Genomic DNA, 56,569 nt, shown 5'->3' with positions numbered 1-56,569 from the left:
ATTGGGTTCCGCAAGTCCGCGAAGCGGCACAGGATACAGTCCGGCACGCGCTGACAACAAGCGCAGCAGACATCGTTGCCGAAGTCGCCTGGGCGACGCTTCCCGTCCGCACGTCATGGAATCGAATTGACGCTGACGGCGCAGCAATTCTCGATAGCCTGACGGAGCGATCGGATGTGGCTGAAGCTATCTTCAGAAGGCTTTTGAGCGTGCCAGCAGGGCGCGCGTCTGCAGTTCTTCGGGAAGTAAGTCGCCGTGCAAATCTGGACGCTTTTTTACCCGAACTCGCGGCGTCCGCTGTTCAACCAGCCGTTCGCGCCGCAGCCTATCGGATGCTGCTGAACCGCCGTGCTGTCTGGCCGGACGGATGGACATGGCGCTGGGTGGACAAATCTATGGGAGAGCGAATTCGAGAGCGGGTGTGGGCCTCTCGAGAGCTTACTGTTGCGGTCGATTTTGTCCCCACATTGACCGCAGCAATGCAGGATTCATCTCCAGCCGTTCGCCGCATTGCTGGAGATGTATTGATTGCCCATCGCGCCCAATTGGGGGACGTCGCGATTACCTTGGCACGCTACCTTGAGACCGATCATTATCCATCGATTGCGGAGCGTGGCAGGTTTCTGCTCTCAAAAGGGAGGTAAGGTGTTACGCCGCAGCCCTGTTCGCCGTGCCGGCTTCGACCCAGCCCTGGCGGATGTCGCGGGCGGGTTCGAGGAGGTCGGTGAGGCCCTGGAAGCTTTCCCCTTCCCCCAGGAGGATGACTGCGCCGGGCGCCATCTGGGCCACCAGGACCTCGGCGACGCGCATCCGCGCGGCCTTGGACATGCCCGAGAGGACATGGCGGCAGAAGATCAGGTCGAACTTGCCGAGGCCGGACGCCGTTTCCATCAGATTGTGCTGACGGAAGCTGACACGGGAACGGATCGTCTCGTTTGCCTGCCAGTCGCCACTGTCCATCCGGGTGAAGTGTTTCATCAGCCGGAAGATCGAAAGGCCGCGCTGGGCCTCATAGTGGTTATAGACGCCGAGGCGGGCCTTTTCGGTCGAGTATTTGCAATAATCGGTCGACAGGATCTCGATCTTGGCGCCGCGCAGGCTGGCGCCGGGCTCGTCTTCCAGCAGCATGGCGAGGGAGTAGGCCTCCTGGCCGGAACTGCCACCCGCGCACCAGACCCGCAGGCGGCCGGACTGGGTGGCGTCGAGGCGCTCGGGCAGGATCGTGTTGATCACCGTGTCGAAGACGGGCCGTTCCCGGAAAAACCAGGTGTCATGGGTGAGCAGCGCGGAGGCGACTTCATTGCGGAAAACCGCGTTCTGGCGCGATTCAAGACAGTGAACGAGGTCGGAGAGCGTACCGAAGCCCTCGCGGCGCGCCAGCGGCGACAGGCGCGCCTCCATGAGATAGGCGCGTGACGGCGGGATCGCCTGACCGGTGGCCTTCAAGGCCAGGTCTGCGAGCACGTTGAACACCGTCTCCTGCATATCCTGCTCCGCCACGAGGCGCGGGCGCCCCAAAGGTTACCGTTAGGCCGCTTTTTATTAAGAAAGGCTTCAGATGAGCCCGACTTCTGCGAATTTGCTCTCCAGGATGTCTGCATCAAAAGGCTTCATGATGAATTCATCCGCACCGGAGCGCAGGGCTTCATTGATGTGTTCGGGATCATTTTCAATCGAACAGAACACAATGCGCGGCACCTTGCCGCCCTCTTCCCGGCGGATCGCGCGCAGGAAGTCGATGCCGTTCATGGTCGGCATGTTCCAGTCCAGCAGGATGGCATCCGGCATGGATTCCCGGCACATTTTCAGCGCTTCAGAGCCATCTCCGGCCTCGGTGACCGAGAAACCGAGATCCCGGATAATGCGGGAGGCCACTTTGCGGACAACGCGGGAATCGTCGACGATGAGGCAGGTGCGCATGGGCGGCAGGGCTCCGGAAGGGCGGGAATGCGGCTATCCAGCCCTATGCCTGCCTGAAGCGGGTTAAAAAAACCTGACCGGGCGGGCTTAGCCCTGATGTTTGATACCGGTGGCCATGAACACCACGGTGCCATCGGCCATCTGGCGGGCATGCAGCGTGCCGCCGAGGCTGTCGCAGGTGAGCTTGGCGAACAGCGGCTGGATATTCTCCGGGCGCCAGCCATGGTCGGGCTCCTCGCCCTTGAGGGCCTTCACCACGTCTTCCTTGAGCTTCAGCCGGTCACCCTTGCAGGTGAGCGTCAGCGTCTTCTGGTTGTTCTCCTCGCGGACATTCACATGAATGACGCCGCCGCGCACCGTGGCGGTGAGGCAGACCATGATGAGGTTCATGATCAGCCGGGCTTCGGCAAAGCTGAGTTCCGGGGCGCCCAGATCCCAGTCGATGCTGGGTTTCTGGAAGCGGAGATATTCGTCGGTCAGCTTCTTGAACTGGTGGACATCGGCCGTGCCGGGCTGGAGGCCCATCGAACCGAAGGCGTAGCGCAGGAATTGCAGCGTGGCGGTGACCCCATGGGCGCCCTCGCGCAGCATCCGCTCCGACTGCTCCTTTTCCTCGGCACTGCCGGGACTGTCGAGCATTTCCAGCGAGAGGGACATCGTGGCCGCAGGCGAGACGATGTCGTGACAGAGCCGCGCGGAGAGGAACGCGGCAAATCGCGCATGATCAAGGTTCATTGGTTCAGCCCGTGTGTTGTCAGCGTGCGCTGCAGGATCAGGTGAGCCGCCGGGACTGTCAACAAATGAGCGATGACAGTCCGGTAACAGCCCGAAGGCTCAGGCGCCGGGGCCATCAATATCATCGTGGCCATGGCGGGCGCTGTGGAATGTCAGCAGGAACAGGCCGATGGAGAGGGCGAGGGTGAACACGCCGCCCAGAATGAAGGCGAACCAGCCATGGCCGCTGATGCCGATTCCCATTGCCTGCCAAAAAATGGCGAGGCCCCCGAGCAGGAGGCCCAGGGCGGCGAAAGCGGCGGCAATCCAGAGGATCAGGCGGAGCGACATGGGGTCAAAACCAGGACAGATCCGGACAGTTCCGGACAAATTCGGACAGTTCCGGACACATGCTGGACAGGCTGGCATCCGAAAAGACAAGCCCCGGACAGCTTTCGCCATCCGGGGCCCTTGCTTTGCCGAAGCTTACTTCTGCTTCCAGGAACCGGACTCGTCCATGTAGAACTCACCGGGCTGGACGCGCTCGGCGAGCTGTTTCTCGCCGGCGATGCGGGCGACCTGCTGAACGGTCGTGCCGGTTTCAGCCGCCGTCTTCTCATAGAGGGCGCGGCGGCGGTTGTTGATGTCCTGCACCTTGCGGACGATTTCAGCGTCAGCCGAGCCGACCACGCCGAGATAGCCGTCGATACGCTCGCCGATGACGCCCGTGGACCGGGCGGTCTCCATCTGCGCGTTGCCCTGGGCATAGGCCTGCGTGACGGTGACACCGCCAAAGAGCAGGACAAGGCCAAGGATCAGGGTACGAAATGTGGTCATGTGTATCTCCCCAGGGGACCTGGCTATCAGAACAGGTCAGGGTTGTTCGCAATCAGGTCGGACACTTCACGGTCCAGCTTGATGCGCACTTCCTGCGTGATGTTGACGTTAAGGTCGATCTTGATGGGCTTGTCCGACGGCTCGAGCTTCACGGTGTGCGTGCAGGCCGACAGGGCGATGGCCCCTGCCGCGGCAAGTATGACTGGCTGGAACCTCATAAGGCGAAAACTCCTCATATTGCGGACTGACAATGACATGCCCGTTCTTAACGTCAATCGACGCAGCTGTTGCCTGTCATTCAGGCGGCGTTTCGCCGCCCTCCTCCAGGCCGGTGGCAATGTCGATCAGCGTGCTGGCATTGGCTGACTGGAGCCCCTGCTCGATCAGCTGGGTGAGCGGCAGGTTGAAGTTCATCGAAAACTCGAACGCCTGGCCGGGCGGCATGGTGATGGCCCCGCCCACCGGCACCGAGCGGATGTTGCGCCCGGCCAGGATGATGCCTGCCTGCATCTGGTCTGCCAGATCGCCCGAGAGGCTGACTTCCAGCACATAGAATTCCAGATCGCGCAGGGCGTTGAAGGCCATCGCCGCGGTGGGATCGTTCTCCGCCGCCGCATTCACCGCCCCGCCGGTATAGGAGAGGCGTCCGCCTTCATCGGCCTTCAGGCGGGCATCGCGCACATAGACGGAGGTGGGCGTGAACTCGATCGGAAATTCGCCGCTGACCGTGCCTTCGGCGGCGGTATCGGGCAGTTTCAGCACTTCGATCAGCTGGGTGAGGTTGATCCGGGTGGCGGTGACCTCGACGCGCTGGTCAGCGCCTCCGCTGAGTGACCAGTCGAGCGGGGCGAGCGCCAGCTCTCCCCCGGCAAAGGGGAAGGACACCTCGTCCAGATGCAGGGTCTTGCCTTCTTCCAGATGGAACAGGACGCGGCCATTGGAGAAGGGAATGCCGGGATTGACGCTGCCGATGGTTATCTGCTGCTGCGGCGCCGTGGTGAGTTTCATCAGATCGGTGAAGCGGACATTGCCCGTGATGCCATCGACCCGGCCAAGACGGGTGGTCTGGAAGCCGAAATTGCTGACGGTGAGATCCGCCGTGCCCTGAATATTCCCGCCATCAATGGTGAAGGCCGCGTCGCCGACGAACTCGCCTTCTGCCGCCGTGAAGAGACCGACGAGGCGGCGGGAAATCATCGCGGGCTGAATGCCGCCTGGGAAGAAGACCAGCCGTTCGGAATTGAGGGCGGCGGTGCCTTCCAGGTCGAAGATGTTGATGTCGGCGCTGGCCGCGGCAATCTGCCGGCCGGACATTTCCAGCCGCAGCGGGCCGGACGCCACCAGGCGCTGGCCTTCGATACGGCCGGTAAAATCACCCACCATGGGCTCATAGATCGGGTCGTCCAGCCTGTCGGCAATCCGCACCCCGCTGGCCGAGACATCGCCCGACAGGCCGCCGGGGGCGCTGGTGCCCTGGAAGCCGAAATGCGCCGCCGAGACATTGGCCGGGATCATGCCGCCGCCAAACTGGGTCTGGCCGAGGCCAGCTGTAATGCGCACCGGGCCGGAGGCTGTGGCGAGGCGGATTTCCGGCGCGCCGCTGTCGATGGTGAGCGTGTTTTCGCCCAGGGTCAGCGGCATGCTGAGCGTATCGGCGGCCAGAACCATCTGGAAGCCTCTGGACAGCGTCCAGTCCACCTTGGCGCTGCGCAGGGCGAGCGTGCCCTCCCCGCCGGAAAACTGCATCGGGATATCGACATTGCCGAGGCTGGCGGCGCCGCTGAGCGGGGCGCCCTGGCGGATGAACCGTCCGTCTACGGGGCAGATGTCGAAGGCGGCGCGCGGAATGGTGATGCCGCCGGTGACGATGCCATCCGACGTGACGGCGAGGCAGGGCTTGCCATCGGACTGGACGCGCAGGCCGTCTGCATCCTGCACGGCGCTGAGCCCGCCGGCGAGGCGCGTGCGCTGAAGGGTGACGCCTTCCAGTTCTCCGGTGAGGGTGAAGGCCCCCTGCCCGCGCGCCTGAAAGCCGCCAGCCTCTGCGGTATAGTCAAAGGCGCTGAAATCGGCCGCGATGGTGCGCCCGCCGGCCGCCCAGGGGGCGAGGTTCAGCGAGGCGCCTTCGAGGCTGAGCGATGTCTGGCTGAGCCGCGTGGTGCCAAGGTCTGCCGACATGCGGGGCATGCCGCCGCCGGACAGGCGCAGGCTGCCGCTCATCAGCACGTCGCCGCCCTGCACGCGCAGCCAGCTGCCGCCGTCTGGACCATCCGCCTCCAGACGAAGCCCCGAAGCCGCCGCCAGCGCGGAAGGCCCATCGGCGTCTACGCGCAGGGCTCCGTTCTCCAGGCTGGCGCGCAGGCCGAAGGCAGTGTCGAAATCCTTTGAAGCACGGGTGAGCGCGCCGGAGAGGGCCGCGCCATGGGCTTCCAGCACGCCGGGCAGTTTCAGGGCGCTGGTGACCGGGGCGAGCGTCTCTGCGGTCAGCGCCGTGCCGTTGAGCTGGACGCCGCCGGTGAAATCGATGCGGCGATCGGCCGAGCGGGCAAGATCCCCGGCGAGGCGCCATTCGGCCGCTGTGCCCGGCGGGCCGGCCAGATTGCTGGCCTCCAGCGAGACCGGGCCCTGAAAGGCGCCATTCCTGCCTTCAAGCTCGGTATTGAAGGCGCTTTCGCCGACCGACCAGCCGGAGGCTTCTGCCCGGTCCAATTCCACCTGCGCAACGGCCAGGGTGAGCGCGTCCAGGATACTGTCGGCGGACATGTCCGGGAGGATGTCAAACTCTGCCCGGCCGCGCGTGCGCAGGCCGCTGAGGCTCGCCTCGGGTGAGGCGCCCTGCGCCAGGCGGGCGGACCATTCGACCGTGGTGGGCCCATCGCCGCTGAGCGGGAAGCTTGTTTCTGCCGCGAGGCTGAAGCCGGAGGCGGTGTAGCCGCTGGCCTCGGCTGCATCTGAAGCCAGGCGCAGCTCGCCGGTGACCTCGCCGTCCGTGATCCTGGCCTTCAGCAGCGCCTCGCCCAGCACCATCCGGGCGTCGCCCAGCGCCAGACGGGCCGGATCAAGCGCCAGCGAGGCGGTGGCATTTTCCGGGAAGCTGCCGGAGACGTTCAGCGTCGCCGCCGCCGGGCCAAAGGGTGTCTGGAGGTAAATGCGGGCGTCGCGGATATCGATGGGGGGCGCGGCGCCTCCCGCCTCGCCGGAGGGCGCGGCCAGACGCTCCAGCCCGTAGAATTTCAATCCGGAGGGATCCAGCGTGCCCCGCATTTGGAGGCCGGTGATCGAAATTCCATCAATCCGGGGGGTAAAGAGCTTCGGCCAGGACAGGTGCGCAACGATCTCATCTGCTTCTGCCGGCACGTCCGGGCCAGATGCGATGCGCACGCCGTTGAGGGTGGCGCCGCCCAGCCCGATGCGGGTGAAACGGGCGTCACAGACCAGATCCCGCTCGGCGCACCAGGCATCAAGTGCCTGTTCTGCAATGGGTTTTCGCAACATCCAGACAAGGCCGGTAGAGGCCACGATGAGGATGGCAGAGCCATACAGCAGCCGTCTCGGCCAGACATGCTGGCGAGGTGACGCCTCCCCTGAGAGGCGCTTCATCTCCGAAGAGTCGACAGGTTTCACTGGTCCGACCGGCTTGCTTCTTGCTTCTACTACGCCATAAAGTCCTAAAGTGGCATGTAATTCAGGCGTTCCAACCTCTCGAATCCTTAAGTTGATCAGGAGACGAAAATAGGGCGCTGAAGTTCCATTCCAGCCCGATGGGCCGGGGGGCGTCAGAAGACAGGATACCGAGCTTGAACCAGGACGACTTGACCATCGCCCCGGCAAACCCGCCGAAACGCAACCTTTCCCAGGGCATGAGAAGCCTCGTTGTTCTGGGTGTTCTGGGCTCCGCTTCGGCGCTTGCAGGACTGGTGATGGCCGGGCGGCCGGACGCCTCGCTGGTGCAGACGGCGGATGCGGCGGTGCCGTTGCCGCTGGCCGCCAGGCTGGTCTCCGCCGTGGATGTGGCCGATGCGCCGCGCCATCTGGTGAAGGCTGAAGGCAAGCTGGAGCGGAATGAAACACTGACGGGCCTGGTGAGCCGGCTGGGCGCGCCCGTGGGCGAAGCCAATGCCGCGCTGCAGGCCGTCTACAGCAAGGATCTGATCGATCACCGGCGCCTGCGCCCTGGCCTCGAAGCGGAAACCTTTGTCGAAGATGGCCGCCTGACCGCACTGGCGATCAAGGCGGACGCCGATCGCAGCCTCCTGGTGACGCGCACGCTGGAAGGCGGCTGGCAGGCCACCCAGCTGAATGCGAAACTGACACCCAGCTACAAGCGGGTGGCGGCGGAGATTGACGGCTCGATCTATAATGCGGCCCTGAAGCTGGGCGCGGGGGATCAGCAGGTCGTCGATTTTGCCAGCGCCTTTGCCTATGACATTGACTTTCAACGCGAAATCCATCCCGGCGACCGGTTCGAGATTTTCTTCGAGACGTTTGTGGATGAGCGCGGCAATCCGGTACGCCATGGCGAGGTGCTGTATGCGGCGCTCGACGGGAAGGCGCTGAAGCGCGGCTTCTACCGCTTTGCGCCCAGCGATGACGGCCTGCCGGACTATTTCGACGAAAAAGGCGAAAGCGCCACGAAATTCCTGATGAAGACGCCGATCAACGGGGCGCGCATCTCCTCCAATTTCGGCACCCGGCGCCACCCGATCTCGGGCTATACCCGCCTGCACAAGGGCACCGACTTCGCCGCCCCCACGGGCACGCCCATCTATGCGGCCGGCTCTGGCACCGTGCAGCGGGCGAGCTGGAATGGCGGCTATGGCAACTTCATCAAGCTCAAGCATGCGCGCGGCTATGAGACCGCCTATGCCCACCTCTCGCGCTATGCCAGCGGCCTGAAGCCGGGCATGAAAGTGCGCCAGGGGGATGTGATCGGCTATGTCGGCTCGACCGGCGCCTCCACCGGCCCGCACCTGCATTATGAGGTGTATGTGGACGGCAAGCCGGTGAACGCGATGTCGCTGAAGCTGCCGACCGGCCGCAAGCTTTCCGAGGAACCGGCCATGCTGGCCGAGTTCAAGCAGTTCAAGGAAAACATCGACGCCCTGCGCCTTGGCGGGACGGGTCCGATGGCTCAACTGGTGCATCAGGAACTGCCTGCAAGCCCCTGAACAGGCATCAGAATTTCTAACCCACAGCGAGACTGGCTGCACAAGAATCTCTCCTCTGGGGCGATTCTGGTCCCTTTCTTGCTTCCTGACTGCCAGACCTAGGCCCTTCGGCCCCTGGATGGGAGACACGGCATGAAACGGACGCGAAAGCCGCCTCGGATTCCTGTCGCCGTACGGCGCCTGGACATGACTTCCCGTACTGCCGAACGCATCGGCGGGGGCGCGGTCATTCTCATCATTCTGGCTTTGTTCCTGCTGGTGCGGGCTGAACCGGAAACGCTGAAACCGCTGAGCCTGCTGCAGATCAATGATTTGCGCGCCGAAGCGGGACAGACCGCCACCGTGACCCGCAATGGCACGGTGACCGCCAGCGTATCGGCCATGGATGTGCTCGAAGTGCTGGGCGCGAGCCCGGAGGATGCGACGGCTGCGGCCGTGGCGCTGCGCGAAGCCTCGCCGACGCGCGGCCAGCGCCTGCGCCCCGGCACGGCCCTTTCGGCCTGGTTTGAAACCGGGAAAGACGGCACCGAACGCCTCGCCGGCGTCAGCGCCAAGCTGAGCCCGAAGGCGACCCTGGTGGCCAGCCGCAGCAGCGATGGCCGGTTCAAGGCCAACCTCCTTTCCGCCCGCACCACGACGGCGCTGCACCGGGTTGCCGGACGCATCGACACGACCCTGGCGGATGCCATCATCGCCGGGGGCGGCACACGCCAGCATGCCGACATGTTTGCCGGCCTCTTCCCCGAAGACCCGGCGCTTGGCAAAGGCGGGCGCAAGGGCGAACGGTTTGACGCCGTGATCGAAGTTGTCACCGATGAGCGCGGCAATTTCCTCGAAGCGGGCGATCTTGTGTTTGCCGCCTTCAATGGCGCCAAGACGTCCGGCAGCTGGTACCGGTTCACGCCGGAAGATACCGGGCTGCCCGAATTCTTCAGCCGCAGCGGCATTGCCGGCGAAGAGTTCCTGCTGCGCGATCCTGTGCGCGGGGGCGAGATGAGTTCCGGCTTTGGCAACCGCATGCACCCGATTACCGGCGAAATGCTGCTGCATGCGGGGATCGATTTCCGCGCCCCTGTGGGCACGCCGATCCGCGCGGCAGGCTCTGGCCTTGTCACCGACATGCGCTATGGCGAAGGCTATGGCTGGTTCGTCCGTATACGGCATGAGCGCGGCTATGAGACCGTCTATGCGCATATGTCGGGCTTTGCCGAAAACCTCACCCCAGGGCGCACCGTGATGCGCGGCGATGTGATCGGCTATGTCGGCTCCACCGGCTCCAGCACCGGCGCGCACCTGCATTATGAAGTGCTGCGCAACGGCTTCTATGTGAACCCCGAGACCCTTGCGCTGCCGACGGGGCGCGATATTTCCGGCAACAAGGCCGTGTTCGCCGCCTTCGAGGCACATCGCGACGGGATCGACGCCTTCCGCAATGAAGCGGCCGGCGGCCAGCTTTTCGCCGCCACCACCAGCACCGCCCGGATGACAAACGCCCCGGCGCCTTAGAAATGTAATCTACAGACGACGGTATCCGTTGACGCCTGCCCGATTGTAATCTATAGATTACACATGATCGAAGTCCGTAAGACAGAGCGCTTTGCCGACTGGCTTGAGCGACTTCGCGATATCAATGCACGCGCGCGGATAGCCGCCCGTATCCGCCGCATGGAACTTGGTAATTTCGGTGATGCGGCATCGGTCGGCGACGGCGTCCACGAGATGCGCATTCACTATGGACCGGGTTACCGGGTCTATTTCATGCGGCAGGGCAATGAGGTCGTTATCCTTCTGTGCGGGGGAGACAAATCCTCTCAGGACCGGGACATTAAAAGCGCTAAGGATATGGCAAAGGAGCTCTGACATGGCACTGAAAACGACCAAGTTCGATATTCAGGATCATCTGAAGACGCCGGAAGATCGCGCCGCCTATCTCGAAGCCGCCTTCGAGGAAGGCGACGCTGAATTCATCATTCAGGCGCTCAATGACATTGCCCGCGCTATTGGCATGACAGAAGTTGCCAGAGCAGCGGGCGTTACCCGGGAGGGCCTTTATAAATCTCTCGGGCAGAACGGTGATCCCAAGCTGTCGACTCTTCTCCGGCTGATGAAGGCCCTGGACGTGAAACTCTCCGTTTCTCCGTCTACACACGAAGCTGTCTGATCGCTTTCCAAAAAAGTGCCGGAGCGCAGACTCCGGCACTCTTCCGTATATCAATCAAATCTCGGGTCCGATCAGTTCAACGCGGCCTTGCCCTTGGCGAAGGTGTTGGGGACGCCGTTGATGGAGAGGCCGTCGCCTTCGACGCTGACATGGATCGTCTCGCCGTCGAGGATGCGGCCTTCCAGCAAGAGCCGCGCGAGAGGGTCCTGCAGCTCTTTCTGGATCACGCGCTTCAAAGGCCGCGCGCCATAGACCGGATCATAGCCGCGCGCCGCCAGCCAGTTGCGGGCATCGAGGCTGAGGTCGAGCTTCATCTTGCGGTCCTTCAGAAGCCGCTCGAGGCGGCCCATCTGGATATCGACGATATGGTCGATCTCGCCGCGGCCGAGCCGCTTGAAGAAGACGATCTCGTCGATCCGGTTGATGAATTCCGGGCGGAAATGGCGGCGGATGGCGGCCATCACATGTTCGCGGGCGGCTTCTGACACCTCGCCCTCTTCCCCGCTTGCCAGCGCGTCGGCGCCGAGGTTTGAGGTCATGATGATGATCGTATTCTTGAAGTCCACCGTGCGGCCCTGGCCATCTGTGAGACGGCCATCATCAAGCACCTGCAGGAGCGTGTTGAAAAGGTCCGGATGGGCCTTTTCCACCTCGTCAAACAGGACGACCTGATACGGCCGGCGCCGGACAGCCTCTGTCAGCACGCCGCCTTCATCATAACCGACATAGCCGGGAGGCGCGCCGATCAATCTGGCCACGGAATGTTTCTCCGAGAACTCCGACATGTCGAGCCTGAGGATCGCCGTGTCATCATCGAACATGAATTCGGCGAGCGCCTTGGTCAGCTCTGTCTTGCCAACGCCCGTGGGGCCGACAAAGAGGAACGATCCGATGGGGCGATTGGGGTCCTGCAGCCCCGCGCGCGCCCGGCGCACGGCGTTGGAGACCGCCAGCAGCGCGTCTTCCTGGCCGACCACCCGCCCGCGCAGGGAATCTTCCATGCGCAGCAGCTTGTCGCGCTCGCCTTCCATCATCTTGTCAACCGGGATGCCGGTCCACTTCGAAACCACCCCGGCAATATGCTCTGGACGGACGACTTCGGAGACAAGGCCCCCTTCGGCGTCGCCCTTGGCTTCGACTTCAGCAATCAGTTTCTCAAGCTGCGGGATGGTCGAGAATTTGAGCTCGGAGGCGCGCGCCAGATCGCCCTGGCGCTGGGCCTCGGCCATGTCGGAAAAGGCCCGGTCGAGCTTTTCCTTGGCGGCGGCGGCGCCTTTCAGCTTGTCCTTCTCCGCGCTCCAGGCGGTGGTGATCTCGCTTGAGCGTGTCTCAAGGCCGGCAATCTCACCTTCCAGTGTTTTCAGCCGGTCCTGCGAGGCGGTGTCTTTTTCCTTCTTCAGGGCCTCAGCTTCGATCTTCAGCTGCAGCATCCGCCGGTCGATCTCGTCGAGTTCCTCGGGCTTGGAATCGACCTGCATGCGCAGGCGCGATCCGGCCTCGTCCATCAGGTCGATGGCTTTATCCGGCAGGAAACGATCCGTGATGTAGCGGTTCGACAGCGTGGCGGCCGCGACAATTGCCGCGTCCGAAATCCGCACGCCGTGGTGGGCCTCATAGCGGGCCTTCAGACCCCGGAGGATCGAGATCGTGTCTTCCACCGTCGGCTCATCGACAAACACGGCCATGAATCGGCGGGCAAGCGCCGCGTCGCCTTCAACATATTTGCGGTATTCATCCAGCGTCGTGGCGCCGATACAGTGCAGCTCGCCGCGCGCCAGCGCAGGCTTGAGCAGGTTGGACGCATCCATCGCGCCTTCGGATTTTCCGGCGCCGACGAGGGTGTGCATCTCGTCGATGAAGAGAATGATGCCGCCTTCCGCCTGCTGAACTTCGTTCAGCACAGCTTTCAGGCGTTCCTCGAACTCACCGCGGAATTTGGCGCCGGCGATCAGCGCGCCCATGTCGAGCGCGAGGAGTTTCTTGTCTTTCAGGCTTTCGGGCACGTCACCATTGACGATGCGCAGGGCGAGGCCTTCGGCGATGGCCGTCTTGCCGACGCCCGGCTCACCGATCAGGACGGGGTTGTTCTTCGAGCGGCGCGAGAGCACCTGGATCGCGCGGCGGATTTCCTCGTCACGCCCGATCACCGGGTCAAGCTTGCCTTCGCGGGCATCCTTGGTCAGGTCGCGGGCATATTTCTTCAGCGCCTCATAGCCTTCTTCCGCATTCTGACTGTCAGCGGTGCGGCCCTGGCGCAGTTGGGCGATGGCGCCTTCCAGCGTCTTGGGCGTTACGCCGGCATTCTTCAGGACTTCGGCGGCCGGATCCCCGGCAAGGCCCGCGATGGCGAGCAGCAGGCGTTCGGCAGTGACGAACGCATCACCGGCTTTCTTGGCGCCCGCTTCGGCATCCTGGAAGAGTTTCGCGCCCGATTGCTCAAGGCGCAGACCCCCTGCCCCGGCGCCGGAAACCTTCGGCAGTTTGCCGAGCGCCGCGTCAACGCCCTGCACGGCCAGCTCTGGCCGCCCACCGGCAGCGCGGATGAGGTTCACCGCCAGCTGGTCGCGGTCTTCCAGCAGCGTCTTGAGGATATGCGCCGGGGTCAGCACCTGATGGCCGGAAGCCAGCGCAGAGGTTTGGGCGCCCTGGATGATGGCGCGGGCACGTTCGGTATATTGGTCAAGGTTCATGGGTTCATCCCCTTCTGGAGGCAGATTTACAATTCCTGTCAGGCCCCGCTCAGCGGCAGCCGTCTCGTTGAAGCCGATGTGGGAATGAAGGGCGAAAGCTGCAAGCACTTGCCGCGCAAAACGAAACGCCCCGCTGGGGGGCGGGGCGTCGCAGTAGAATTACCTAGGCGGCTTCACCGCTGGCGCATCGTATTGATGACGATGTTCAGCGAGGACAGGAAAGCGCTGGCGGCTTTTTCATCAAGCCCTTCCAGCGCCTTCCGATTGAGCTGTGAAGCAGCTTTCTTGGCGGGTGCTTCCAGATTGCGCGCACGCTCCGTCAGCCAGATAAGGCGGGCGCGGCTATCCTCCGGGTGCGGGGTCCGGTGGATCAGGCCGTCGCGCTCCATGCGGCTCAGCGTATTGGCAAGTGTCGCCTGCTCGACATCCAGCCGCGAAACCAGGTCCGCCTGGGTCAGGCCATCGCGCTCCCAGAGTTCCAGCAGCGCCATGAACTGCGCAGGCGCAAGTCCCAGAGGCGCAATCTCCGCCGCCAACCCATTGGCGAACAGACGGGCAAGATGGTTCACCAGAAAACCGGCCGATTTTGTTTTTTCAAATGCCATGCGCTGCTGCCTAAAGAAATATAGCTTGCTGTCAATTTAAACATAGCATACTATGTATATGTCAACGAGCACGAAAGGCGCGGCAATGACACCCTCCCCTCAGACCACATCTCCGGGCATCCGCCAGAAACTTCACCCCATCGCCGGGGGCGCGGCCCTGCTCATCATTTCGCTTTTCTGGATCTCGACGGCGGTTTCAGAACTATCGGGGTCCGGCGCGCTGATCCGCGCCGTCAAGATGGCTGTGCCGTGGGGGTTTCTGCTGCTGGTGCCCGCCCTCCTGCTGACGGGCGCCAGTGGCGCAGCGCTGGCCAAAGGCCGTCAGGGAAAGCTGATCTCGGCCAAGCAGAAACGCATGCCGGTCATCGCCGCAAACGGCGTTCTCGTGCTGGTTCCTGCCGCGCTGTTCCTGGCGGCCAGGGCTGAAGCTGGAAAGATCGATACCGTATTCTATGCCGTGCAGGCCCTGGAACTGGTGGCCGGCGCGGTGAACATCTGGCTGCTCACGCTCAACATGCGCGATGGTCTGAAAATGACGGCCCGCAGGCGGCAGGCCCGTAAGGAACGGGCCTCTCCGTCCTGCTGACACTCAGTCCGTCGTCTCGGTGGGGGCGCCTTCTTCCACCGCCGGGCGGCGGCGGCCGCGCGACAGGGTTTTCATCACGCCGTCGGTTTCGGAGACGACCTCAGGGGCGTCGCCTTCTTCCTTCAGGCGCGGGGCGCGCTCTTCGCGGGCCTTGTACGGCTTGCGGCGGCCTTGCGTGCGGGGGCCACGGTCTGCGCGGTCCCGCTCCGCCGGGGCGGCCTCTTCGGCAGCGGCGGCTTCCTCGCCCTGATCAGAGGACGTGTCGTCTGCCTCGTCATCGGTGTCGATCACGCGCAGCGAATCGGCGCGATCACCTTCATCCTCATGACGGGGATGGGTGGAGGTGACAACGACGGCCTCACCGGCATCTTCTTCACCGCCATCAGCGCCTTCAGAGGACTGGTTGCCGCGATAGTCCCGGTCCCCATTCGGGCGATTGTCGCGATCATCGCGCCGGTCGCCCCGGTTCTGGTGGGGTTGCTGCTGCTGGTTGCGCGCTTCGAGCTGCTTGGCGACGATGCGCTGATAATGCTCGGCGAACTGGAAATAGGCCTCGGAGAGAATGCGGTCGCCGCTGGTCTGCGCGTCACGGGCATATTGGAGATATTTCTCCAGGACCTGCTGAGCGGAACCGCGGATTTTCACGTCCGGACCGACACTTTCATAGTGGCGGTTGGGATTGTTGAAAGCATTCTGCGGATTGCCGCCTGAGCGTCTGTTGCGCCCGCGTGAGCGTTTCATTCGGGATATCCTGTTTCAAAGTGTGCCTAAAATTGCCGGCAAGCAGTTGTCAGAACCGTCAGCTTCTGCGTGCAGGTGGGGCCTGAGTATCGACGCTGCCGTTTCAACCGATCCCTGGCGGGAGCTTGCATCTGCACCCGCAGGAAATTGCGGGCGGCCCCTCACCGAACCCTTATGTAACGTGGAATGCGGGGTCCGCCAAGGGAAAATGTAAGCAGATTTAACGGGGTCTGCAGCCGGCCACCCAGCGGTCATTGCCGCCGAGATCCTGTCCAGAGGCAAGACTTTCAAAGCCCGCCCGCGTCATCAGGTGCAAGGCAGCTTCCTTTTGGTCATGGCCGATCTCCAGAACGAGCCAGGCGCCAGGCTTCATCGCCCCTCCGGCGAGGGAAATGATCTCGCGATAGGCGTCCAGCCCGTCGGCGCCGCCATCCAGCGCGCTCACCGGGTCATGGTGGCGCACTTCAGCTTCCAGCGCCGGGATCACGGCCGAGGCAATATAGGGCGGGTTGGAAATGATGAGGTCCGCCGTGGTCCATCCCTGCCAGCCGGTCCAGCTGCCCAGGAAGATGTCTGCGCGGCCGGAAAGGCCGAGCGCCTGGAGGTTTTCGCGGGCGAGGTCTGCCGCCGCCGGGCTGGCCTCCACCCCTTCCCCGCGCGCCAGCGGCCGCTGGACGAGAAGCGCCGCGAGAAGGCACCCTGTTCCGGTGCCGAGGTCTGCCAACCGGAGCGGCTGGTCTTTCGGCAGCCGGTCGAGCGCGGCCTCAACGACGCATTCACTGTCCGGACGCGGAATGAGGGCGCGGGCATCGGTGCGGATGTCGAGGCCGTAAAAGCTTGTGGTGCCAATGATGTGCTGGAGCGGTTCGCGCAGAACGCGGCGCGCCACAGCAGCCAGGAATTCTTCCTCGACACGTTTGGGCACCGGCGCATTGCCCGCCGAAATCAGCGCCGCGCGGGTATCGCCAAAGGCATGAAGCATCAGCAGCATGGCGTTCTGGCCGGGTTCGCTGATCCCGGCCTGGGCAAACCGGCGGGCCGCCTCCCGGATCAGCGCGTCATAGGTGGGCGGCGTCACGCATGCGGCTCCAGCCAGATGCGGTTGCCTTCATAATCCACGACAATGTGGAAATTGCGCAGCACCGAGACGCCGATATTGGCATCGGCCCCTTTCTCATGAGGGGAGACCGCCGCCGTCACATCCTTCAGTGTCAACCCACCAATCTCGAGCGTCTCGATACGGACGAGCGTGCGCTCCACATCTCCGCCGATGCCACCGCCCATCTTGGTACCGAGTATGTTCTCCGGCGCCAGCAATCCGGCGCGCTCGGCAAAGGACCGGCTGAGCAGAACTTCATTGCCATTGCCCAGATCAAAATCGGCAAGCACGGCAACCCCGTTGACCGACGCGCTGAGCTGCTTGATGCCGTGGGCATCCTGCAGCGGCAGGGGATCAGAAGCGGGCACGGCGTCCGGGCCGATCTCAGCGATCTGGGCCGCCTCGATATCTATCGCGTAAATACCCGCATCGAAAAACTCCCGGCCGAGCACGACCGTCAGCGGCGCGCCGACGACGCGCTGCGAAATATCCGTCAGGTCAAGGATTGCCACCATCCGGTCCTGCAGCGTTTTACCGGCAGCCTTCAGCGTCACGCCTTCGGCAAACTGAACGCTTTGCGTGCCTGCGCCCGTGCCCCGGGCCTCCTCCTCGCCAAAGGCGGCAAGGCCCGCGGTGGTGGCAAAGGCGGTGTCCACCAATGTCATCTCCGCGCCCGAATCCAGCAGCGCGTCCGTAGCAATGCCCTGAACCTCCACGGGCAGGAAAATCCGGTTGCCCACCACACGCAGGCTGGCCGGCGCCGTGGCCTGAGCGGTTATGGCGGGCGCTGCCTCAGGCGTGCTGGCGCAGGCGGCAACACCTGCCATGAGGGCCACGAGCCATCCAAGGCGTACAGACATCAATTTGCCTCCAAGGCCGCCAGGCGGCGCGACTGATCTTCCGTGATCAGAGCTTCGATCACATCGCCGAGTTTGTCGCCCGCGATGATCCGGTCAAGGGAATAGAGCGTCAGGCCGATGCGATGATCGGTGACGCGGTTTTCCGGATAGTTGTAGGTGCGCACCTTCTGGCTGCGGTCGCCTGAGCCGACCTGGCTGGCGCGCGCTTCAGAGCGGGCGGCATCCTTCTCGGCGCGCTCGCGCTCATAGAGGCGGATCTTCAGCTGTTCCATCGCCTTTTCGCGGTTGACGTGCTGGGACTTCTCCGAGCTCGTCACGACAATATTGGTCGCAAGGTGGGTGATGCGCACGGCCGAGTCGGTCTTGTTGACGTGCTGGCCGCCCGCGCCCGAAGCGCGCATCGTATCGATACGGATGTCTTCCGGGCGCACCTCGATCTCGATGTTTTCCGGAGCCGGAAGAATGGCGACGGTGGCTGCCGACGTATGGATGCGGCCCTGCGTTTCGGTGGCGGGCACGCGCTGGACACGGTGAACGCCGCTTTCCCATTTCATCCGCCCGAACACGCCGTCACCCGATACGTTCGCGATGATTTCCTTGTAGCCGCCCGCGTCTCCCGGCGAAGCGTCCACAATCTCGACCTTCCAGCCCATGAGCTGGGCAAAACGGGTATACATGCGGAAGAGATCGCCGGCGAACAGGGCCGCCTCGTCCCCGCCCGTGCCCGCGCGCACCTCCAGCACGATGTCGGCCTTGTCATCGACATCCTTGGGCAGGAGCAGGATCTGCATTTCCTGCTCGAGCGCGGGCAAGCGCTCACGCAGATCCTCGATCTCCATCTCGGCCAGTTCGGCCATTTCCCTGTCGCCGGAGGCGAGCATCGCTTCGGCTTCGGAGAGGCCCTTGCGGGCCGACATCAGGTCGCGCGCCTTCTCGACCACCGGGCGAAGCTCGGCGTGTTCCTTGGAAAGGGTGATGATCTCCGAGGAGTCGGAGGTTGCGCCCATCCGGGCCTCAACCTCCTCGAACCGGTCGATCACCTGCTGAAGGCGCATCTGGGACAGGGCTGACATGCCCGCCCTTTAATCCGCTTTCCGGCGGCATGGAAGCCCGCGCGGCTGTCAGGCGAAGATGCGCAGGGCTTCCTTCCCCGCCAGGAAGAACAGGCAGAAGGTGCCCGCCGTGAACACCAGGAAGCGCAGCGCCACCGAGCCGATCACGATCTGCACGAAGGAATGCACCACCCGCAGTGCCACATAGGCCCAGGCGACCAGGGTGGAGAGGTTGTCCCCGCCCCCGGTGAGCGCGGCGAAGAACATGAGGGCGTAGAAGATCGTCGGCTGCTCGTGCAGGTGGTTGTAATTGTCCGCTGCCGAGCGGACATGCGGGGGCAGCTTTTCCGAATAGGTGCCCGGATGGCGCGCGTCATCCGGCTTGATGCCCGCCTTGCTGAAGGCCGGCAGGCGCAGGGCATACATCCAGATCCACATCACGCAGGTCCAGATAACCAGCGCCAGAACCGGTTTCAGGAATTCGATTTCAGGTATTGCCATTGTTGTTGCCTCCCACAGCTTTGTTATTGCCGGAGAGCTTAGGGCGCTGTCACCTGGCTTGGCAACTGAGCTGTTTTCTGCAGATGCGCCTTCAGGAAGCCGAGGAAGGCTTCAATGTCATCGTCCACGATGCTGTGGCCGCCGGGGCGCAGGAAGAAGGCAATGTCGGCCGCCGGATCGAAATGGGACATGTCGTCCTTCAGGCCCGTCTCGCCATAGGCGCGCCAGACAGCGCTGGCGGCATAGGCGGCGCGGTAGCTGGAATTGGGATCGGCCCAGACATCCCGGCGGGCATTGCCGAGGAACAGCGGACGCGGCGCAATCAGCGCCAGCAGGTGATGCTGGTCGAAGGGCAGCGTGGCGGGGTCTGCTGCATAGTCCGCCGCTGTGGGGGCCAGCCAGTGAGGATAGGACTTCACCATCCGGTCGAGCCGTTCCCCCGACGGCGAGCGGGAGAGCGCGGCGCCGCCAAAGCCTGACTGGTGGGCAATCACAGCGTCCACGCGCGGGTCCCAGGCAGCCGCCAGAAGCGCGGCCTTGCCATGGCGGGAATGGCCGAGAATGGCCGTGCGGTTGGTGTCGATCCGCTCATCGGCCTCCAGCGCCGTGATCACGGCGGAATAGGCATAGGCCCAGGCCATCAGCGTGCTGCCGGGATTGGGATTGCCGCCAAGGGCCTCAATCGCCGGGCCGGCTTCGTCCTTGTCATCAGGCACGAAATCGCTGGCATGGAAGCTGGCATAGGCAAAGCCGGCATCGAAATAGAGATCGATCGGGGCCTCGGCGATATATTCCCCGAACACGGCGGAAATGATCATGCTGGCGAGCTTGCCGAAATCCCGCACGGTGCAGGCGTCCCCATCCATGCTGGTGACGGGCTGCTCGGGAAAGGTGGCGCAGTTGGAGCCAAAGGTCTGCGCGATCACGACGGGCACATGCGCGGCGCCCGCGGGGAACGCTGCCACGAGCTGGAAGGTGCGCGCGCCGGGGCCTGCGCCGATGGTGATATCGAGTTCTTCCAGCGTGCCGCGGCCGTCCAGATAGTCCGGAACGATCACCCGCCAGTCGCCGAAGCTGACCGGCAGGTTTTCCGGCCAGGCGCCATAGAGGGTGTCCTGCAGCAGCCCCTTCAGGCGGGCACGCTCGGCCGGATCGGAAACCAGCGCGGGAACATCGATCTGCGGGGCGGCCGCCGGCTTGTTGGCCGTATCCAGGCTCGCATAGTTCAGGCCCAGCATGGTGCAGCTGGACCCGACAAGGAGCATCAACCCTGCCAGAAGGCTGAGGCCAATCCAGCGCAAAACTCTCAACACCATAAACAAACCTGGAAAGATGCCCGCTACCGGAGTGTTGCTAGCGCATTGCAGGGGCGCCTCCCAGCCCCCTTCTGTTTTCCCCTTGCGGCCAGCTGCAGTCACGATAGCGTTACGGCATGCGGATGGTGGTTCTACTGATCGGCGGTGTGCTGGGCCTGGCGGCGGGGGCGGTGACGGCCCTGTTTGCGGCAGGCATGTTCGGCGCGGGCGCGGGTTTCAGCGATGAGATCAATGTCGATGGCTGGAAAAGCGACTGGACCATCGGGTCGGCGGCGGCCAATCCCTGGACGCGGGCGCGGGTTGCCCGCCACGGCCTCCTGGCCCTCACCAAGGAAGAAGCGGTCTATTTCACCACAGGCGTGGACGCAGATGGCAGGCGCCTCTCCGAAGACTGCAGCTATGAAGTCAGCGGCGGCGACATGCCCGGCCTCTGGTGGTCGGTGACCCTCTATGACGCGGGCAGCTACCTGCCGCTCAACAAGGACAACGCCCTCTCTTTCGACAAGACCAAGGCGGCCGCCTCCGGCGACGGCGGCGCCTGGGCTTTCACCATCGCGGCCGGCGGGCCAGAGACCGGGAACTGGGTGTCCAGCCAGAACGCCGGCGTGTTTGACCTCACCTTGCGCATCTACAAGCCCACGCCGGAGCTGATTGCAAATCCGGAAGACGTGCTGCCCGCGCCGGTGATCAAACGCCTTTCCTGTGGAGGGGCCGCCTGATGCGTGGCTTCATTACCGGGCTTGCCGCCTTTGCCGTGACCTTCCTGATTGCGCATTTCGGGGTGCTGACCGCCCTGCCGGGCAAGATCATGTCAACGGTCCGGGAACGGATGGCCGAGCGGGGCCTGCCGGTGCATGCCTGGGCGATGAGCCCGCGCGTTACGCCGGAAACCCAGACCGTGGTGCGCCCCTCCCCCGATCTGGCCTATGCCATCTGCCTGATCGACGTGTCGAAGGGGCCGGTGGAGCTGACCGTGCCGGCCTGGCCGGATTATGGCTCGCTGTCGATCTTTGAGGCGGATACGGACAATGTCTATGCCGGCTCGCTCGACGCGCGGGCCGACGGCACGCCGGCCATCCGCCGGGTGATCGTCGCGCTGGAGGGGCAGGATCTCTACCAATATGGCGAGGCCGAGCAGGTGATCCTGAAAAAGCCCGAAGCGCTCGCCCTGATCCGGCGGCTCGCGCCGTCGCAGGCCGCCTATGAAGCCGCCGCTGGGCTGATCCTGGCGAGCCGCTGCGCGCCGCTCTGATCTGACCTTTAGTGTTTATTCAGCCGGCACTTCTGCCGTTTCAGCCTCGCGCTGGGCTCTCAGGCGCGCGGCCTTTTCCTCGACCAGCCTGACGATATGCTCCACCATGTCGGCGTTCGAGACATTATGGTCTGCCCGTCCGTTGACGAACATCTTGCCGCTTTCCTTGCCGCCGCCAGTGAAGCCAAGATCGGTCAGCGCCGCCTCGCCGGGACCATTGACCACGCAGCCGATGATCGACAGCGAGATGGGCTCCGAGATATGCGCAAGGCGCTTTTCCAGCGTCTCTACCGTGCGGATCACGTCAAAGCCCTGCCGCGCGCAGCTCGGGCAGGCCACGATGTTGACCCCCCGCGTGCGCAGGCCGAGGGATTTCAGCATTTCGAAGCCGACCTTCACCTCTTCCTCCGGCTCTGCCGAGAGGGAAACGCGGATCGTGTCGCCGATACCGGCCCAGAGCAGCGCGCCCATGCCGATGGAGGATTTGACCGTACCCGTACGAAGCCCGCCGGCCTCGGTGATGCCCAGATGCAGCGGCGCATCGGTGGCTTCGGCGAGGGCCTGATAGGCGGCCACCGTCAGGAACATGTCCGACGCCTTCACCGAGATCTTGTAATCATGGAAGCCGAGATCATCGAGAATGCGGGCATGATCGAGCGCGCTTTCCACCATCGCGTCCGGGCAAGGCTCGCCATACTTTTCCAGGAGGTGGCGCTCGAGGCTGCCGCCATTGACGCCGATGCGGATCGAGCAGCCATTGGCGCGCGCGGCGGCGACGACTTCCTTCACCCGCGCGGGCGAGCCGATATTGCCGGGATTGATCCGCAGGCAGGCAGCGCCGGCGTCAGCCGCCTCGATGCCGCGTTTGTAATGGAAATGGATATCCGCCACGAGCGGCACGGGGCTCGCCTTGACGATCTCGTACATGGCCTTGGTCGACTCTTCGGTCGGGCAGGACACGCGCACAATGTCGGCGCCTGCCTCAGCGCAGCGCAGGATCTGCGCGATTGTGGCGGCGGCGTCCTCGGTCGGCGTGTTGGTCATGGTCTGGACGGCAATGGGCGCGTCGCCGCCGACCAGCACATTTCCCAGCCGCACCTGACGGGACTTGCGGCGCTCGATATTGCGCCAGGGACGGATCGGATTGTGGCTCATGGGGCGTCTCGCACGGGCTGGGCCTCATCGGCAGATGAGGTCAGGCCAGATGTGGCGCCTGGAAGGCGCCCCGTAAAGGCCTCACGGTGTCGCCTTGCCGCTCTCGGTGGCCGCCACTTCCGGCGGCGCCAGGAGTTCAGCGGCCCGCGGCAGCTGTTCGTCGACCGCCAGAGAGAAGACCTGCGCGCCCTCCGGCCCGACGGTTCCGACCACCATATCGCCGACACGCCACTCGAAATCGCCGCCATTGCGGGCCGATACGGTCCAGCCGGCATTCAGGCGCGGGAAGAAGGTTTCGCCCTGCGCCAGCGTGCGGCTGAGGAAGATGGTGCCATCGGCGCCGCGCACTTCCAGCCAGCCCTGGCGGACGGCCACGATCGCCAGCGGCAGATCGACCGCCGGGCGGGTTTCGGTGCGCACATTGTCAAACAGGCTGTCGCGCGCGCCGGAAACGGCCACGGGCGCCTCGCTGAGGGGTTCTTCCGGCGCGTTGTTCATCATCACCATGGCGGTGACGCCGGCAGCGATGACAGCGCCGAGCATCGCGGCGCCGGCGACGATCAGGGGCCATTTGGTGCGCTGTTTCTGGATCTGGCCGATCTTGGGCACCGGGGCTGCGGTTTTCACCTCATCCAGGCCGCCACATTCGCGGGTGTAGCGCTGCACCACTTCCTGCTCGGGCAGGCCCAGATAGCGCGCATAAGTCAGCAGATAGGCCTTCAGATAGCCCGGCGCGATGGACTGAACTTCCATCCGCTCGATCCCCATCAGGAAATTCTCGCGGATGCGGGTTTCCTTGGCGATCTCCGTCAGCTGGTAGCCGAGCGCTTCGCGCACGCGGCGCAGCACCTGCCCCATACGAAGGGCTTCGCCTTCATATTCGGCGGTGCGGAAAATCTCCTCGGCCCGGACACGGCCTTCGCGCACTTCCAGCTCCCGCGCGGCGCGCGGGGAGATGGGCGTAACATTCGAACGGTCCGTTCCGTTTTCAGTCACAGTTGCTTCGGACTTCTGTCCGTCCTCTACCGGTTCAGGCGTCATGATGTGTGCCATATTCTACCAGTCTCTTCGACCGCTGCCATATGGGTGTCAAATTTGGCAAAAAACGGTCCAGGCCAAGAAAAATCCGCCATCATCCCGTCATAACCGGCTTCAGGCGTCCGGTATATCTGCCCCATGCTCCAGTGCTATCCTTAACACTTGGTTACGGAACGCTCCGTTCGGTTCATTCAGCGCCTGATCCAGGCCGCGCCGGAACCCTGCCAGATCAATGGAGCGGAGGGCCTGTTTGACCGGGCCGATGGAGGAGGCCGACATCGACAGGCTGGTATAGCCGAAGGCGGCAAAGCAGAAGGCCGCGAGCGGGGTGGCGGTCGCCTCACCGCACACCGACAGCCGGATACCGGCCGTCTGGCAGGTCTCCGCCACCATCCGCAGGAAGCGCAGCGCCGACGGGCTGATCAGGGCGTACCGGTCTGACACAGACGGCGTCATCCGGTCAGCCGCGAAGAAGAACTGCAGGAGATCGTTGGTGCCCACCGACAGGAAATCGACCTCGCCGGCCAGATCCGGCAGGGCAAACGCCAGGGCGGGGGTTTCCAGCATCACCCCGATTTCCAGCTTCGAGGGCTTCCGGCCGGTCCGCTTCAGCGTCCAGACCACCTCTTCCTCCAGCAGGGCGCGCGCCTCGCGGAACTCCTCCGGCGTGGTGACCATCGGGAACATGACCGTCAGCGCCCCCTCCCCCGCTGCGCGGACAAGCGCGCGCAGCTGGCGGCGGAAAAGCCCCTTGTGATCGAGGGCAAAGCGGATCGACCGCCAGCCGAGCGCCGGGTTTTCCTCGCGCAGCTGGTTGAGGATCGGCAGCACCTTGTCGCCGCCAAGGTCCAGCGTGCGGAAGATGACGGGCCGTCCGCCGGCCCGGTCCAGCACGCGGCGGTAGAGCGCAATCTGGTCTTCCAGGCGCGGCAGGGTTTCGGAGACAAGGAACTGGAACTCGGTGCGGAAGAGGCCCACCCCGTCGGCCCCGGCCTGATCCATCATGTCGAGATCAAGATCGAGACCGGCGTTCAGCATCAGCGAGACGGTCTTGCCGTCTTTCGTCTCCGCTGGCAGGCCGCGCAGGCTGGCATAGATGGCCTGACGCTCCGAACGCAGCGCCACGCGGGACTTGTAGGCGTCATAGACCGCATCATCCGGGCGGATATGGGCCTGCCCCTGCTCGGCATCGACGATCACATAATCGCCCTGCTCGATCAGCGTGGTGAGACCCTCAATGCCGCCGATGGCGGGAATGGAGAGCGCGCGGGCCACGATGGCGGCATGGGATGAGGCGGCGGCCTCTTCCATCAGGATGCCCTTGAGGCCGAGCTTGGCATATTCCAGCAGCTCTGCCGGGCCGAGGCGCCGGGCCACGAGCACGCTGCTCTCGCTTGTGATCTGGGGCTTGTTCTCATCCCCGCCGAGGATACGCAGCAGGCGGTTGTCGAGGTCTTCCAGGTCGTGCAGCCGCTCGCGCAGATAGGGATCACGTGCGGCTTGCATCTTCGCGCGGTGTTCGCGGCGGGCCCGGTCAACCGAAGCTTCTGCCGAAAGGCCCGAACGGACGCCCTCCTGCAGCTTTTCAGCCCAGGAAGTGTCATGCGCCAGGAGGCGGTAGGCCTCCATCACATCGCGCGGATCTTCGCCCAGCGCGGCGCCGTCGATCAACATCATCCGGTCAATGCTGGCGCGCAGATCCTTGAGGCCCTGCTCCAGCCGGAGGGCTTCCTCCTTCTGATCCGCCGCAAAGAAACGGGCGGCCGGCACGACCGGATCGTGCAGCACGGCGCGGCCATAGCCGAGGCCTTCGCAGAAGATGCGCCCGCGCAGATTGCCGCCATTCTGCCCGCGCGCCCGGCGGTCTGGCTGGGCGCTGAGCTGGTCTTCACTGATCCTGTGGACAATCTCGGCCAGCACCATGGCGATGGTCTGGAGGGTTTCGACCTCCTCATCCCGGTAGGACCGCTCGGTGCGGTTCTGGACGACAAGCACGCCGATCACCCCGCCGGTGCGCAGGATCGGCACGCCTAGGAAGGCGTGGAAAGGGTCTTCCCCCGTTTCCGGGCGGTAGGAGAAGGCCGGATGGCGCGGCGCGTCTTCGATGGCGATCGGCTCGGCCGTGCGGGCAACATAGCCGACAAGGCCCTCGGTCGAGCCCATGCGCGTCTTGTTGACGGCTTCGGGCTTCAGACCTTCGGTGGCGATCAGCAGCAGGGTGCCATCGGCCTCCCGGTGGTAGATCGAGCACACATCGGCGACCATGGTGGACGCAATCAGATGCACAACCTGATCGAGGCGCGAACGGGTCTCGCCATCCTCCGCCATAACCTGGCGAAGGCTGTTCATCAGAACTCGGGTGGCCGGCAGGTTATACGGCATGTTCCCCCGGTCTACGGTGACCCGTCAGTCTGCGTCCAGCCCGAATGCTGTATGAAGTGCCCGGACCGCCAGCTCTGTATAGGGCGCCGCGATCAGAACGGAAATCTTGATTTCGGAGGTCGCGATGACATCAATGTTGATGCCTTTCTCCGACAGGGCAGTGAACATCTTTTCGGCAACCCCGGTATGGCTCTTCATGCCAACGCCGATGATCGAGATTTTCGACACGTCGCGGGCAACCTCGATCCGCTCATAGCCGACTTCGGCCTGGAGCTTCTCCAGCGTCTCGCGCGCAAACGGGCTGTCGCGGTCGGTGCAGGTGAAGACGAGGTTTGCCTTGGAGGCTTCGCGGGAAGACGCCTGGACGATCATGTCCACGTTCACACCGGCGCGGGCGAGCGCAGAGAAGATCTTGGCCGAGGAGCCCGGCTTGTCGGGCACGCCGTAAAGGGTGACCTTGGCCTCGTCCCGGGAATAGGCAACGCCGCTGACGACCTGTTTTTCCACGATCTCTTCCTCTGAGCAGACGAGGGTGCCGGGGCTCTCCTCGCCGGGTTTCACAAAACTGGACAGCACGCGCACCGGCACGCCATGGTTCATGGCGAGCTCAACCGAGCGCGTCTGAAGCACTTTGGCGCCAAGCGAAGCCATTTCGAGCATTTCCTCATAGGAAATCTTGTCGATGCGCTGGGCCTTCGGAACGATGCGGGGATCGGTGGTGTAGACCCCGTCCACATCGGTATAGATGTCACAGACCTGCGCGCCGAGGGCGGCGGCGACGGCCACGGCGCTGGTGTCAGACCCGCCCCGGCCAAGCGTGGTGACGCGGAATTCGTCAGTCACGCCCTGGAAGCCGGCGACCACGGCAATCTCGCCGCTGTCGATGGAATCGGGCAGCGAGCTGTCGTCAAAGCCCATGATCCGGGCGCGGCCATGGCTGTTATCGGTCTTGAGGCGCAGCTGCCAGCCGAGCCAGGAGCGGGCTTTCAGCCCCCGGCGGCGCAGTGCCAGCGCGAGGAGGCCAGCGGTGACCTGCTCGCCGGAGGCGACGACCACGTCATACTCATCGTCGTAAAGATGACGCGGCAGTTCCTTGCCGGCAGCGCCGTCTGCCAGGGCGACGAGCTTGTTGGTCTCGCCCGACATGGCCGAGACGATGACAGCCATCTTCTCGCCTTTCGCCGCCCGGGCGGCTACGATCTCCGCCACATTGGCAATACGGTCGAGATCGCCGACCGAGGTGCCGCCGAATTTGAGTACTGTCCGCGCCATTTCGCCCCAAATACCTTCTGGCCCCTTGAGGCCCGCTCATTTATCGGCCCCTCTAGAAGAAAGTTCGGCCGGGATCAAACAGGATTGCTAAACAATGGCGAGAACAATTGACGCGTCTGACACCCCGCCGGTGACCCCCAGCATAGACCCTGCGGAAGTGGCGAAGTTTTCCGCCATGGCGGCCGACTGGTGGAACCCCAACGGCAAGTTCAGGCCTCTTCACCGGTTCAACCCGACCCGGCTGAAATTCATCCGCGAGACGGCCGAGCGGCATTTCGGCCGCCCGAAAGGCCAGCTGCGCCCGCTGGATGGCCTGCGCCTGCTCGACATCGGCTGTGGCGGGGGCCTCGTCTCCGAACCGATGACGCGGCTGGGCGCCAAAGTCACCGGGGTCGATGCGTCGGAAGCCAACATCAAGACGGCGCTGACCCATGCCGCCGAACAGGGGCTCAAGATCGACTACCGCGCCGGAACCGCTGAAGGCCTGCTGGCGAGCGGCGAAGCGGCGTTCGATATCGTGCTGAACATGGAAGTGGTCGAGCATGTGGCGGACCCGGCGCAGTTCCTGAAGGATACCGCGCGGCTGGTGCGGCCCGGCGGGCTGATGATCGTGGCAACGCTCAACAAGACCGCCAAGGCGCTCGCCACCGCCGTGATCGGGGCCGAATACATCCTGCGCTGGCTGCCGCCGGGTACGCATGACTGGTCGAAATTCCTGGCGCCCGAAGACGTGGCCGGCCCGCTGGAAAGCGCCGGCATGGAAACAGAGCCCGCCATCGGGGTGAGCTTTCAGCCGCTGAGCGGAGAGTGGAAACTCTCCGGCGATACCAGCGTCAACTATATGGTCGTTGCCCGGAGGCCTGCCGCATGATTGCCCTTCCCTCTCCCGCGACGGTGCATGGCTTCTGGTTTGGCGGATCGGCCGCCTCGCCCGAAGTGCTCAAGACCCACGCGCCGCTCTGGTTCAATGGCGGAGAAGCTTTTGACCGGCTGCTGACCGCGCAGTTCCAGCCGCTGCTGGAAACGCTGTCGGCCGGGCCGCTCGCCCATGGCTGGGCAGCGCGCAGCGGCCGGGACCGCCTCTGCGCCATCATCGTTCTGGACCAGATGAGCCGCAACATCTTCCGGGGCAGCCCGCGCGCCTTTGCGCAGGACATGCTGGCCCTTCATCTGTGCAAGGAAGGCCTGGCCGCCGGCGAGGACCGCGCGCTTTCCGAAACCGAGCGGGTGTTCTTCTATCTGCCGCTGGAACATTCCGAAGCGCTGGCCGATCAGCAGCAATCGGTAGCCCTCTTCACCCGCCTGGCAGACGAGGCGCGCGACCCGTTCCGTGACTTTGCGAAGAACACGCTCGACTATGCGCATCAGCATCTCGACGTGATCGCGGAATTTGGCCGCTTCCCGCATCGCAATGAGGCTGTTGGCCGCGAAAGCACGGACGCGGAAAAGGAATGGCTGGCCGAGGGCGGCGGCTTCTGACCTCAGCTGCCGGCGGCGCCTTCAGGGGCTTGGGCAGAGGCAACTTCCACCCGGCCTTCCAGCTTGCGGGCGGTTTCTTCCTGCACCGCGCGGGTGAGCGGATATTTGCGCGCCAGCTGGCCAGCCAGCAGATAGAGAAGCCCCGGCAGGAAGCCGAACACCAGGACCAGCCCGAAGGTCGCCCCATCCGAATTCTCCTGCCCCGGACGGAAACCGGCAATCCGGCCAACGAGGAAATACCCCACGCCGAAGGCGAGGCTGGAGCCAACCTTGTTGAAGCTGGTCAGCAGGGCGTAGAAATTGCCCGCCCGGTTTTCGCCGGTCTGGGCGGCCTGCCATTCGACCACATCCGCCGTCATGGCGCGCGACAGGAAGATCGGCGCGCTGAAGGGAATGCCCGCAATCAGCGAGGCAATCAGGAAGGTGGTGAAGTTGCCGAAAGGCGCCAGCGGAATGAAGGCGATGAAGGCAATGCCGGAGAAGGTGGTGGCGATGAAGAAGGCGTTGCGCTTCTCGGTCTTCTTCGCCAGCCAGAGCCAGAAGGGCAAAGCCAGGATCGCCATCACGAAGAACAGCATCAGCGTCAGGCTGGTCTGCCAGTCTTCAGCGCCGAAGGCATATTCGGCCACGAAGAGGAAGTTTGCCGCCGTCACCGAGATGGCTGTGGAGACAAGCAGCTCCATGGTTACAAGGCGGCTGAACATCGGGCCGCGCAGGGCTTCGATCAGTGGGCGGATTTCGAACTTCTCGACTGACTTTGACTCGCCCCGCAGGCGCGGGTCGGGCACGAAGAAGCAGGAGAGCGCAGCGGCAATCGGCAGGGTGAGGATCATCATCCAGCCCATCACGGCCACCTGGCCGAACCTGTCTGCCTCCACGCCGAGCGTGGAGAGGATCAGCGGCACGGCGAGCAGCACCAGCATCGAGAAGACCGAGATGATTTCCGGCCAGAGGAAGAGACGCGAGCGGTCGTCATAGTCACTGGCAATCGCCGGCACCCAGGAGGAGCGGGAAGTCTGCAGCAGCGTGAAGCCGACATAGAAGACCAGCATCCATCCGATGAAATAGCCAGGCCCCGCCCCGACCGGCGGCATGTAGACGAAGAAGGTGGAGATGCCGAGGATCGGCACGCACAGGATGATCCAGTGGCGCACCCGGCCAAGCGGCGTGCGGTAGCGGTCGACCATATAGCCCATGACCGGATCGGTCACGATGTCCCAGAACCGCAGGAGCATGAAGAGGAGCCCTGTCAGCTCCAGGCCGAGGCCGACGCCGTTGGGCGCTTCATTGGCATAGAGCGGCGCAAGGTAAACGCCCAGCGGCAGCCCGACGCCGGCGATGGGTATACTGAGGGAGGCGAACGCCAGTACGCGCGGAAACGACAAACGCTTGGAAGGTGATTGGGACATGGCGCGCACAGTGCCTTGGGCGAAGGTGACGGCCAAGTCATTTTTTAAGTCTCCGGTTGCTTGACGTGGCGCCGATGCCACGCAAACTGCAGCGCCAAAAGCAGAGGGAGGACGCGGCGCCATGATCCGCAACATACTGATTGGCCTCGGGGCCATCATCGGCATCCTTGCCGCGGTCGTCCTGTTCCGCACGGCAAGCTATGGCGCCGATCCGGTCGGCGGGCGGGTGGAGCTTCCGCAAGCGCCGGCCATCTCGTCTGACCGCGGCGCACAAAATCTTGCCGCCGCCATCCGCTTCCGCACCATCACGGTGGCCCCCGGCGATCCTCGTCCGGGTCAGGAGGAACCGTGGATCCAGCTGCATCAATGGCTGGAGGAAACCTATCCGGCCGCCCATGCTGCAATGCAAAAGGAACTGGTGCCGGGCACGCTGACCCTGCTCTACACCTGGGAAGGTTCCGACCCCGCGCTGAAGCCCATTCTCCTCATGGCGCACCAGGATGTGGTGCCGGTAAATATCGGCACGGAGGGCGACTGGACGGGCGCGCCTTTCGAGGGCGAGATCATCGACGGCTATATCTATGGGCGCGGAACGATTGACGACAAAGGCTCGCTGGTCGCGCTGATGGAGGCGGCCGAGGCGCTTGCCGGGTCCGGATTCCAGCCGCGCCGCACGGTTTATTTCATGTTCGGCCATGACGAGGAAGTGTCCGGATCGGGCGCAGAGGCGGGCATTGCCCTGCTCAAGGCGCGCGGCATCGAGCCGGAAATGGCGCTGGATGAGGGCTTCATGATCGTGGACCCCTCCCCCCTGACGGGCAAGCCGATGGGCTTTATCGGGATTGCGGAGAAGGGCTATCTGACGCTGGAAATCATCGCCACCGGCGAGGGCGGGCATTCGTCGACGCCGCCGCGCGATTCGGCGGCTGTGCGGCTTGCCCGCGCGGTCGTCGCGCTGGACGACAACCAGATGAAGGCGGATTTCAGCAAACCTCCGGTGTCTGATCTTTTCCGCTCGGCGGCCAATGACATGCCCTTTATGCAGAAGATGGCCTTTGCCAATCTCTGGCTGTTTGAAGGCATGATCGACCAGCAGATGAGCGGCATTCCGGCGGGCAATGCGATGATCCGCACGACCACGGCGCCGACGATGCTGGCGGGCTCTGCCAAGGAGAATGTGCTGGCCCAGCGCGCCAGCGCGATGGTGAACTTCCGTATACATCCCAATAATACCGAAGAGGACATTCTCGAACATGTCCGCACGGTAACTGCCGGGATCGAGGGCATCGAGATCAAGGTTGGCCAGCAGGGCATCCGGGGGGAAGGCGCCTCACCGGTTTCGCCGACGAATAATCTTGCCTATGCGGTTCTCGCCAGCGTGGCGGAGGCAATATCGGGCGGCGCGCCGGCCGCGCCGGGGCTGGTGCTGGGGGCCACCGATGCACGCTATGCCAGCGCCATTACCCCGAATGTCTATCGCTTTGCCCCGGCGATCATGTCTCCCGATGACCTCACCGGTTTTCACGGCACGAATGAACGCCTGGCGGTGGAGAATATGGGCCGGCTGGCCACGGGCTATGCCCAGATCATCTTGGCGATGGACGCCGGGGAATAAGCCAGCGGGTTTGGCCGGAACGCGCGGGGGCGCGGCCGGTGTAGCGTTTTTTACTGAGAGCGGCCCCACCCTAGCCCTCCCCATTTTCATGGGGAGGGGACGTGTTGCGTGGTGGGGCGGGCGTTGAGTTTCAGCGGAGAGCGACTTTTCCCCAGGGCGCGACTTGCCCCCTCCCCACAGATGTGGGGAGGGTTGGGGTGGGGCTGCTCTCGGCTAGGAAGTGTCGGGCGTTGCGCCTGGGGCTCCCCCCTCCGCCCCTGCGGGGCACCTCCCCCGCAGGCGGGGGAGGAGGACAGCGCCTGATAGAGAGATTTCGTCCGTTGGGGGATTTTTGGAGTCTTCCGAGAAAATGCTAGCGAGGTTTGGAGAGATGTGACTTTCCCAGACGGGATCATCCCAGCTCGGTTTGACGGCGGCAGGTTTCTTGTAAGCGCGCCAGTAGTCGCCGACATGGACAATGTGGACGTGGCCCCATTTGCTGACCGAGATCAGGAGCGTTCTGAGTTCCTTGTCCTGACGTTTGAAGATCCAGCGCAGCTGCAGCCAGAGATACGGCCAGAAGACTGGCAGCACATGGGCATAGAGGCGGGCGGCGATCTGGGGCGACATGGGAAGGAGTATAGCTCCGTTCCCGGAGGGGGTGGATGAAATTCCTGGAAATCGCCTGTTTGCTGCAGGTTTGGGGGGAATTTTGTTGGATAGGTTTCGTTTTTGCGGAGAGGGGCCCCACCCTATCCCTCCCCACATTTGTGGGGAGGGGACCTGTTGCGTTTGGGGAGAGGTTAGCTCTCCATGAGCGCTACCTGCCCCCTCCCCGCTGGCGGGGAGGGCTGGGGTGGGGCGGTTATCGGCTTGGCGGCCCGTTGGAGGTTTTTCCAGAAAACTCCAAAAAACTCCAACGGCGCTCCAACGCTTCAGGGCACCAGAACGACCTTGCCGACAACTTCGCGGCTGCGCATCATGTCGAAGGCGCGGCGCCAGTCTGCCAGGGGGACTTCGGCGTGGATGCAGGGTTTTACCCTGCCCTCTTCGGCCCATTTCCAGATGGCGTCGAGATTCTGGCGGCCCTTTTCCGGGAACTGGCGGCCATATTCGCCGGCGCGGACGCCGACCACGGAGAAACCCTTGATGAGTGGAATGTTCACGCTGATTGTGGGGATGCGGCCCGAGGTGAAGCCGATGACGAGCAGGCGGCCATCAAAGGCAATGCAGCGGACGCTTTCATCGAACACATCGCCGCCGACCGGATCGTAGATCACGTCTGCGCCGCGCCCGCCGGTGAGCGCCTTGACCTCTTCGCGGAAGCCGCGCGTGACATTGATGACGTGATCGGCGCCGCGCGCCTTCACGTGTTTCAGCTTTTCGTCCGAGGCCGAGGTGGCGATGACGGTGGCGCCGAGGAGCTTGCCGACTTCGACCGCCGCCATGCCAACCCCGCCGCTGGCGCCGTGGACGAGCAGGGTTTCGCCCGGCTGGAGCGCGCCGCGTATGGCAAGGGAGACATAGGCGGTGAGGTAGGCGGCGCCATAGGCGGAGGCTTCGGCAAAGGTGAGCGCGGCGGGCTTTATGCGCAGGCCGGCGGCGGGCAGGACGATATATTCGGAGAAGGCGCCGATGCGGCTGCCGCCGGCGACGTCATCGCCGGGTTTCAGCTCCGTCACGCCCTCCCCCACCGCATCGACCACGCCGGCCAGTTCCATGCCGAGGGTGAAGGGAAGCTCCGGCTTCAGCTGGTATTTTCCCTCCGTCATCAGAAGGTCTGGAAAGTTGAGGCTGGCGGCCTTGACCGCCACGCGCACTTCGCCGGGTTTCGGCTCCGGCAGGGGCAAATCCTGGAGGCCCGTCCCGGCAAAGTCCGGGGCGAGTTGGCTAACGACAAGAGATTTCATTATTTTTTGGCCGCGTAAAAATCGTGGACCATCCGGGCGATCTCGGCGCAGGCGGCGCGCGAGCCCGGCGAGAGGAAGGTGAAGGCGGTAAAGGCATGGGCGAGGTTGTCGTAGCGCTTGTGTTTCACCTTCACGCCGGCGTCCTGGAGACGCTCTGCATATTCATCGCCCTCATCGACCAGCGGATCATGGCCGGCGGTGATGACGATGGCGGGCGGCAGGCCGGTGAGGTCTGTCTCCTGGCCGGGCGAGACGTTGAGGTCCGTATAGTCGAAGCCTTCGGGCAGGTATTGCTTCATGAACCAGTCCATCGTGTCCTGGCTGAGGGAGAAGGTATTTCCGAAGGCCGTCTTGGAGGGATAGTGTTTTGAAATGTCGATGGCCGGATAGATCAGCAGCTGGAGCGCGGGCAGCGGGCCGCCTTCGCGTTTCATCCGCTGGCTGATGATGGCGGAGAAGTTGCCGCCCATGCTGTCGCCGCCGACCGCCGCCTTGCCCGCCGGCGCGCCGTATTTCTCCGCATTCGCCACGCCCCATTTATAGGCGGCGAAACAATCGTTCAGCCCCGCCGGATAGATATGCGGGGGCGCGAGGCGGTAATCGACCGAGAGGACGGGCGCCTGCGCGCCCTGGGCGAGCATGCCACAGAAAGCGTGGCAGGTGTCGAGATCGCCGATGACGCCGCCGCCCATATGGAAATAGACGATCAGGGGATGGCGCGGATCCTGCGAGGCGGGCGTGTAGAGGCGCACGGGGATCTGGTTGGCATCCGGGCCCGGAATGGTGAACTCCTCGACGCCGACGCCGCCGGGCAGCTTGTCCTGGAAGAGGGCGAGCTGGGCCTTGACCGCCTGCTGGACCATCTCGGCTGGGAGGGTGGACATGGGCGGCGCGTTGCGCCCGTTCCAGGCGACGAGCTGGAGCTGGGGCTCCAGCGTGCGGCCTTCGATGATCATCGGCTTGCCGCCGGCCATGTTGACGATCATGCCGCCGGGCAGGCTGGCGATCGCCTTGGCAATCGTGCGCTGAAGGCTCATGGAATTCCCTCCCTCTCATGTCTCTCTGGAGGGAGAAGGTGACGGCATTTTCGCGCGCCGCCAAGGGGTTCCCCGGCGGCGGGAGACTTATCTCTGCGAAGCGAGCGCCTTCATGCCCGAGAGCAGCAGCGTGCAGGCAAAATGCGTGGCGCCTTCGACATCCACCGGGCGGCGCTTGAGCATGTAATCGCCCATCTCGCGGGCGATGCCGATGGCGGCGGCGGTGAGGTATTCGGTATCGACCGTTGGGTTTATGCCTTGTTTTTCCTGGATATGTTCAAGGTCAGCCCGGATTTCCTGGGCGACGGCCTGCATCTCGGGCGTATCCACGCGCACGCCGATCAGGGCGATATGCGGGGCGCCATTGTCGATGGCCTCTTCATTTTCCCGCGCGATGAAGCCGAAATAGGCGCGGTAGGCGTGTTCCATATAGTCTTCGAGGCTTTCGGCGCGGGCGCGGACATCGGCCAGCCGGTCGCGGAAACGCTGGGTGGAATCTTCGGCGATGGCCTGGAAGACTTCCTCTTTCGACTTGAAATAATTGTAGAAAGTGCCCGAGGCGAGCTGGGTTTCGCGGATGATGTCGCGCACGGTGGTGGCCTCGAACCCGATGCGGGCGAAGACCTGGCGGCCGGCCTGCAGAATGGCGCGGCGGTTGGCAGCCTTGGTGCTGGCGCGCTTGCCGGAGAGGGGGGCGGGCAGTGTGGTATCGGCCATGGATGAGTTTCCCGAATGACGTGGGCTGACACTGCACCGGGCGTCATCTCGCGTCAACTTTGCGATCTCGTAGAGCAGCCATGCGTCCGGCATTGGTCAATCTCCGCCCTGCCCCTGCCCTTTCCCGGACAGGGCCGGACAATTTGTGGACACTTCCGGACAAATCTGGACAGCCTGCGCCCGGCCGGGGCAAGCCCGGTCCAATACCTAGCCGCTGCTGGCCTGCTACTGGATCTCCTCGGGCGGGCGGCCGGGGCGGCTCTTGTATCCGGGGATCGACCAGCCGAATTTCATCGCCCCGCCCCGGATGGCGAAGGAAACGAGGGCGGCGGGGATGGCGGCGGCCATGAGGGGGAGGCCGGCCAGGTGCAGCCCGGTATAGGTGGCCGCGCCGGCCAGCGCCGCAGTGATGTAGATCTCCGGGCGCAGGAGGATGCAGGGCTCGCCGGCAAGCTGGTCGCGCAGGATGCCGCCGAAGCTGGCGGTGATGACGCCCATGACGACCGCGATGACCGGCGAGCCGGTCGCCTCCAGCGCTTTCCACGCGCCGAACACGCAATAGGCACCAAGGCCCACCGCATCGAGCCAGAGGAGAAGCTTGTAGCGGGATTCAAACAGGTGGGCGGTGAAATAGACGAGCACGGCGGTGACGAGGCAGATCATCAGATAGTCGTGATTGACCACCCAGAAGACGGGCACATCAAGGATCAGATCACGCACCGTGCCGCCGCCAACGCCGGTGAAGGCGGCGAAGAACAGGAAGCCGATGATGTCGAGCTGCTTGCGCGAGGCGGCCAGCGCGCCGGTGGCGGCGAAGACGGCGATGCCCGCATAGTCGAGGATCAGGATGGGGTTCATGGCGCGCTCCCTGTGTCAGAGGGAGAGGGATGGGGGAGAGCGAGGGGGGCGTCAATTGGGGAGGCAGGCGGAACCGGAAGAGGGCCTGCCTTACCCCCTCGTGGCTCCGACAGCCGAGCGGCCCTCAGGAAAGGTCGGAGACCACCCTGTTACGTCCCGATCCCTTGGCGGCGTACAAGGCACGGTCTGCCCGGTTGATCACTTCGTCGAGCGTTTCTCCGGGCCCATGCCAGCTTGCTGCACCGATGCTGACCGTCTGGCTCACCCGGTTGCCGGATTCGTCCCGGAACGGATGGTTTCTGACGCTGGAGATCAACCGCCGTGCAATGGCTGCCGCGCTGCGCCGGCCGGTTTGCGGCAGGAGTGCAATAAATTCCTCACCACCCCAGCGCGCAAAGATATCCTCAGCCCGCAAGCCATTCTGGCAGATCTCCGCAAAATTCTTGAGCACGATATCACCGACGACATGGCCGTGCGTGTCGTTCAGCCGTTTGAAATGATCAAGATCCATCATCAGGATGGTGTAATATTCGTTGGCCTCGCTGCAGGCTTCCTGCACGGAGGCGGCGCGTTCAAAGAAGGCCCGCCGGTTCAGCGCCCGCGTGAGCGGATCAACATAGGCAAGCTGGACGAGCTTTTCCTTCATCTGCACATGATGCGAGATTTCACGGATATGCGCGATCATCACCGGGCGCCCGCCCGCAGAGACCCGTTGGATGGAAATGGCGACCGGGATCACTGACCCGTCAGCACGCAGACCTTTCAACTCTCCCGAGCGATTGCCCATATAGCGCGCTGTGCCCTCGCTCTCGGCAAAGGCCCGGACATGCCGGTCATGGCCAATGCGCGCTTCCATTGGCAAGAGATCGGAGAGTGGCCGGCCAAGAATGGCCGATTGCGGATACTGGAACATGACTTCCGCCGCCTGATTGAACAGAACAATCCGTTGGTCGGCTTCAACGCCGATAATCGCATCGGCGGAGGCCGCAACGACTTCGCGAAACAGTTCGCAGGAGCCTTCCGCCAGCAGATTCGTCAACAATGCCGGCATTTCTAGCATAGCGGTCATCAGATTCCATTTCCCCCAACTTCGTCCCCAAGGCCGGGAGACTTTCGCATCCGAAAGCTCAGCCTTTTCCAGCCGTCCAGTATGCATGGATGTGCTGAAATTCAATTAATTCAATGGTTAACAAATTTTTGGTTCTGCATTGTTTGCTACAGAATACAGACTCAGCAACCTTTTCCTATTCCGCCCGCTGAGCATCGCGTTTCATCCGGCGGCGGAGGGAGAGGAAGATGCCGAAAGCGACGCGGATGAGGATCAGGAGGAAGACGCCCATCAGGGGTTCGTCTGTGCCGAAGGCGAACATGGCGCCGAGGATGATGGCGACGTGCAGGGTGACGATGCGGCCATAGGGGGCGGTCATTTCCTCGTCCACCCGCACGCGGGCGATGTCTCCCCGGCCGATGAAGTCTATAAGGTAGGCGGCAAGATTGGCCGCGATGATGGCGCCGAGGAACCAGAGCATGTGCGGCCCGGTGCCGAGGGCCCAGCGCAGGAGGCCTTCCGGGCTGGGCAGGCCGATTTCCTGGTTGGCAAAGGTGGCGATGAAGATGCCATGGCCCCAGCAGAACGCCCCGTAATGCACGCAGAAGAAGGGCGCGAGGAAGAAGACGCCGAGCACGTTGAGCGCGCCCTGGCGGATCTGGACGAGGCCCGCGCCGACCATGCGCAGCACGGTGAAGACACCGATGACAAGATTTTCCAGCCAGTAGAGCGCAACCAGCGGCGTGGCGCCCCAGCCGAACTGCAGGATCGCCCAGAGGGGCAAGAGGTCTACCGCGAGATTGAGCCAGGACAGCGGATCGGCATAGGCGCGCGCGATCAGCGATGGCGAGATTTTCGGTTTCATGGACGCGCCCCCTGCCCGGTCAGGCTCAAGGGTCTGGCAGATCAGTATCCGGCCTGCAACGCCCCTTCATAGGGGGGGAAGGAGAAGGGATCATGGCTGGTGAGGCCGTAGGCGCCTCTGGGATTGTCGATATTGCCGGTGAGGATTTCGTAATGCAGGTGGGCGGCCTGGGCATTGCCGGTGGCGCCCATCTGGCCGACGGGCTGGCCAAAGCCGATGGAGACGCCGGGCGTGATGCCGGGGGCGAAGTAATCCAGGTGAGCGTAGCGGGTGTAGACGCCGTGGCCATGATCGAGCACGACATTCAGGCCGTAGCCGGAGGAATTCTTCGCCTCGATCACCCGGCCGGGTGCGCCGGAATAGACGATGCCGGGCGGGCGGCTGGTAAGGTCTATCCCCGCATGCAGGCGCCCGTCGCGCTGGCCATAGCCCGAGGCGAGGCAGACATCATTGACCGGCGAGGTGGCGAGGATGACGCCGTAGACGACGATGATCGGCTTGAAATCGATCAGCCAGCGGTCCCCATCCATGGCCGGGGCATTGGAGACGCGCATGCCGGGGCAAGTGCGCAGATAGGCGTTTGGCTGGAACGGGCCCTGGGGCGGATTGCGCAGGTCTCCCGGTGGGCCGAAATCCACCGGGGGCATGCGCAGGATGGCCTGAGAGGGGCGGTGGTCTATGGGCGCGGGCGAGGAGGCGCAGGCCGAAACCATCAGCGCCGCCAGCACCAGACCAACCGCCCCTGCCCTCATGCGCGGACCTGTGCCCGCTTTGCCCCGCGCTCGATCTCTTTCAGCAGGTCGCGGACATAGAGATTGAAATCCACCTGCATCCGGTGGCGCGGGCTGTCATAGAAATGGCCGAGATGGGCCTGTTCATCGGCAATCGTCACGCGGTCCATCTCCTCATGCGAAGGGAAAGCGTAGCGCCCTTGCAGCGCGGCGGCCACCAGCTTTGACTGTTGTTCTGCAAAGTTAACCAAAGTGGGCAGCGGCTGGGCAAGGCCGAGGAAGAACAGCGTCTCGCGGCCGGGCTTCACCATCCGCTTGTAGAGGGAGAAGACGTTGTCCTTCGGTGTCAGCTCATCCTGCTTGAAGAAGGGGAAGGTCGTGTTGTAGCCGGTCGCCCAGACGATGGCGTCAACCTCTTCGGTGGTGCCGTCGGTGAAGTGGACGGTGTTGCCATCGAAGCGGACGATGCCGGGCTTGGGCGTGATGTCGCCGCAGCCGACGCGGGTGAGGAATTCTCCGGAGACGGAGGGGTGGCCTTCCAGCGGCTCATGGTCGGGCTTGGGCAGGCCATAGTCTTCCATGTTTCCGATGGTTTTCTTGATCTTCTTCTTGGCGAGCGAGCGGCCAAGGGACGGCGGCATCCAGGCGGGCAGCACGGCTTTGTCAGCGGGCTTGCCGTCCATGTATTTGGGCATCACCCAGACGCCCCGGCGCATGGAGATGAACAGTTTCTGCGCAATCGGGCGCTGGGAAAGCTCAGACGAAATGTCCATCGCGGAGTTGCCGGCGCCGACGATCATGATGCGCTTGCCGCGGAAGTCGTAGGGCTCGAACGGGTCGCGGTAGTAATGAGAGTGGATCTGGTAGCCGGTGAAATTGCCGGGATAGGTCGGCGTGCGCGCGTCCCAATGGTGGCCATTGGCGACACAGACGGCGTCATAGTCGCGGGTTTCGCCGGTTGAGAGGGTGACGCGGTAACGGCCATTGGGGAGGTCTGCGACATCGGTGACGGAGGTGTTGAAGGTGATCGTCTCGCGCAGGCCGAAATGGTCCACATAGTCGTGGAAATATTGCAGCAGCTGGGCGTGGTGGGGGAAATCGGGCCAGTCGGCGGGCACCGGGAAATCCTCGAAGGCGAGGCGCCATTTGGACGTGTCGATGTGCAGGGACTGGTAGCAGGAGGAGACCCCGTTGGGGTTATTATAATACCAGTTGCCGCCGATATTGTCCGACTTCTCAAAGCAATCATAAGGCAGGCCGGCATCCTTCAGGCGCTTGGCCATGGTGAAACCGGAACATCCGGCGCCGATAATACAGGTTTTGGGCTTTGCCGCTGCGTCAAATGCCATTTGGGGCGTCTCCTCTTCCGCCGGGGCGGGTCACGTTTGCCGTTTCTTTGGAATTGGAGCGATGTTATCCGGCTTGGGTAAGGCGTCAAATCCGGACGCGGGGTAAGCCTCTGATGAATGATGACAAAAATGATCCCGACCGTATCGCCGCTGTAATGCGCGAACATGTCGACCTGATGAACTCGGCCGTGCCCTGGGGCAATGAGGTCGGGTTTCAGGTGACGAAGGTGGAACGCGGGCATGTGTGGGGCCTGCAGCCCTGGAGCGAGAAGCTGGTGGGCGACCCGGAAACGGGCGTGATCCATGGCGGGGTGATCACCACCTTCCTCGACAATCTCTCGGGCATGGCCTGCACGGCGGCGATGACCAAGCTGCGCTTTGTGGCGACGATTGACCTGCGGATCGATTACATGCGGCCGGCGGAGAAGGGCCTCGACATCATAGGCGAGGCCGAATGCTACCGGGTGACCAAGAGTGTGTGCTTTACCCGCGCCTGGGCCTATCACGGCACGCGGGACCGGCTGATCGCGACCTCGGCGGGCACCTTTGCCATCAACAAGCCGCGCTTTGGCTCGCAAAGCCCGCAGGGAAAGACGCTGCCATGAACCCCAACCTGACCAATCCGCGCGCGGACGATATAGACGCCATCCTGAAGCGCGTGCCGTTTGCGCAGACGCTCGGCATGCGCTGCGAGGTGATGGGCGACGAGATGACGGCGATCCTGCCCTTTCAGGAGAAGCTGATCGGGAATGTGACCATCCGCGCGCTGCATGGCGGGGCGATCGCGTCCTTCCTGGAGCTGACGGCGATGCTGCAGGTGTTCCTCGTCTCGGACATGCCGCGCCCGCCCAAGCCGATGAACATCACCATCGACTATCTGCGCCAGGGCCATGCCAAGGATCTCTATGCGCGTGCCTTCGTGATGAAGATGGGCCGGCGGATGGCGTCAGTCCGCGCCGAAGCCTGGCAGGAGAACCGGGCCGACCCGGTTTCGGCGATCACCGCGCATTTCATGGTGGCGCAGGACTGACCAAAGCCCCTGCCCGCCCCCGGAGAAGCTGCGCTGATGGCTTCACACCGGGCGCCGGGATGGTATCTTCAGGCGGAACTTGCGGATGATCCGTTCGCACGCAATGCAGACAGGCCCGGATGCGGGCCGGAGATTGGTGGACATATGAAACGCGCCTTTGTTGCCCTCGCCCTTGGCCTGACGGCCTGTGCCAGCGCCCCTTCTGCAGCCCATGCGGACGATCTCGACTGGATGAGCGGGTGCTGGCGCAATGATGACCGCAGCTACAAGGAAGTGTGGACCAAGCCGGAACATGGCTATCTGTTCGGCTATGCGCTGAACCTCAATGGCGAGGTGACGACCTATTTCGAGCAGACTCGAATCGAGCTGGGGACGCCGGCAACGTTCAATGCCTATCCGGGCGGCTTCGGGCCTTCGGCCTTCACCGAAACGAGCCGGGCCAGGAACACGATCACCTTTGCCAACCCCTCACATGATTTCCCGCAGCTGATCACCTATACACGCGATGGCCGCCGCATGACGGCAACCATCTCGCGCATGAATGGCGACCGGGCGCAGACTTTCCAGTTCCGCCGCTGCTAGGCGGGGCCTATTCCTGAGGCTCGTCGGCCGGCAGGTTGGGCTCGCCGCCAAAACGGCCTGCCCAGGCCGGTGTCAGCTTGCCGGAAAGCTCCGAGGCCGGAAGGGTGACCTCATAAGACCCTTCCGCATACGGGCCGGCATCATAGGGCGAGAAGAGCACGGTGATGCCGCCAAACTTGCCGGCCTCGGTGGAGGGCGCGAGGGTGAAGTTCTTGCCGAACTTGCTGGCAGCTTCAGCATCGCTGCCGAGGATTTCCTCAACTTCGGCAGGCACATTCGCGCGGGAGGCATCATCATAGGCGCGCTCTGATTTGGCCTCGATCAGATGTTTCTTCAGGCTGGCGCCATAGCCGGCCATGTCGGTGACGACAGCTTCGAGCGCAACGGGGGCGTCGCTGGCGCGCTCATACACCAGGCCGGTGAGGATATAGTTGGGGTGAGCGCCGGCGGTGTCGACCATGGTGAAGCGCTCGATGCCGATCACATCGCCCGCCTGGGCCGACTGGGTGAAACGGATTTCCATCGAATAGGGGCGGAACCAGTTTTCCTCTCCTGTGGCGGCAGAACGCTCGCGCGCGTCGGTGCCATCGCGGATGGCGTCCGCCTTGAAAGTCTCAAGCTGGGTCTTGGCCGCCGCCATCAGATTTTCGGCGAGCGCCGGCTGGAACGCGGCAATGCGGGAATCGACGACGGCGCGGATGGAATAATCTTCCGCTGTTTCCTCGAAGACGGGGCTGCCAAGGTCTACCGGCAGCGGCACGCTTTCTGGCGAGAGGGCCGCCTCTGCCCCAGCCTCTTCTCCTGAAGCGGCGCCGCCGGCAGGCGCCTCATTTGCCGGAGCGCAGGCGGCCAGCACCAGCGCAGCGATCGATGCGGTGAGGAGAAGACGTTTCATCGGATATTCCTTACAGGCTGAGCAGTTCGGGGTCTCCGCCCTGAGCGGTGATGTTCACACTTACCACGCGCTCTGTGGCGAAACGATGGAGATAATGGGGGCCGCCCGCCTTCGGCCCGGTGCCAGAGAGGCCCTCCCCGCCAAAAGGCTGGACGCCGACCACCGCGCCGATCATCGAGCGGTTCACATAGGTGTTGCCGACCGGGCAGGCCGCCTTCACCGCATTGTGGAAGCTTTCAAGGCGCGAATGGATGCCGAGGGTGAGGCCATAGCCCTTGGCCTTCAGCGCACCGCCGACAGCGGCGACATTATCCGGATCATAGCGCAGGACATGCAGGACGGGGCCGAAGGTTTCCTCGCTGATCTGGTCGAGCGAGGAAAGCTCCACCAAGGCCGGGCCGAAGCCATAGCCGTCTTCACCGATCTTTCCGGCGTCGAGTTGGTGAAGCACTTTGGCTTCGCGGCGCATCCGCTCCATGTGCGCCTGAAGCGCCTTGCGGGCGTCGGCATCGATGACCGGGCCGGTATCGGTTTCGGGCAGAGCCGGATCGCCGAGGGCAAGCTCGTTCATCGCGCCGATGAGACCTTCGATGAGATGATCTGCCGTGGCGTTTGGCAGAAAGGCGATGCGCAGGGCCGAGCAGCGCTGGCCGGCCGAGCCGAAGGCGGAGATGATCATGTCGTCGATCACCTGCTCGCGCAGGGCGGTTGTATCAACGAAGAGGCCGTTGAGGCCGCCGGTCTCGGCGATCAGCGGGATGATCGGGCCATCGCGGCCTGCGAGGGTGCGGTTGATCAGGCGGGCGGTGGAGGTCCCGCCGGTGAAGCAGACGCCGGAGACGCGCAGGTCTGCGGTGAGGGCCGCGCCGACGGTTTCGCCCCTGCCCGGAAGCAGGTGAAGCGCGTCCACCGGCAGGCCCGCCTTGTGGAAGAGGCGGACCGCCTCGAAGGCGGTGAGCGCAGTCTGCTCGGCGGGTTTGGCGACGACCGTGTTGCCAGCTGCAAGGGCTGCCGCGATCTGGCCGGTGAAGATGGCGAGCGGAAAGTTCCAGGGGCTGATGCAGCAGAAGACGCCGCGGCCATGCAGAGAGAGATGGTTTGTTTCCCCGGTTGGCCCAGGCAGGCGCACAGGACTGGCAAAGTCATGCTCTGCCTGCTGAGCATAATAACGGCAGAAATCGACCGCTTCGCGCACCTCGGCAATGCCATCGGGCAGCGTCTTGCCAGCTTCGCGCGCCATCAGGGCGATGAGCTGGGCGGCGTTTGCCTCCATCGCATCGGCCATGGCGTGGAGGTATTCCGCGCGTTTGGGGCCGCCGAGATGATCCCATTCCGGCTGGTAGGCGGTGGCTGCGTCCAGCGCGCGGTTGATCGCGTCAGCGTCGGCCTCCTTCACCGCGCCGAGCGCGCGGCCGGTTTCAGCGGGCATACGGACGAGTTCGCCGCCGCCGGTTTCCGGCTTGCCCGAGACGATGGGGCCACCGGCAAAGGCCGGGCCGTCATCAAGCGTCTTCAGGGCGGCGGCGAACTGGCCGCGCACGCCAAGCTGGCTGAGGTCATGGCCGGCGGAGTTGCGGCGGCCAGCGCCATAGAGGCGCGGCGGCGTGGGGATGCGGGGATGGCGGCGGGGCCCGATTTCGACCTTGGCGATGGGGTCGGCCACGACCTGTTCGGCGGGGACATCAGGATCAAGGAAGGAGTGGACGAAGCTGGTATTCGCGCCGTTCTCGAGCAGGCGGCGGACGAGATAGGGCAACAGGTCTTCATGCGCGCCGACGGGGGCGTAGACGCGGACGCGGTTTCCGGCGCCGGCGGCTTCATAGAGCGGCTCGCCCATGCCGTGGAGGCGCTGGAACTCGAAGTTCGTGACGCCGGCCGCCTGGGCGAGCAGATCAACCGCCGCGAGGCTGTGGGCGTTATGCGTGGCGAAGGCCGGGTAGATCGCGGGGGACGCCGCCAGCATGGCCTTTGCGCAGGCGAGATAGTGAACGTCCGTCCCCTGCTTGGTGGTGAAGACCGGGAAGTTTGAGAAGCCCTCGACCTGGGCATGCTTGATTTCGCTGTCCCAATAGGCGCCTTTCACCAGGCGGACCATGAAACGGCGGTTTGTTTCCCGTGCCAGATCGGCGAGCCGGTCGATCACGGCGCGGGCGCGCTTCTGGTAGGCCTGCACGGCAAGGCCAAGGCCGGTCCAGTCTTTCAGCGAGGGTTCGCGGGCGAGACGCTCGAATATCTTCAGGCTGATGACCAGGCGGTGGGCTTCCTCGGCATCCAGGCAGAGGCCGATGTTGGCTTTTGCAGCCGCCTCACAGAGGGCGAGCACACGCGGATACATTTCCGCCATGACGCGCGCTTCCTTGACAGCGAGATAGCGCGGATGAAGGGCGGAGAGTTTGACCGAAACGCCATTGGCTTTTTCCGGCGGCAGGGCGGGATCCTTATCGGCGGCAACAGCGGCAATCGCGTCGTGATAGGCCTTGTAATAGCGGTCTGCGTCAGCCGTTGTGCGGGCGCCTTCGCCCAGCATGTCGAAGCTGAAATGCGCCGCATCGCCGGATTTGACCATGCGGCGGCCACGCTTGAGGGCTTCGGAGACGGTCCGCCCCAGGACGAACTGTTCGCCCATGATGCGCATGGCCTGCATCATGGCGGCGCGGATGACAGGCTCGCCGGACTGGCGGACGAGGCCCGTGACGAAATTGCCAGCGCCTTTGTGGGCGTTCTCCGGCGCGCCGATGACGCGGCCGGTGAGCATCAGCCCCCAGGTGGAGGCGTTCACCAACCAGCTGTCGGACTGGCCCTTATGAGCGCCCCAGTCGCCGGAACGGATCTTTTCGGCGATCAGGTCGTCTTTCGTCTCGGCGTCTGGCACGCGCAGCAGGGCTTCGGCCAGGCACATCAGGGCGAGGCCTTCGGAATTGGTGAGGCCGAATTCCTCCAGGAAGCTTTCCATCATGCCCTTGCGGCGGCCCTTGGCGCGGGCGATCACAACCAGCTCCCGGCCCCGGCGGACGGCGCCTTCCCGGATCGGCTGAGGGAGGATGCCTTCCTTGAGCAGGCTTTCGAGGAGGGCTTCCTCATCGGCGAATTTCAGGGCGTCGAGCGCGTCCCAGTCGAGCGCGGTCTGAGGCAGGGTATCGGGCATAGTGTGGGTCCGTCTGGCGAGGCCGGGGCAATATTCTGCCGCTTATACCTGAGCCCGCAGACAAGAATACCCCCATCGGGGGAGCCCCTCAAAACACCCCTGCGCCGCAGTGACCCCCTTTACGCCCCGCGCCAAGCCCGCCAGATTGCGCCCGCAAAGGCCCACGGGGGGCCCACAATCATGGAGCCGGCATGCGCATCATGCTCGTTACCGACGCCTGGGACCCGCAGGTCAACGGCGTCGTACGCACGATGAAGCGCGTTATCGCCGAGACAGAGGCCATGGGCCATGTCTGGGAGATCGTGCATCCGGGGGATGGTTTCATGACCATGCCGCTGCCGACCTATCCGGAGATCAAGCTGGCGCTGTTTGCCCGCCGCAAGATCCGCGAGCGGTTTGACGAGTTCGAGCCGGACGCCGTGCATATCGCCACCGAGGGCACCCTGGGCATGGCCGGGCGCGCGGTGTGTCTCACCGAGAAACACCCCTTCTCCACCGCTTATCATACCCGGTTTCCCGAATATGTGTCGGCGCGCCTGCCGGTGCCGGTGGCGTGGGGCTATTCCTTCGTGCGCTGGTTCCACAAATATTCGGGCAAGGTGATGGTGGCGACGCCGTCGCTGCTCGACGAGCTGCGCCAGCAGCGCTTCATCAACCTCGTCTCCTGGAGCCGGGGGGTGGATACCGAGCTGTTCAACCCCGCCAAGCGCATCGAGGAAGGCCAGCCCGGAGACCCGTTTGCGGGCCTGAAACGGCCCATCTTCCTGAATGTCGGCCGGGTGGCAGTGGAAAAGAACATCGAATCCTTTGCCGAACTCGACCTGCCCGGCACCAAGGTGATCGTCGGCGACGGGCCGCAGCTGGAAGAGCTGAAGAAGAAATACAGGGATGTGGTGTTCCTGGGCGCCAAGTTTGGGGATGACCTGGCCACCCATTATGCCAGCTCCGATGTGTTCGTGTTCCCCAGCCTGACCGATACGTTCGGGCTGGTGGTGCTCGAAGCGATGGCGGCGGGCACGCCGGTGGCCGCCTATGACGCGACGGGGCCGCGCGATGTGATCCCCGGTTCCGGCGCGGGCACGATCACGCCGGTGGGCGGCAATCTGCGCCAGGGCGCCATCGACTGCCTGACGCTCAGCCGCGAGACCTGCCGGGCCTATGCGGAGACCTATAGCTGGCGGGCCTGCGCCGAGGCGTTCATCGAGAACCTGCAGCCCCTGCCCGCGCCCGAGCGCAAACGCTTCTGGCAGAAGATCCGCATCCGGCGGCGCAGGCCACCGGCAGGGCCGGGCTTCTAGGGACGCGGCGTCGGCCGGATCAGTAGCCGCGGCTCTTGGCGACCAGCTGGGCGGCCTTTTGCTGCTGCACGAGCAGTTCATCTTCGTGCAGCGGAACGAGGCCCTGCTCCAGAAGATAGCCGTCCGGGCCGGCGGCGCCGTCATCGACGGAGAACTCCACGAACTCTGCCAGGCCATCCACCAGCGGCAGATTCTGTTCCTTCACATAAAAGAACATCAGACGGGCGAGGCCATAGTCACCGGAGTTGATGTTATCGAATGTGGGCGCAACGCCGCTGAAGGCGGTGCCTTTGATGCGATCGGCATTCTGCTCCAGAAATGAAAAGCCCAGGACGCCAAGCGCTTCGGGAGACTTCATCAGCGACTGAACAATCGCCGAATCATGTTCCCCGAAATCGATCCACCGGCCATCCGTGCGAATGGTGTGGGAACGCAGCTTGAACGCATCTGCGTCGGACGCTTTCAGGTCAGCCAGCTCGGGGACACCCAGAGCGCCCTTCTCCATGCCCAGCTCGTTGAACGCGTCCCGTGTGCCGGATGTCGGCGGCTGGCCGAAGACGAGGATCGGAACATTGGGCAGTTCCGGCGAGACTTCGCTCCAGCGCGTGTAGGGATTCGGGATGAAGCCCCCCTTGCCATCGGGAATATCCTTGGCGAGGGCCAGGAACATCTGGGTTTTTGTCATGCTGAAATCGGGGCCGCCCTTGGCGTTCGCCAGCACGATACCGTCATAGCCAAAGGCCAGCTCGGTAATCTCGGTGACGCCGGCCTTCCGGCAAAGCTCGCGCTCTGAATCGGTCATCGGGCGCGACGCGTTGGCGATGGACGGGGTGATCGGGCCCACGCCCTCGCAGAAGGCCTTGAAGCCGCCGCCGGTGCCGGTGGACTCCACAATCGGTGTCGCAAACCGCGTGACCACGCCAAACCGCTCTGCCACAGGCCGGGAGAAAGGCGCGACCGTGGAAGAGCCGACAATCTTGATCTTCTGATTGCGCGCAATCGCCGGGACAGGCTTGGTGCCCGGCTCGCCGGTATCGAGCTGCGAGAGATCACTCTGGCTGCAGGCGCCCAGAGCAAGCAGCGCAGCGCCCAGAAGGCTGATAAGGCGACGGGACATCGGGAGACCTCCGGGAACAGCGCCAATACCGCAGAGATCGCGGTTTTCGGAGCGCCATTTTACCATGTTTGCAAGCGCTATCTGGCGCAGCACCGTTACTCTTTTGTGACAAGCTTGTGTAACGAGCAAAATTTCTTCTTGCATGCCCGGGCATTGTACACTATTTCGGCCCCTGAAATTCGATGTGGCGGACATCTGGGCTAACCCGACAACCAAGGGGGGCCCCCTGTACTAACGCCCAAAGCTGGTTTGAAGCCCTTTGGAGGTTAGGTGTCATGCACACTTACGCGACCCCGTATCATATTGCGCGCGAGCAAAAGCCCGAGCTGCCGACGTATTGCTTCCGTCCGGAGCGCGTGACGGCGGCTGCGACCTGGTTTGTGGAGAAATTCCCGGCCCAGGCATTCTATGCCGTGAAGGTGAACCCTGCCCCGCACGTCCTCGACGCGCTGTGGGAAGGGGGCATCCGCAGCTTCGACGCCGCTTCCGAAAAGGAAATCGAGCTGATCCGCGGTCGCTTCCCGGACGCCCGCATCGCTTTCCTGCACCCGGTCAAACCGCGTCAGGCGATCCGCCGTGCCTACTTCAATCATGGCGTGCGCATCTTCGTCACCGACTCGATGGCCGAGCTGCAGAAGATTCTCGACGCGACCGACTTTGCAAGGGATCTGACGATCCTGGTGCGCATTGCCGTGTCGAACGAAGGATCGGCCCTGCCGCTTTCGGGCAAGTTCGGCGCCAGCGCCGCGGAAGCTGCTGACATTCTCAGCGTGGCGCGCCGCTATGCTGACGAACTCGGCATTTCCTTCCATGTGGGCAGCCAGGCGATGAAGCCTTCTGCCTGGGCACAGGCGATGGCAGATGCCAGCCGCGTCATCATCGACGCGGGCGTGACCGTGGACATCGTGGATGTCGGCGGCGGTTTCCCGGCAATCTATGCCGACAAGAACCCGCCGGCGATGGACGACTATGTCGCCATGGTGATGCGCTCGTTCGAGAACATGTTCGTTCTGGAGAACGCTGACCTGTGGTGCGAGCCGGGCCGCGCGCTGGTGGCGGAAGCCGAAAGCCTGCTTGTGGGTGTCGATCTGGTGAAGGGCGACGCGCTCTACATCAACGAAGGCTCCTATGGCGCGCTGTATGACGCCGTGCACGAGAACTGGGTGTTCCCGATGCGCGCGATCTCGGGCGACGGACGCAAGCTCGGCCGGATGGTGGAATACACCGTCTACGGACCGACCTGCGATTCGGCCGATATGCTTCCGGGCAAGGTCTGGCTTCCGGCCGGCCTGACCGAAGGCGACTATATCGAGATCGGCAATATCGGCGCCTATGGCCGCTCGATGGCGACGCGCTTCAATGGCTTCGGCGACTCCGAGCTGGCGGTTGTTCAGGATAGCCCTTGGCCGTCGCTCTATGGCTCGGCCGAAGGCGCTGAAGTCATTTCGATCGGCTCGATGGCCACGAACTGAACCTCGGGAAAACCGTAGCGCCTCAGGACGCGGACGGTTCCCTCTTCCCTTTCAGGCGGACTTGTGAGGCAGGCTGTGCCTCCCTGTCCGCCTGAATCGTTTCTGGCAGGCAGCACACGGATCGTCTGGCGGGCAATGGCCGCGCCGCTGTCGATATAGCTGACGGCGCGGGGCGCGGTGGCGATCAGCTGTCCGCGCACCAGCGGGAAATGCGTGCAGGCCAGCACGATGGTATCGATCTCATCACCGCCGGGCGCCTCGAACAGGGGTGCCTGCGCGGCGGCAAAGGCCTCCGGCGGCACATCCTCTCCCCGCGCATGGGCCTCGGCGAGCCTTACCAGCTCCAGGCTGCCATGCAGGATAACGCGCTTGTCGCCGGCAAATTCCTCGATCAGCCGGGCGGTGTAGGCGCGGCGGATGGTGCCGGGCGTGGCGAGAAGGCCGATTGTCCCGGTTTCGGTGAGCCTCGCCGCCGGCTTGATGGCCGGCACCGTGCCGACGACCGGGATATCCAGCGCGGCGCGCACTTCGGCCAGCGCCAGCGTGCTCGCCGTATTGCAGGCGATGACGAAGGCATCGGGCCGGACCACCTCTACCAGCGCCTTCGCCACCACCGGCAGGCGGGCGCGCAGGGCCTCGTCGGACTTGTCCCCATATGGGAAAAAGCCGGTATCGGCGGCGTAATGGACCGAAAGGCGCGGCCCGAGGGCCCGGATCTCGCCCGCGACGGTCAGCCCGCCCACCCCGGAATCAAATACCAGAACACGCCCCCTGGCGGGCGAAGGCTCAAACGGAAGGGGCGCATCGGCAGTCATACCGCGCAGTTAAGACCATTCCCGGGCGGCGAAAACGGGGCAGAATCGGCCTTTTGGCATGAGATTTGTTGTGCAGCGCACAATAGCGGCGTAGAAAAAGAGCGAAGCTGATGGATATGAAACCGATGTTTGACTTGTGGCTGGCGCCCTGGCGCGCGTCTCTCGCCCTGACCTCCGCATCGCTCGACACGATGCTGACCCTGCAGAAAAGCATGATCAGCTTCTCCTCGATCACCCTGGCAGATGGCTTTGACAGCGCAGACGAGAACTATATGCGCCAGGCTTTCCAGCTGACCGCCGACGCCAATGTGCGCCGCTGGGCCGATGCGGCCGGCGTGTTGCAGGCGATGCCCGACTGGTATCATCAGGTGGCCAATGGCCCCGGCGCGGCCCTGACCGACATGTTCGACAAGGCCCGCCGCTCGGTGGGCTAAGGCAGCGAGCCAGAATTCAGGCCAGAATCAAGCCAGTTCGAACGCGCGCAGGACAGCGCCCTGATCCAAAGTTGAAATTTTGCGCTTTTGGGTGTTATTTCGCAATAACACGGATGGGGGCGATCATGAGAGCATTCGCACACTGGGTCAGAGCGGCGTTCGTTGTGCTCGGAGCGTTTCTGGCAATCGCGGCGCCTGCTGCGGCCCAAGCGTATCTGAATGACATTCCATCCCCAGAAGAGATCGAGGCTGCCTTTCCGATCGCCGGCGAAGGCGATGCGCGTCTCGACGCTGCTGCCCGGCAGGAAGCGGCCTTCTCCTATTTCAGCACGATCATCTACCGCGCAGCGAACAAGCGCTCGAAGCCGATGACGTTCACACCGCAGGAACAGGCGCTTTACGACGCGCTCAGCGACCAGCCCAAAGCCCGCATCCGCGCAGACCTCGGCTTTCCGCCCCGTCTTTGCGGGCCAGACAAGACTTGTCAGAAATACGAAGACCTCGTCATCGACTATAGCTGGCGCAACAAGAAGATGAGCGCGCCGCTGAACCGCGAGATCGAAGCGGCTTTTGGACTGAACCAGAAAGACCCGCGCTCCGCCGCGCTCGGCTGGACAATCCTGTTTATGTGGATCGCGGCGCCGGTGGCAGGCTTTCTGCTCGCGCGACCGTGGGGCGTCATCTATAGCGGCGAGATTGGCAGCATCGGGTCCGGCGTCGTGATGGAAGGCGGCGGCCTCTTCCGGATGGCGGAAGTGCGCCGCAATCATTTGCAGATCGGCCGGCGAAAGATCGGGGATTTCGTGATGACGCAGCGCATGGCCGACGCGTTGGACGACGCCGCAGGAACCGGTGGGCCGGTGAAACTCGGCATAGGCCGGGTGCTTCACCTGCGCTGGCTACTATCGGTGGCGGCGGCAGGGCGCACAGAGCGGGCGCATGCCGGCGGCGCCTTGCTTCGACAGATCGTCCTGATCCCGTTTTTCTCGCTGGTCGCGGCCGTCCTCGCGCTCATCGTTGTGAGCATATTCGCCGGGCCCTATATCGCGCTCGCCGCTGCCTTTTTCTTCATCGGCGCCGGGGTCGGTCAGTTCCTCACGAACCTGCGCGCCTGGATGGGCGTTTAGCGCGCCGCGCCGCAGCCAGGCTTTTGTGCCGGTCCAATGGACTTGCGCGCGCGCCTGATTTAGGCGGAAGGAATTGCCCCTTCCCCAACGAGATAACGCAAACCCATGCCCCTTTCCCTTGATCAGCTGAAAACAATTGAGCAGCGCCTGCTCTGGCTTTCCGCCTGGACCGTTCACAATGCCAACCATCTGCGCGAGAAGGCCGATGATGATGTGAAGGTGGGCGGGCATCAGGCGAGCTGCGCGTCGATGGTGTCAATCATGACGGCGCTCTATTTCAGCGTGCTGCGCCCCGAAGACCGGGTGGCGGTGAAGCCGCATGCCGCGCCGGTGTTCCATGCGATGCATTATCTGATGGGCAGCCAGACGCGGGAGAAGCTGGAAAACTTCCGGGGCTATGGCGGGGCGCAGTCCTACCCCTCCCGCACCAAGGATATTGATGACGTGGATTTCTCCACCGGCTCGGTCGGCCTCGGCGTGGCGGAGACAGCGTTTGCCTCAATCATCCAGGATTATCTGATTGCCCGTCCGTGGACGGATTTCGGGTCTGGCAAGCGCCCGGCCGGCCGCATGGTGGCCCTGGTGGGCGACGCCGAGCTTGACGAAGGCAATGTCTATGAATGCCTCCAGGAAGGCTGGAAGCATGGCCTGCGCAATACCTGGTGGATCATCGATTATAACCGCCAGAGCCTCGACGGGGTTGTGCATGAAGGCCTCTGGGCGAAGATCGAGGCGATCTTCAAGGCTTTCGGCTGGCGCGTGGACGTGCTGCGCTTTGGCGCGCTGCAGCGGGCCGCCTTTACCGAACCGGGCGGCGAGCGGCTGAAGAAATGGATCGAGGATTGCCCCAACTCGCTTTACTCGGCGCTGACCTATATGGGCGGGGCCGCCTGGCGCAAACGCCTTCTGGACGAGCTGGGCGACCAGGGCGATGTATCCGAGCTGATCGGGAAACGGTCGGACGCTGAGCTCAGTGAACTGATGAACAATCTGGGCGGGCAGTGCCTCGAGACGCTTCTGGACGCTTTCTCGCGCGCAGATGACGAGCGCCCGACCGTGTTCCTCGCCTATACGATCAAGGGCTGGGGCACGCCGCTGGCCGGGCACAAGGACAACCATGCCGGCCTGATGACCAAGGCCCAGATGGCCGACTTCCAGAAAGCCATGGGCGTGGCCGAAGGCGAGGAGTGGGAGCCGTTTGCGACGGTCGCCGAGCCCGGCGATCTGAAGGCGGCCCTTGCGGAGGTGCCTTTCTTCGCCAAGGGCCCGCGCCGGTATTCGGCGCCGCGCGTGCCCTCCCCCGGCCCGGTGTTTCTGGATGATGAGATGCTCTCGACCCAGGCGGGCCTTGGCAAGATCCTCGACGCGCTCGCCCGCGGCGACAGCGACCTTTCCCAGCGCATCCTGACAACATCTCCCGATGTGACGGTCTCGACCAATCTTGGCGGCTGGGTGAACCGGCGCGGCCTGTTTGCGCGGGAGAATGTGGCCGACACGTTCCGGGACGAGAAGATCCCTTCGGCGCAGAAATGGGCGTTCTCGCCCGAAGGCCAGCATATCGAGCTCGGCATCGCGGAGATGAACCTGTTCCTGCTGCTGGGCGCGGCAGGGCTTTCCCATTCCCTGTTTGGAGAGCGGCTGATCCCGATAGGGACGGTGTATGATCCCTTCGTGGCGCGCGGGCTCGATGCGCTGAACTATGCCTGTTACCAGGACGCGCGCTTCATCATCGCTGGCACGCCTTCGGGCGTCACGCTTGCCCCGGAAGGCGGCGCGCACCAATCAATCGGCGCGCAGCTGATCGGTATGAGCCAGGACGGCATTGTCTCCTTTGAGCCCGCTTTCCTGGATGAACTCTCGATCATCATGGACTGGTCGTTCGACTATCTCCAGCGCGATGGCGAGGGCGACCCGGACGAGCGCACCTGGCTTCGCGACGAGACGGGCGGCTCGGTCTATCTGCGGCTTTCCACCCGCCCTGTGGAGCAGGTGCGCGTCTGGTCGCGCGAGGACGCCGCCTTCCGGCAGGGCGTGATCGATGGCGGCTACTGGCTGCGGAGGCCCGGCCCGAACGCCGAAGTGATCATCGCCTATCAGGGCGTGATCGCGCCCGAAGCCATCAAGGCGGCAGCGCGGATTGGCGAAGGGCGGCGGGATATCGGCGTGCTGGCGGTGACCTCTGCCGACCGGCTGAACTCGGGCTGGACCGCCGCCCGCCGCGCCCGCGCGCGCGGCCAGCAAAACGCCCGCAGCCAGATCGAGCGGCTGATGGAGAGCGTGCCGCGCCATGCGCAGCTGATCACCGTGACCGATGGCCATCCGGCCACACTGGCCTGGATCGGCGGGGTGAAAGGCCATGCCGTGACCCCGCTGGGCGTGGAACATTTCGGCCAGACCGGCACGATCGGCGATCTCTACCGGCACTTCATGATTGATGCTGACGCGATCGTCTCGGCGGCCAGCCACCTCTCCCCCGGCAGGAGCCTCTAGCGCCGCAGACGCCCTCCCGTTGCAGCCCGCAGAGATATACTGACATTTCCTTTCGCTCAGGAGAATAATTCGCGCGTGAAAACAACGTGATATTTACCGCTTCATTATAAACCAAGAGTTGGAGCTGATGCGGTTTATGATGATCTGGTTAAGGACAAATCCAAACGTTTGGAGGGTCGCCATCTGCGCGGTGCTGGGGTGGTTGTTCCTGCCACTCATCGCCTCGGCGGGCCCGTCCCCCCGTGTCATCGATATTGCCGGACTGCCGACGGACGCTGCTTTCACCCCCACTTTTCAGATCGCCGAGGCCATAGACCCTAACCTCGCGCCGGAAGAGGTCATCGCATCTGCCGGCACCCTGGATTTCAAGCCGGCAGGCAGCAGGACACCTCAATTCGCCGCCTGGCAGAGCGATGTATGGCTTCGCTTTGCGTTGACGAACACCAGTCCGGATGTGGAGTCAGCCAAGTTTGCCCTGCGGTTTCCCTATCTGCAGCGCACCGATCTCTTTGAAATACGGCCCGATGGCAGCCTGCACCAAAGTACGGCCGGGTCTGCTGTCGCGGTGACGGGCGCCGGCATCGCAGCGGCCTATCCGGCGTATCATCTGTATGTGCCGCCCGGCGAAAGCCGGGAATATTTTGTCCGGGTACGCAGCTCCTCCCTGATCGTCCTTCCGGCGATCATTTCCTCAGAAGCGCATTTTGCGCGCCGCGTCGCCGTGGAAACCCTGATCTGGAGCCTGATTATCGGCGCAGCCCTCTCCTTTGCGGTCTATGCGGGGTCCATGTCGTTTGCGGCAGCCGACGGATCATTTCGTATCTATATCTGTTTTGCCCTCTCGGTGGCGGTCTATATCCTGCTCTCTTCGGGGCTCGTCACCGCGATTTTCGGGATGCACCTGCATTTCAACTTCGGCCGGATCGTATTTTTCATTCAGGCAATGATGATGGCGTTCGGCACCATGTTTATCATGGTGTTTCTCGACATGGAGAAGCAGGCGCCGCGCCTGTACCGTGTGTTCTACGCCATTGCCTTCATCAGCACACTCACCGCCATCAGCGCGGGCCTTCCCTCCTGGATCGGGCGGATCAGCTTCTACATTGCCACCGGCGCCGGACCTGTGATCCTGGTGGCCGGGCTGGCGATCATGTCCTCAAGCGGGGTTTCAGGGGCGCGCAGCGCGCTGATCGCCTGGCTGCCATGCCTCCTGGTAACGGTATGGGTTCACCTGCGCATGGCAGATGTGACCCCATACCTGCCGATCAATCAATATCTGCTGCCGCTCGCCTTTGCCTTCATGCTGGCCTATCTGAGCGCCGTGCTGGGCGGACGGGCGCGGCAAGCCGAGTTCTGGTCCAACGCTGATGCGATGACCGGGCTTGGCAACCGGCGCCTGCTGGACCGGATCTGCGAACTGGAAAACCGCCAGACAAGCGAACGCTACGGCGCCGCTGTCGCCATCGATCTCGACAATTTCCGGCTGGTCAACGAAACCTTTGGCCATGCCGCCGGTGATGCGGTGCTCGTCTCGATGGCCGAAAAACTGAGGGCACATTTTGGCGGCCGCGGGGATATTTTCCGGACCGGCGGGGACGAGTTCCTGATCCTCGGATACCACTGGCAGGGGCGGATGGACATTATCACCCAGGCCAACGCCTTCCTGCAATCGGCCCAGACGGCCCTGCAGCATGAGGGCAATTACATCACTGTGGGCGCCAGCATCGGCATCGCCTTCCACGACCACAAGACGGGATTTGCCGGCATGCTGCGCCAGGCCGATGCTGAGCTATACCATATCAAATCATCCGGACGCGG

The 56,569-nt window shown here is 63.9% G+C and carries 53 protein-coding genes (2 of these 53 only partly in view); 20 read left to right on the top strand and 33 right to left on the bottom strand.

Annotated features, from left to right (window positions below):
• Positions 1-644, top strand: the 3' portion of a protein-coding gene (locus C0456_RS04570; protein ID WP_291048837.1) for a hypothetical protein. The gene continues 409 nt to the left of window position 1, outside the view; 644 of the gene's 1,053 nt are visible here — the last part of the coding sequence; the start codon falls outside the window, past its left edge; its stop codon occupies positions 642-644.
• Positions 645-648: 4 nt separating this feature from the next.
• Here the strand turns inward: C0456_RS04570 and C0456_RS04565 are convergent, their stop codons facing one another.
• The 7 genes from C0456_RS04565 to C0456_RS04535 all read right to left on the bottom strand — a co-directional run bounded on the left by C0456_RS04565 (position 649) and on the right by C0456_RS04535 (position 7,095).
• Positions 649-1,485, bottom strand: coding sequence for a protein-glutamate O-methyltransferase CheR (locus C0456_RS04565; protein ID WP_291048835.1), 837 nt, complete (start codon positions 1,483-1,485; stop codon positions 649-651).
• Positions 1,486-1,554: 69 nt separating this feature from the next.
• Complete coding sequence (locus C0456_RS04560) at positions 1,555-1,920, bottom strand: response regulator (RefSeq protein ID WP_291048833.1); 366 nt, start codon at positions 1,918-1,920, stop codon at positions 1,555-1,557.
• Positions 1,921-2,007: 87 nt separating this feature from the next.
• Positions 2,008-2,655, bottom strand: coding sequence for a histidine phosphotransferase family protein (locus C0456_RS04555; protein ID WP_291048831.1), 648 nt, complete (start codon positions 2,653-2,655; stop codon positions 2,008-2,010).
• Between the two features lie 99 nt (positions 2,656-2,754).
• Positions 2,755-2,985 carry a hypothetical protein gene (locus tag C0456_RS04550; protein ID WP_291048829.1) on the bottom strand — a complete coding sequence of 77 codons (231 nt, stop codon included), beginning with the start codon at positions 2,983-2,985 and terminating at the stop codon, positions 2,755-2,757.
• 135 nt (positions 2,986-3,120) lie between these two features.
• A complete protein-coding gene (locus C0456_RS04545) occupies positions 3,121-3,471 on the bottom strand; it encodes a YdbL family protein (protein ID WP_291048827.1) in 351 nt (116 codons plus the stop codon).
• A gap of 26 nt (positions 3,472-3,497) precedes the next feature.
• Complete coding sequence (locus tag C0456_RS04540) at positions 3,498-3,689, bottom strand: YnbE family lipoprotein (protein ID WP_291048825.1); 192 nt, start codon at positions 3,687-3,689, stop codon at positions 3,498-3,500.
• A 76-nt stretch (positions 3,690-3,765) separates the two neighbouring features.
• Positions 3,766-7,095, bottom strand: a complete 3,330-nt coding sequence (locus tag C0456_RS04535; RefSeq protein ID WP_291048823.1) for a YdbH domain-containing protein — start codon at positions 7,093-7,095, stop codon at positions 3,766-3,768.
• A 173-nt stretch (positions 7,096-7,268) separates the two neighbouring features.
• Between C0456_RS04535 and C0456_RS04530 the strand changes: the two genes are divergently transcribed.
• The 4 genes from C0456_RS04530 (at position 7,269) to C0456_RS04515 (ending at position 10,800) form a co-directional block, all read left to right on the top strand.
• A complete protein-coding gene (locus C0456_RS04530) occupies positions 7,269-8,639 on the top strand; it encodes a M23 family metallopeptidase (RefSeq protein WP_291048820.1) in 1,371 nt (456 codons plus the stop codon).
• A 186-nt stretch (positions 8,640-8,825) separates the two neighbouring features.
• Positions 8,826-10,145 carry a M23 family metallopeptidase gene (locus C0456_RS04525; protein ID WP_291048817.1) on the top strand — a complete coding sequence of 440 codons (1,320 nt, stop codon included), beginning with the start codon at positions 8,826-8,828 and terminating at the stop codon, positions 10,143-10,145.
• Positions 10,146-10,208: 63 nt separating this feature from the next.
• Positions 10,209-10,499 (top strand): type II toxin-antitoxin system RelE/ParE family toxin, encoded by a 291-nt coding sequence (locus tag C0456_RS04520; RefSeq protein WP_291048815.1) that lies wholly within the window; start codon positions 10,209-10,211, stop codon positions 10,497-10,499.
• Position 10,500: 1 nt separating this feature from the next.
• Positions 10,501-10,800 carry an addiction module antidote protein gene (locus tag C0456_RS04515; RefSeq protein ID WP_291048813.1) on the top strand — a complete coding sequence of 100 codons (300 nt, stop codon included), beginning with the start codon at positions 10,501-10,503 and terminating at the stop codon, positions 10,798-10,800.
• A 71-nt stretch (positions 10,801-10,871) separates the two neighbouring features.
• Here the strand turns inward: C0456_RS04515 and clpB are convergent, their stop codons facing one another.
• Positions 10,872-13,490, bottom strand: coding sequence for an ATP-dependent chaperone ClpB (gene clpB / locus C0456_RS04510; RefSeq protein WP_291048810.1), 2,619 nt, complete (start codon positions 13,488-13,490; stop codon positions 10,872-10,874).
• Between the two features lie 173 nt (positions 13,491-13,663).
• On the bottom strand, positions 13,664-14,095 hold the full coding sequence (locus C0456_RS04505; RefSeq protein ID WP_291048807.1) for a MarR family winged helix-turn-helix transcriptional regulator: 432 nt from the start codon (positions 14,093-14,095) through the stop codon (positions 13,664-13,666).
• Positions 14,096-14,213: 118 nt separating this feature from the next.
• Here C0456_RS04505 and C0456_RS04500 point away from each other — a divergent pair, with 118 nt between their 5' ends.
• Complete coding sequence (locus C0456_RS04500; RefSeq protein ID WP_367179209.1) at positions 14,214-14,681, top strand: hypothetical protein; 468 nt, start codon at positions 14,214-14,216, stop codon at positions 14,679-14,681.
• Positions 14,682-14,684: 3 nt separating this feature from the next.
• Here the strand turns inward: C0456_RS04500 and C0456_RS04495 are convergent, their stop codons facing one another.
• The 6 genes from C0456_RS04495 to C0456_RS04470 form a co-directional block, all read right to left on the bottom strand.
• Positions 14,685-15,422, bottom strand: coding sequence for a DUF4167 domain-containing protein (locus C0456_RS04495; RefSeq protein ID WP_291048803.1), 738 nt, complete (start codon positions 15,420-15,422; stop codon positions 14,685-14,687).
• A gap of 220 nt (positions 15,423-15,642) precedes the next feature.
• On the bottom strand, positions 15,643-16,500 hold the full coding sequence (gene prmC, locus C0456_RS04490; protein WP_291048800.1) for a peptide chain release factor N(5)-glutamine methyltransferase: 858 nt from the start codon (positions 16,498-16,500) through the stop codon (positions 15,643-15,645).
• Positions 16,497-17,381, bottom strand: a complete 885-nt coding sequence (locus C0456_RS04485; RefSeq protein ID WP_291048798.1) for an aspartyl protease family protein — start codon at positions 17,379-17,381, stop codon at positions 16,497-16,499. The genes prmC and C0456_RS04485 overlap by 4 nt, the downstream gene beginning before the upstream one ends.
• A complete protein-coding gene (prfA, locus tag C0456_RS04480; RefSeq protein WP_291048794.1) occupies positions 17,381-18,454 on the bottom strand; it encodes a peptide chain release factor 1 in 1,074 nt (357 codons plus the stop codon). The genes C0456_RS04485 and prfA overlap by 1 nt, the downstream gene beginning before the upstream one ends.
• Before the next feature lie 48 nt (positions 18,455-18,502).
• Positions 18,503-18,934: an MAPEG family protein gene (locus C0456_RS04475; RefSeq protein WP_291048791.1), complete on the bottom strand. Its 432-nt coding sequence runs from the start codon at positions 18,932-18,934 to the stop codon at positions 18,503-18,505.
• Between the two features lie 38 nt (positions 18,935-18,972).
• Positions 18,973-20,199, bottom strand: coding sequence for a hypothetical protein (locus C0456_RS04470; protein WP_291048787.1), 1,227 nt, complete (start codon positions 20,197-20,199; stop codon positions 18,973-18,975).
• Positions 20,200-20,366: 167 nt separating this feature from the next.
• Between C0456_RS04470 and C0456_RS04465 the strand changes: the two genes are divergently transcribed.
• Entirely contained in the window at positions 20,367-20,969 is a 603-nt protein-coding gene (locus C0456_RS04465) for a DUF1214 domain-containing protein (RefSeq protein WP_291048784.1), read from the top strand.
• Positions 20,969-21,502, top strand: a complete 534-nt coding sequence (locus C0456_RS04460) for a DUF1254 domain-containing protein (protein WP_291048782.1) — start codon at positions 20,969-20,971, stop codon at positions 21,500-21,502. The genes C0456_RS04465 and C0456_RS04460 overlap by 1 nt, the downstream gene beginning before the upstream one ends.
• Positions 21,503-21,517: 15 nt before the next feature.
• Here the strand turns inward: C0456_RS04460 and ispG are convergent, their stop codons facing one another.
• From ispG to C0456_RS04440, 4 genes are all read right to left on the bottom strand, one after another.
• Positions 21,518-22,657, bottom strand: coding sequence for a flavodoxin-dependent (E)-4-hydroxy-3-methylbut-2-enyl-diphosphate synthase (gene ispG / locus C0456_RS04455; protein WP_291048780.1), 1,140 nt, complete (start codon positions 22,655-22,657; stop codon positions 21,518-21,520).
• A gap of 81 nt (positions 22,658-22,738) precedes the next feature.
• Positions 22,739-23,710: a helix-turn-helix domain-containing protein gene (locus C0456_RS04450; protein WP_291048778.1), complete on the bottom strand. Its 972-nt coding sequence runs from the start codon at positions 23,708-23,710 to the stop codon at positions 22,739-22,741.
• 99 nt (positions 23,711-23,809) lie between these two features.
• A complete protein-coding gene (gene ptsP / locus C0456_RS04445) occupies positions 23,810-26,044 on the bottom strand; it encodes a phosphoenolpyruvate--protein phosphotransferase (protein WP_291048776.1) in 2,235 nt (744 codons plus the stop codon).
• A gap of 57 nt (positions 26,045-26,101) precedes the next feature.
• Positions 26,102-27,349 carry an aspartate kinase gene (locus C0456_RS04440; RefSeq protein WP_291048772.1) on the bottom strand — a complete coding sequence of 416 codons (1,248 nt, stop codon included), beginning with the start codon at positions 27,347-27,349 and terminating at the stop codon, positions 26,102-26,104.
• Between the two features lie 94 nt (positions 27,350-27,443).
• On the opposite strand from C0456_RS04440, the gene ubiG reads away from it, so the two are divergent.
• Complete coding sequence (ubiG, locus tag C0456_RS04435; protein WP_291048770.1) at positions 27,444-28,220, top strand: bifunctional 2-polyprenyl-6-hydroxyphenol methylase/3-demethylubiquinol 3-O-methyltransferase UbiG; 777 nt, start codon at positions 27,444-27,446, stop codon at positions 28,218-28,220.
• Entirely contained in the window at positions 28,217-28,828 is a 612-nt protein-coding gene (locus C0456_RS04430; protein WP_291048768.1) for a DUF924 family protein, read from the top strand. The genes ubiG and C0456_RS04430 overlap by 4 nt, the downstream gene beginning before the upstream one ends.
• 2 nt (positions 28,829-28,830) lie before the next feature.
• Here the strand turns inward: C0456_RS04430 and C0456_RS04425 are convergent, their stop codons facing one another.
• Complete coding sequence (locus tag C0456_RS04425) at positions 28,831-30,237, bottom strand: MFS transporter (RefSeq protein WP_291048765.1); 1,407 nt, start codon at positions 30,235-30,237, stop codon at positions 28,831-28,833.
• Positions 30,238-30,358: 121 nt separating this feature from the next.
• Between C0456_RS04425 and C0456_RS04420 the strand changes: the two genes are divergently transcribed.
• Positions 30,359-31,852 (top strand): M20 family peptidase, encoded by a 1,494-nt coding sequence (locus C0456_RS04420; protein WP_291048763.1) that lies wholly within the window; start codon positions 30,359-30,361, stop codon positions 31,850-31,852.
• Positions 31,853-32,065: 213 nt separating this feature from the next.
• Here C0456_RS04420 and C0456_RS04415 read toward each other — a convergent pair whose 3' ends face one another.
• The 9 genes from C0456_RS04415 to C0456_RS04375 form a co-directional block, all read right to left on the bottom strand.
• A complete protein-coding gene (locus C0456_RS04415; protein WP_291048761.1) occupies positions 32,066-32,461 on the bottom strand; it encodes a hypothetical protein in 396 nt (131 codons plus the stop codon).
• 305 nt (positions 32,462-32,766) lie between these two features.
• Positions 32,767-33,741 carry an NADPH:quinone oxidoreductase family protein gene (locus tag C0456_RS04410; RefSeq protein ID WP_291048758.1) on the bottom strand — a complete coding sequence of 325 codons (975 nt, stop codon included), beginning with the start codon at positions 33,739-33,741 and terminating at the stop codon, positions 32,767-32,769.
• Positions 33,741-34,778, bottom strand: a complete 1,038-nt coding sequence (locus C0456_RS04405; protein ID WP_291048756.1) for an alpha/beta hydrolase — start codon at positions 34,776-34,778, stop codon at positions 33,741-33,743. The genes C0456_RS04410 and C0456_RS04405 overlap by 1 nt, the downstream gene beginning before the upstream one ends.
• A gap of 87 nt (positions 34,779-34,865) precedes the next feature.
• Positions 34,866-35,495, bottom strand: a complete 630-nt coding sequence (locus tag C0456_RS04400; RefSeq protein WP_291048754.1) for a TetR/AcrR family transcriptional regulator — start codon at positions 35,493-35,495, stop codon at positions 34,866-34,868.
• Between the two features lie 225 nt (positions 35,496-35,720).
• Positions 35,721-36,353 carry a trimeric intracellular cation channel family protein gene (locus C0456_RS04395; protein ID WP_291048751.1) on the bottom strand — a complete coding sequence of 211 codons (633 nt, stop codon included), beginning with the start codon at positions 36,351-36,353 and terminating at the stop codon, positions 35,721-35,723.
• A 124-nt stretch (positions 36,354-36,477) separates the two neighbouring features.
• Positions 36,478-37,422, bottom strand: coding sequence for a sensor domain-containing diguanylate cyclase (locus C0456_RS04390; RefSeq protein ID WP_291048749.1), 945 nt, complete (start codon positions 37,420-37,422; stop codon positions 36,478-36,480).
• A 175-nt stretch (positions 37,423-37,597) separates the two neighbouring features.
• Positions 37,598-38,266, bottom strand: coding sequence for a DUF6498-containing protein (locus tag C0456_RS04385; protein ID WP_291048747.1), 669 nt, complete (start codon positions 38,264-38,266; stop codon positions 37,598-37,600).
• A 41-nt stretch (positions 38,267-38,307) separates the two neighbouring features.
• Positions 38,308-39,018 carry a M23 family metallopeptidase gene (locus tag C0456_RS04380; protein ID WP_291048745.1) on the bottom strand — a complete coding sequence of 237 codons (711 nt, stop codon included), beginning with the start codon at positions 39,016-39,018 and terminating at the stop codon, positions 38,308-38,310.
• Complete coding sequence (locus C0456_RS04375; protein WP_291048743.1) at positions 39,015-40,346, bottom strand: NAD(P)-binding domain-containing protein; 1,332 nt, start codon at positions 40,344-40,346, stop codon at positions 39,015-39,017. Before C0456_RS04375 ends, C0456_RS04380 begins: the two co-directional genes overlap by 4 nt.
• A 113-nt stretch (positions 40,347-40,459) precedes the next feature.
• On the opposite strand from C0456_RS04375, the gene C0456_RS04370 reads away from it, so the two are divergent.
• The 3 genes from C0456_RS04370 (at position 40,460) to C0456_RS04360 (ending at position 41,958) form a co-directional block, all read left to right on the top strand.
• The gene (locus tag C0456_RS04370; protein ID WP_291048741.1) at positions 40,460-40,951 is read left to right on the top strand and encodes a PaaI family thioesterase; all 492 of its coding nucleotides are present in this window, start codon (positions 40,460-40,462) and stop codon (positions 40,949-40,951) included.
• The gene (locus tag C0456_RS04365; protein WP_291048739.1) at positions 40,948-41,376 is read left to right on the top strand and encodes a PaaI family thioesterase; all 429 of its coding nucleotides are present in this window, start codon (positions 40,948-40,950) and stop codon (positions 41,374-41,376) included. The genes C0456_RS04370 and C0456_RS04365 overlap by 4 nt, the downstream gene beginning before the upstream one ends.
• A gap of 144 nt (positions 41,377-41,520) precedes the next feature.
• Positions 41,521-41,958 carry a DUF6265 family protein gene (locus tag C0456_RS04360; protein ID WP_291048737.1) on the top strand — a complete coding sequence of 146 codons (438 nt, stop codon included), beginning with the start codon at positions 41,521-41,523 and terminating at the stop codon, positions 41,956-41,958.
• A 7-nt stretch (positions 41,959-41,965) separates the two neighbouring features.
• Here C0456_RS04360 and C0456_RS04355 read toward each other — a convergent pair whose 3' ends face one another.
• Positions 41,966-42,853 carry an RsiV family protein gene (locus C0456_RS04355; protein WP_291048735.1) on the bottom strand — a complete coding sequence of 296 codons (888 nt, stop codon included), beginning with the start codon at positions 42,851-42,853 and terminating at the stop codon, positions 41,966-41,968.
• Between the two features lie 10 nt (positions 42,854-42,863).
• Positions 42,864-45,998, bottom strand: a complete 3,135-nt coding sequence (gene putA, locus C0456_RS04350) for a bifunctional proline dehydrogenase/L-glutamate gamma-semialdehyde dehydrogenase PutA (protein WP_291048733.1) — start codon at positions 45,996-45,998, stop codon at positions 42,864-42,866.
• Between the two features lie 191 nt (positions 45,999-46,189).
• Here putA and C0456_RS04345 point away from each other — a divergent pair, with 191 nt between their 5' ends.
• Positions 46,190-47,296, top strand: coding sequence for a glycosyltransferase family 1 protein (locus C0456_RS04345; RefSeq protein ID WP_291048731.1), 1,107 nt, complete (start codon positions 46,190-46,192; stop codon positions 47,294-47,296).
• Between the two features lie 19 nt (positions 47,297-47,315).
• Here the strand turns inward: C0456_RS04345 and C0456_RS04340 are convergent, their stop codons facing one another.
• Positions 47,316-48,413: a substrate-binding domain-containing protein gene (locus C0456_RS04340; RefSeq protein WP_291048729.1), complete on the bottom strand. Its 1,098-nt coding sequence runs from the start codon at positions 48,411-48,413 to the stop codon at positions 47,316-47,318.
• A gap of 275 nt (positions 48,414-48,688) precedes the next feature.
• Here C0456_RS04340 and C0456_RS04335 point away from each other — a divergent pair, with 275 nt between their 5' ends.
• On the top strand, positions 48,689-49,885 hold the full coding sequence (locus C0456_RS04335; protein WP_291048727.1) for a type III PLP-dependent enzyme: 1,197 nt from the start codon (positions 48,689-48,691) through the stop codon (positions 49,883-49,885).
• Here the strand turns inward: C0456_RS04335 and murI are convergent.
• The gene (gene murI / locus C0456_RS04330; RefSeq protein ID WP_291048725.1) at positions 49,828-50,700 is read right to left on the bottom strand and encodes a glutamate racemase; all 873 of its coding nucleotides are present in this window, start codon (positions 50,698-50,700) and stop codon (positions 49,828-49,830) included. The two genes, C0456_RS04335 and murI, sit on opposite strands and share 58 nt — an antisense overlap.
• A gap of 110 nt (positions 50,701-50,810) precedes the next feature.
• Between murI and C0456_RS04325 the strand changes: the two genes are divergently transcribed.
• The 4 genes from C0456_RS04325 to C0456_RS04310 form a co-directional block, all read left to right on the top strand.
• Positions 50,811-51,134 (top strand): hypothetical protein, encoded by a 324-nt coding sequence (locus C0456_RS04325; RefSeq protein ID WP_291048722.1) that lies wholly within the window; start codon positions 50,811-50,813, stop codon positions 51,132-51,134.
• A 125-nt stretch (positions 51,135-51,259) separates the two neighbouring features.
• Complete coding sequence (locus C0456_RS04320; protein WP_291048720.1) at positions 51,260-52,261, top strand: hypothetical protein; 1,002 nt, start codon at positions 51,260-51,262, stop codon at positions 52,259-52,261.
• A gap of 105 nt (positions 52,262-52,366) precedes the next feature.
• Positions 52,367-54,751, top strand: coding sequence for a transketolase (locus C0456_RS04315; RefSeq protein WP_291048717.1), 2,385 nt, complete (start codon positions 52,367-52,369; stop codon positions 54,749-54,751).
• A gap of 127 nt (positions 54,752-54,878) precedes the next feature.
• Positions 54,879-56,569: the 5' portion of a diguanylate cyclase gene (locus C0456_RS04310; RefSeq protein WP_291048715.1), read on the top strand. The gene runs 124 nt beyond the window's last position; 1,691 of the gene's 1,815 nt are visible here — the first part of the coding sequence; the start codon lies at positions 54,879-54,881; its stop codon lies off the right edge, out of view.

The organism is Hyphomonas sp. (assembly GCF_013823385.1).
GTDB lineage: Bacteria > Pseudomonadota > Alphaproteobacteria > Caulobacterales > Hyphomonadaceae > Hyphomonas.
This window is presented reverse-complemented; position numbering and strand designations above follow the sequence as displayed.

Bases quoted from the DNA above. Each gene is read 5' to 3' on its own strand.
- C0456_RS04385 (WP_291048747.1), bottom strand. From the start codon at position 38,266: ATGAAACCGAAAATCTCGCCATCGCTGATCGCGCGCGCCTATGCCGAT.
- C0456_RS04370 (WP_291048741.1), top strand. From the start codon at position 40,460: ATGAATGATGACAAAAATGATCCCGACCGTATCGCCGCTGTAATGCGC.
- ispG (WP_291048780.1), bottom strand. From the start codon at position 22,657: ATGAGCCACAATCCGATCCGTCCCTGGCGCAATATCGAGCGCCGCAAG.
- C0456_RS04345 (WP_291048731.1), top strand. From the start codon at position 46,190: ATGCGCATCATGCTCGTTACCGACGCCTGGGACCCGCAGGTCAACGGC.
- clpB (WP_291048810.1), bottom strand. From the start codon at position 13,490: ATGAACCTTGACCAATATACCGAACGTGCCCGCGCCATCATCCAGGGC.
- C0456_RS04415 (WP_291048761.1), bottom strand. From the start codon at position 32,461: ATGTCGCCCCAGATCGCCGCCCGCCTCTATGCCCATGTGCTGCCAGTC.
- C0456_RS04475 (WP_291048791.1), bottom strand. From the start codon at position 18,934: ATGGCAATACCTGAAATCGAATTCCTGAAACCGGTTCTGGCGCTGGTT.
- C0456_RS04365 (WP_291048739.1), top strand. From the start codon at position 40,948: ATGAACCCCAACCTGACCAATCCGCGCGCGGACGATATAGACGCCATC.
- ptsP (WP_291048776.1), bottom strand. From the start codon at position 26,044: ATGAACAGCCTTCGCCAGGTTATGGCGGAGGATGGCGAGACCCGTTCG.
- C0456_RS04540 (WP_291048825.1), bottom strand. From the start codon at position 3,689: ATGAGGTTCCAGCCAGTCATACTTGCCGCGGCAGGGGCCATCGCCCTG.
- C0456_RS04565 (WP_291048835.1), bottom strand. From the start codon at position 1,485: ATGCAGGAGACGGTGTTCAACGTGCTCGCAGACCTGGCCTTGAAGGCC.
- C0456_RS04450 (WP_291048778.1), bottom strand. From the start codon at position 23,710: ATGGCACACATCATGACGCCTGAACCGGTAGAGGACGGACAGAAGTCC.
- C0456_RS04525 (WP_291048817.1), top strand. From the start codon at position 8,826: ATGACTTCCCGTACTGCCGAACGCATCGGCGGGGGCGCGGTCATTCTC.
- prfA (WP_291048794.1), bottom strand. From the start codon at position 18,454: ATGTCAGCCCTGTCCCAGATGCGCCTTCAGCAGGTGATCGACCGGTTC.
- C0456_RS04395 (WP_291048751.1), bottom strand. From the start codon at position 36,353: ATGAACCCCATCCTGATCCTCGACTATGCGGGCATCGCCGTCTTCGCC.
- C0456_RS04320 (WP_291048720.1), top strand. From the start codon at position 51,260: ATGAGAGCATTCGCACACTGGGTCAGAGCGGCGTTCGTTGTGCTCGGA.
- C0456_RS04560 (WP_291048833.1), bottom strand. From the start codon at position 1,920: ATGCGCACCTGCCTCATCGTCGACGATTCCCGCGTTGTCCGCAAAGTG.
- C0456_RS04325 (WP_291048722.1), top strand. From the start codon at position 50,811: ATGGATATGAAACCGATGTTTGACTTGTGGCTGGCGCCCTGGCGCGCG.
- C0456_RS04440 (WP_291048772.1), bottom strand. From the start codon at position 27,349: ATGGCGCGGACAGTACTCAAATTCGGCGGCACCTCGGTCGGCGATCTC.
- C0456_RS04520 (WP_291048815.1), top strand. From the start codon at position 10,209: ATGATCGAAGTCCGTAAGACAGAGCGCTTTGCCGACTGGCTTGAGCGA.
- C0456_RS04495 (WP_291048803.1), bottom strand. From the start codon at position 15,422: ATGAAACGCTCACGCGGGCGCAACAGACGCTCAGGCGGCAATCCGCAG.
- C0456_RS04545 (WP_291048827.1), bottom strand. From the start codon at position 3,471: ATGACCACATTTCGTACCCTGATCCTTGGCCTTGTCCTGCTCTTTGGC.
- C0456_RS04505 (WP_291048807.1), bottom strand. From the start codon at position 14,095: ATGGCATTTGAAAAAACAAAATCGGCCGGTTTTCTGGTGAACCATCTT.
- C0456_RS04430 (WP_291048768.1), top strand. From the start codon at position 28,217: ATGATTGCCCTTCCCTCTCCCGCGACGGTGCATGGCTTCTGGTTTGGC.
- C0456_RS04375 (WP_291048743.1), bottom strand. From the start codon at position 40,346: ATGGCATTTGACGCAGCGGCAAAGCCCAAAACCTGTATTATCGGCGCC.
- murI (WP_291048725.1), bottom strand. From the start codon at position 50,700: ATGACTGCCGATGCGCCCCTTCCGTTTGAGCCTTCGCCCGCCAGGGGG.
- C0456_RS04515 (WP_291048813.1), top strand. From the start codon at position 10,501: ATGGCACTGAAAACGACCAAGTTCGATATTCAGGATCATCTGAAGACG.
- C0456_RS04380 (WP_291048745.1), bottom strand. From the start codon at position 39,018: ATGAGGGCAGGGGCGGTTGGTCTGGTGCTGGCGGCGCTGATGGTTTCG.
- C0456_RS04400 (WP_291048754.1), bottom strand. From the start codon at position 35,495: ATGGCCGATACCACACTGCCCGCCCCCCTCTCCGGCAAGCGCGCCAGC.
- C0456_RS04465 (WP_291048784.1), top strand. From the start codon at position 20,367: ATGCGGATGGTGGTTCTACTGATCGGCGGTGTGCTGGGCCTGGCGGCG.
- C0456_RS04355 (WP_291048735.1), bottom strand. From the start codon at position 42,853: ATGAAACGTCTTCTCCTCACCGCATCGATCGCTGCGCTGGTGCTGGCC.
- C0456_RS04410 (WP_291048758.1), bottom strand. From the start codon at position 33,741: ATGAAATCTCTTGTCGTTAGCCAACTCGCCCCGGACTTTGCCGGGACG.
- C0456_RS04390 (WP_291048749.1), bottom strand. From the start codon at position 37,422: ATGACCGCTATGCTAGAAATGCCGGCATTGTTGACGAATCTGCTGGCG.
- C0456_RS04425 (WP_291048765.1), bottom strand. From the start codon at position 30,237: ATGTCCCAATCACCTTCCAAGCGTTTGTCGTTTCCGCGCGTACTGGCG.
- C0456_RS04485 (WP_291048798.1), bottom strand. From the start codon at position 17,381: ATGTCTGTACGCCTTGGATGGCTCGTGGCCCTCATGGCAGGTGTTGCC.
- C0456_RS04360 (WP_291048737.1), top strand. From the start codon at position 41,521: ATGAAACGCGCCTTTGTTGCCCTCGCCCTTGGCCTGACGGCCTGTGCC.
- C0456_RS04550 (WP_291048829.1), bottom strand. From the start codon at position 2,985: ATGTCGCTCCGCCTGATCCTCTGGATTGCCGCCGCTTTCGCCGCCCTG.
- C0456_RS04340 (WP_291048729.1), bottom strand. From the start codon at position 48,413: ATGTCCCGTCGCCTTATCAGCCTTCTGGGCGCTGCGCTGCTTGCTCTG.
- C0456_RS04420 (WP_291048763.1), top strand. From the start codon at position 30,359: ATGATCCGCAACATACTGATTGGCCTCGGGGCCATCATCGGCATCCTT.
- C0456_RS04470 (WP_291048787.1), bottom strand. From the start codon at position 20,199: ATGCTCCTTGTCGGGTCCAGCTGCACCATGCTGGGCCTGAACTATGCG.
- C0456_RS04335 (WP_291048727.1), top strand. From the start codon at position 48,689: ATGCACACTTACGCGACCCCGTATCATATTGCGCGCGAGCAAAAGCCC.
- ubiG (WP_291048770.1), top strand. From the start codon at position 27,444: ATGGCGAGAACAATTGACGCGTCTGACACCCCGCCGGTGACCCCCAGC.
- C0456_RS04555 (WP_291048831.1), bottom strand. From the start codon at position 2,655: ATGAACCTTGATCATGCGCGATTTGCCGCGTTCCTCTCCGCGCGGCTC.
- C0456_RS04460 (WP_291048782.1), top strand. From the start codon at position 20,969: ATGCGTGGCTTCATTACCGGGCTTGCCGCCTTTGCCGTGACCTTCCTG.
- putA (WP_291048733.1), bottom strand. From the start codon at position 45,998: ATGCCCGATACCCTGCCTCAGACCGCGCTCGACTGGGACGCGCTCGAC.
- C0456_RS04315 (WP_291048717.1), top strand. From the start codon at position 52,367: ATGCCCCTTTCCCTTGATCAGCTGAAAACAATTGAGCAGCGCCTGCTC.
- C0456_RS04405 (WP_291048756.1), bottom strand. From the start codon at position 34,778: ATGAGCCTTCAGCGCACGATTGCCAAGGCGATCGCCAGCCTGCCCGGC.